Source organism: Mitsuokella jalaludinii (assembly GCF_928722185.1).
GTDB lineage: Bacteria > Bacillota > Negativicutes > Selenomonadales > Selenomonadaceae > Mitsuokella > Mitsuokella jalaludinii.
The window spans coordinates 632825-690495 of sequence record NZ_CAKMXA010000001.1 but is presented as its reverse complement, the minus strand read 5'-3'; the positions used below and the strand labels follow the sequence as shown (position 1 = coordinate 690495).

The 57671-nt window shown below is 55.6% G+C and carries 54 protein-coding genes, 3 rRNA genes and 2 pseudogenes (2 of these 59 running past the window's edge); 53 read left to right on the top strand and 6 right to left on the bottom strand.

The genetic code is table 11. The features are described from left to right. The 5 genes from QDI87_RS03160 to QDI87_RS03140 form a co-directional block, all read left to right on the top strand. A protein-coding gene (locus tag QDI87_RS03160; protein ID WP_255240409.1) for a DctP family TRAP transporter solute-binding subunit crosses the window boundary here: on the top strand, positions 1-389 show its final stretch. The gene continues 622 nt to the left of window position 1, outside the view; the window shows 389 of its 1011 coding nt (coding positions 623-1011); its start codon lies beyond the left edge, outside the window; the stop codon is at positions 387-389. Positions 390-438: 49 nt separating this feature from the next. Continuing rightward, the gene (locus QDI87_RS03155) at positions 439-984 is read left to right on the top strand and encodes a TRAP transporter small permease subunit (RefSeq protein ID WP_036376944.1); all 546 of its coding nucleotides are present in this window, start codon (positions 439-441) and stop codon (positions 982-984) included. Next, positions 985-2262: a TRAP transporter large permease gene (locus QDI87_RS03150; protein WP_036376942.1), complete on the top strand. Its 1278-nt coding sequence runs from the start codon at positions 985-987 to the stop codon at positions 2260-2262. A gap of 154 nt (positions 2263-2416) precedes the next feature. Beyond that, positions 2417-2974 carry a flavin reductase family protein gene (locus QDI87_RS03145; RefSeq protein WP_036376940.1) on the top strand — a complete coding sequence of 186 codons (558 nt, stop codon included), beginning with the start codon at positions 2417-2419 and terminating at the stop codon, positions 2972-2974. A gap of 4 nt (positions 2975-2978) precedes the next feature. Next, positions 2979-3551, top strand: coding sequence for a GNAT family N-acetyltransferase (locus tag QDI87_RS03140; RefSeq protein WP_036376938.1), 573 nt, complete (start codon positions 2979-2981; stop codon positions 3549-3551). An 89-nt stretch (positions 3552-3640) separates the two neighbouring features. On the opposite strand, the gene QDI87_RS03135 is transcribed toward QDI87_RS03140, so the two are convergent. Continuing rightward, positions 3641-5050, bottom strand: a complete 1410-nt coding sequence (locus tag QDI87_RS03135; RefSeq protein ID WP_036376936.1) for a DASS family sodium-coupled anion symporter — start codon at positions 5048-5050, stop codon at positions 3641-3643. A gap of 214 nt (positions 5051-5264) precedes the next feature. Here QDI87_RS03135 and QDI87_RS03130 point away from each other — a divergent pair, with 214 nt between their 5' ends. Then, positions 5265-6065: a basic amino acid ABC transporter substrate-binding protein gene (locus tag QDI87_RS03130; RefSeq protein WP_036376934.1), complete on the top strand. Its 801-nt coding sequence runs from the start codon at positions 5265-5267 to the stop codon at positions 6063-6065. A gap of 40 nt (positions 6066-6105) precedes the next feature. Further along, a complete protein-coding gene (mmuM, locus tag QDI87_RS03125; RefSeq protein WP_036376932.1) occupies positions 6106-7044 on the top strand; it encodes a homocysteine S-methyltransferase in 939 nt (312 codons plus the stop codon). A gap of 46 nt (positions 7045-7090) precedes the next feature. Here mmuM and QDI87_RS03120 read toward each other — a convergent pair whose 3' ends face one another. From QDI87_RS03120 to QDI87_RS03110, 3 genes are all read right to left on the bottom strand, one after another. Next, positions 7091-8179, bottom strand: a complete 1089-nt coding sequence (locus QDI87_RS03120) for a HAMP domain-containing sensor histidine kinase (RefSeq protein ID WP_036376930.1) — start codon at positions 8177-8179, stop codon at positions 7091-7093. Continuing rightward, on the bottom strand, positions 8172-8873 hold the full coding sequence (locus tag QDI87_RS03115) for a response regulator transcription factor (RefSeq protein ID WP_278742198.1): 702 nt from the start codon (positions 8871-8873) through the stop codon (positions 8172-8174). The genes QDI87_RS03120 and QDI87_RS03115 overlap by 8 nt, the downstream gene beginning before the upstream one ends. A 102-nt stretch (positions 8874-8975) precedes the next feature. After that, complete coding sequence (locus tag QDI87_RS03110) at positions 8976-9536, bottom strand: DUF6803 family protein (RefSeq protein ID WP_036376925.1); 561 nt, start codon at positions 9534-9536, stop codon at positions 8976-8978. Positions 9537-9737: 201 nt separating this feature from the next. Here QDI87_RS03110 and QDI87_RS03105 point away from each other — a divergent pair, with 201 nt between their 5' ends. Beyond that, the gene (locus QDI87_RS03105; RefSeq protein ID WP_051652219.1) at positions 9738-10415 is read left to right on the top strand and encodes a CpXC domain-containing protein; all 678 of its coding nucleotides are present in this window, start codon (positions 9738-9740) and stop codon (positions 10413-10415) included. Positions 10416-10436: 21 nt separating this feature from the next. Here the strand turns inward: QDI87_RS03105 and QDI87_RS03100 are convergent, their stop codons facing one another. Continuing rightward, entirely contained in the window at positions 10437-11603 is a 1167-nt protein-coding gene (locus tag QDI87_RS03100) for a cation diffusion facilitator family transporter (protein WP_255240398.1), read from the bottom strand. Positions 11604-11806: 203 nt separating this feature from the next. Here QDI87_RS03100 and QDI87_RS03095 point away from each other — a divergent pair, with 203 nt between their 5' ends. From QDI87_RS03095 to QDI87_RS02920, 36 genes are all read left to right on the top strand, one after another. Next, positions 11807-12025, top strand: a complete 219-nt coding sequence (locus QDI87_RS03095) for a hypothetical protein (RefSeq protein WP_036376922.1) — start codon at positions 11807-11809, stop codon at positions 12023-12025. Further along, positions 12003-12707 carry a transporter substrate-binding domain-containing protein gene (locus QDI87_RS03090; protein ID WP_081828445.1) on the top strand — a complete coding sequence of 235 codons (705 nt, stop codon included), beginning with the start codon at positions 12003-12005 and terminating at the stop codon, positions 12705-12707. The genes QDI87_RS03095 and QDI87_RS03090 overlap by 23 nt, the downstream gene beginning before the upstream one ends. Positions 12708-12737: 30 nt before the next feature. Next, entirely contained in the window at positions 12738-13388 is a 651-nt protein-coding gene (locus QDI87_RS03085; protein WP_255240397.1) for an NAD(P)H-binding protein, read from the top strand. A 338-nt stretch (positions 13389-13726) separates the two neighbouring features. After that, positions 13727-14122 (top strand): D-ribose pyranase, encoded by a 396-nt coding sequence (rbsD, locus tag QDI87_RS03080; RefSeq protein ID WP_036376917.1) that lies wholly within the window; start codon positions 13727-13729, stop codon positions 14120-14122. 76 nt (positions 14123-14198) lie between these two features. Continuing rightward, positions 14199-15206, top strand: coding sequence for a LacI family DNA-binding transcriptional regulator (locus QDI87_RS03075; RefSeq protein WP_036376914.1), 1008 nt, complete (start codon positions 14199-14201; stop codon positions 15204-15206). Between the two features lie 29 nt (positions 15207-15235). Next, positions 15236-16150, top strand: a complete 915-nt coding sequence (rbsK, locus tag QDI87_RS03070; RefSeq protein ID WP_036376911.1) for a ribokinase — start codon at positions 15236-15238, stop codon at positions 16148-16150. A 36-nt stretch (positions 16151-16186) separates the two neighbouring features. Next, positions 16187-17518 carry an L-fucose:H+ symporter permease gene (gene fucP / locus QDI87_RS03065; RefSeq protein WP_036376908.1) on the top strand — a complete coding sequence of 444 codons (1332 nt, stop codon included), beginning with the start codon at positions 16187-16189 and terminating at the stop codon, positions 17516-17518. A gap of 239 nt (positions 17519-17757) precedes the next feature. Continuing rightward, on the top strand, positions 17758-18972 hold the full coding sequence (locus tag QDI87_RS03060; protein ID WP_255240396.1) for an L-lactate MFS transporter: 1215 nt from the start codon (positions 17758-17760) through the stop codon (positions 18970-18972). 99 nt (positions 18973-19071) lie between these two features. Next, complete coding sequence (gene cooS / locus QDI87_RS03055) at positions 19072-21156, top strand: anaerobic carbon-monoxide dehydrogenase catalytic subunit (RefSeq protein ID WP_278742196.1); 2085 nt, start codon at positions 19072-19074, stop codon at positions 21154-21156. A 114-nt stretch (positions 21157-21270) separates the two neighbouring features. Continuing rightward, complete coding sequence (locus QDI87_RS03050) at positions 21271-22266, top strand: hypothetical protein (RefSeq protein WP_278742195.1); 996 nt, start codon at positions 21271-21273, stop codon at positions 22264-22266. A 23-nt stretch (positions 22267-22289) separates the two neighbouring features. Continuing rightward, positions 22290-23225, top strand: coding sequence for a polysaccharide deacetylase family protein (locus QDI87_RS03045; RefSeq protein ID WP_278742194.1), 936 nt, complete (start codon positions 22290-22292; stop codon positions 23223-23225). A 266-nt stretch (positions 23226-23491) separates the two neighbouring features. Further along, a complete protein-coding gene (locus QDI87_RS03040; protein ID WP_278742193.1) occupies positions 23492-25303 on the top strand; it encodes a sensor domain-containing diguanylate cyclase in 1812 nt (603 codons plus the stop codon). A 179-nt stretch (positions 25304-25482) separates the two neighbouring features. After that, entirely contained in the window at positions 25483-25872 is a 390-nt protein-coding gene (locus tag QDI87_RS03035) for a hypothetical protein (RefSeq protein ID WP_036376896.1), read from the top strand. A 136-nt stretch (positions 25873-26008) separates the two neighbouring features. Continuing rightward, complete coding sequence (locus QDI87_RS03030) at positions 26009-26593, top strand: hypothetical protein (protein WP_278742192.1); 585 nt, start codon at positions 26009-26011, stop codon at positions 26591-26593. Between the two features lie 631 nt (positions 26594-27224). Further along, positions 27225-28785: ribosomal RNA gene (locus QDI87_RS03025) — 16S ribosomal RNA — on the top strand. A 225-nt stretch (positions 28786-29010) separates the two neighbouring features. Then, positions 29011-31931: ribosomal RNA gene (locus QDI87_RS03020) — 23S ribosomal RNA — on the top strand. Between the two features lie 68 nt (positions 31932-31999). After that, positions 32000-32116, top strand: a 5S ribosomal RNA gene (gene rrf / locus QDI87_RS03015). The 16S, 23S and 5S rRNA genes sit together here, the layout of an rRNA operon. A 109-nt stretch (positions 32117-32225) precedes the next feature. Beyond that, positions 32226-33767 (top strand): hypothetical protein, encoded by a 1542-nt coding sequence (locus QDI87_RS03010; protein ID WP_036378701.1) that lies wholly within the window; start codon positions 32226-32228, stop codon positions 33765-33767. A 149-nt stretch (positions 33768-33916) separates the two neighbouring features. Then, on the top strand, positions 33917-34276 hold the full coding sequence (locus QDI87_RS03005; protein WP_051652306.1) for a hypothetical protein: 360 nt from the start codon (positions 33917-33919) through the stop codon (positions 34274-34276). A 216-nt stretch (positions 34277-34492) separates the two neighbouring features. Next, the gene (gene ttdA, locus QDI87_RS03000; RefSeq protein WP_036378702.1) at positions 34493-35392 is read left to right on the top strand and encodes a L(+)-tartrate dehydratase subunit alpha; all 900 of its coding nucleotides are present in this window, start codon (positions 34493-34495) and stop codon (positions 35390-35392) included. After that, the gene (ttdB, locus tag QDI87_RS02995) at positions 35392-36003 is read left to right on the top strand and encodes a L(+)-tartrate dehydratase subunit beta (protein ID WP_036378700.1); all 612 of its coding nucleotides are present in this window, start codon (positions 35392-35394) and stop codon (positions 36001-36003) included. Before ttdA ends, ttdB begins: the two co-directional genes overlap by 1 nt. Before the next feature lie 149 nt (positions 36004-36152). Continuing rightward, complete coding sequence (locus tag QDI87_RS02990) at positions 36153-37427, top strand: M18 family aminopeptidase (RefSeq protein ID WP_244881946.1); 1275 nt, start codon at positions 36153-36155, stop codon at positions 37425-37427. 151 nt (positions 37428-37578) lie between these two features. After that, positions 37579-38328 carry an esterase family protein gene (locus QDI87_RS02985; protein ID WP_036378698.1) on the top strand — a complete coding sequence of 250 codons (750 nt, stop codon included), beginning with the start codon at positions 37579-37581 and terminating at the stop codon, positions 38326-38328. A 61-nt stretch (positions 38329-38389) separates the two neighbouring features. Further along, positions 38390-39583 (top strand): ATP-grasp domain-containing protein, encoded by a 1194-nt coding sequence (locus QDI87_RS02980; protein ID WP_278742190.1) that lies wholly within the window; start codon positions 38390-38392, stop codon positions 39581-39583. A 132-nt stretch (positions 39584-39715) separates the two neighbouring features. Further along, positions 39716-40465 (top strand): phosphate ABC transporter ATP-binding protein PstB, encoded by a 750-nt coding sequence (pstB, locus tag QDI87_RS02975; RefSeq protein ID WP_036378693.1) that lies wholly within the window; start codon positions 39716-39718, stop codon positions 40463-40465. Between the two features lies 1 nt (position 40466). Then, a complete protein-coding gene (gene phoU, locus QDI87_RS02970) occupies positions 40467-41144 on the top strand; it encodes a phosphate signaling complex protein PhoU (protein ID WP_278742189.1) in 678 nt (225 codons plus the stop codon). Positions 41145-41335: 191 nt separating this feature from the next. Next, positions 41336-41929, top strand: coding sequence for a nitroreductase (locus QDI87_RS02965; protein ID WP_278742188.1), 594 nt, complete (start codon positions 41336-41338; stop codon positions 41927-41929). A gap of 12 nt (positions 41930-41941) precedes the next feature. After that, positions 41942-42541, top strand: coding sequence for a histidine phosphatase family protein (locus QDI87_RS02960; RefSeq protein ID WP_278742186.1), 600 nt, complete (start codon positions 41942-41944; stop codon positions 42539-42541). A gap of 257 nt (positions 42542-42798) precedes the next feature. Further along, positions 42799-43050 carry a DUF1653 domain-containing protein gene (locus tag QDI87_RS02955; protein WP_036378684.1) on the top strand — a complete coding sequence of 84 codons (252 nt, stop codon included), beginning with the start codon at positions 42799-42801 and terminating at the stop codon, positions 43048-43050. A 62-nt stretch (positions 43051-43112) separates the two neighbouring features. Next, positions 43113-43484 carry a PAS domain-containing protein gene (locus QDI87_RS02950; RefSeq protein WP_278742185.1) on the top strand — a complete coding sequence of 124 codons (372 nt, stop codon included), beginning with the start codon at positions 43113-43115 and terminating at the stop codon, positions 43482-43484. Continuing rightward, positions 43472-43639 carry a hypothetical protein gene (locus tag QDI87_RS02945; protein ID WP_278742183.1) on the top strand — a complete coding sequence of 56 codons (168 nt, stop codon included), beginning with the start codon at positions 43472-43474 and terminating at the stop codon, positions 43637-43639. The genes QDI87_RS02950 and QDI87_RS02945 overlap by 13 nt, the downstream gene beginning before the upstream one ends. Continuing rightward, the gene (locus QDI87_RS02940; RefSeq protein WP_341460094.1) at positions 43615-44127 is read left to right on the top strand and encodes an RNA-guided endonuclease TnpB family protein; all 513 of its coding nucleotides are present in this window, start codon (positions 43615-43617) and stop codon (positions 44125-44127) included. The genes QDI87_RS02945 and QDI87_RS02940 overlap by 25 nt, the downstream gene beginning before the upstream one ends. A 166-nt stretch (positions 44128-44293) precedes the next feature. Beyond that, positions 44294-44677 carry a GGDEF domain-containing protein gene (locus QDI87_RS02935; RefSeq protein ID WP_036378965.1) on the top strand — a complete coding sequence of 128 codons (384 nt, stop codon included), beginning with the start codon at positions 44294-44296 and terminating at the stop codon, positions 44675-44677. Positions 44678-44703: 26 nt separating this feature from the next. Further along, positions 44704-45423: a DUF554 domain-containing protein gene (locus QDI87_RS02930; RefSeq protein WP_036378963.1), complete on the top strand. Its 720-nt coding sequence runs from the start codon at positions 44704-44706 to the stop codon at positions 45421-45423. 165 nt (positions 45424-45588) lie between these two features. Next, on the top strand, positions 45589-46002 hold the full coding sequence (locus tag QDI87_RS02925; protein ID WP_051652330.1) for a gamma-glutamyl-gamma-aminobutyrate hydrolase family protein: 414 nt from the start codon (positions 45589-45591) through the stop codon (positions 46000-46002). Next, positions 45963-46697 (top strand): amino acid permease, encoded by a 735-nt coding sequence (locus tag QDI87_RS02920; protein ID WP_081828499.1) that lies wholly within the window; start codon positions 45963-45965, stop codon positions 46695-46697. Before QDI87_RS02925 ends, QDI87_RS02920 begins: the two co-directional genes overlap by 40 nt. Before the next feature lie 209 nt (positions 46698-46906). Here QDI87_RS02920 and QDI87_RS11750 read toward each other — a convergent pair. Further along, positions 46907-47504, bottom strand: a pseudogene (locus QDI87_RS11750) (transposase); the annotation flags it as partial. A gap of 141 nt (positions 47505-47645) precedes the next feature. Between QDI87_RS11750 and QDI87_RS02910 the strand changes: the two are divergent. From QDI87_RS02910 to QDI87_RS02870, 9 genes and pseudogenes are all read left to right on the top strand, one after another. Continuing rightward, complete coding sequence (locus QDI87_RS02910; RefSeq protein ID WP_081828495.1) at positions 47646-50207, top strand: DNA methyltransferase; 2562 nt, start codon at positions 47646-47648, stop codon at positions 50205-50207. After that, positions 50200-52923, top strand: a complete 2724-nt coding sequence (locus tag QDI87_RS02905) for a DEAD/DEAH box helicase (RefSeq protein WP_036378888.1) — start codon at positions 50200-50202, stop codon at positions 52921-52923. The genes QDI87_RS02910 and QDI87_RS02905 overlap by 8 nt, the downstream gene beginning before the upstream one ends. A gap of 13 nt (positions 52924-52936) precedes the next feature. Continuing rightward, a complete protein-coding gene (locus QDI87_RS02900; protein WP_055162981.1) occupies positions 52937-53152 on the top strand; it encodes a YdbC family protein in 216 nt (71 codons plus the stop codon). 173 nt (positions 53153-53325) lie between these two features. Further along, positions 53326-53629 (top strand): annotated as a pseudogene (locus QDI87_RS02895) (transposase); the annotation flags it as partial. Between the two features lie 271 nt (positions 53630-53900). Next, complete coding sequence (locus tag QDI87_RS02890; protein WP_036375039.1) at positions 53901-54110, top strand: hypothetical protein; 210 nt, start codon at positions 53901-53903, stop codon at positions 54108-54110. 80 nt (positions 54111-54190) lie between these two features. Next, on the top strand, positions 54191-54838 hold the full coding sequence (locus QDI87_RS02885; RefSeq protein ID WP_148485463.1) for an IS607 family transposase: 648 nt from the start codon (positions 54191-54193) through the stop codon (positions 54836-54838). Then, positions 54777-55985 carry an RNA-guided endonuclease InsQ/TnpB family protein gene (locus QDI87_RS02880; RefSeq protein WP_081828399.1) on the top strand — a complete coding sequence of 403 codons (1209 nt, stop codon included), beginning with the start codon at positions 54777-54779 and terminating at the stop codon, positions 55983-55985. The genes QDI87_RS02885 and QDI87_RS02880 overlap by 62 nt, the downstream gene beginning before the upstream one ends. 216 nt (positions 55986-56201) lie before the next feature. Beyond that, the gene (gene cas6 / locus QDI87_RS02875) at positions 56202-56642 is read left to right on the top strand and encodes a CRISPR system precrRNA processing endoribonuclease RAMP protein Cas6 (protein ID WP_051652172.1); all 441 of its coding nucleotides are present in this window, start codon (positions 56202-56204) and stop codon (positions 56640-56642) included. Between the two features lie 190 nt (positions 56643-56832). Then, a protein-coding gene (locus tag QDI87_RS02870; protein ID WP_036375033.1) for a phosphate ABC transporter substrate-binding protein crosses the window boundary here: on the top strand, positions 56833-57671 show its 5' portion. 34 nt of this gene lie beyond the right edge of the window; the window shows 839 of its 873 coding nt (coding positions 1-839); its start codon is at positions 56833-56835; its stop codon lies off the right edge, out of view.

The window sequence follows — 57671 nt, the reverse complement described above, 5'->3', positions numbered from 1 at the left end:
CGATCGATGGCCAGACTTCCGGAACGACGGCCATGTACCAGAGAAAGATTTACGAGGTTGCTAAGTACCTGACGATGACGAACCACGCGTACTGCGAGTTCGTGCTGGCCGTCAACGGCAGTTCCTGGGATCGCCTGACGGACGATCAGAAGCAGCTCGTCGAGCAGTGCGCCAAGGAGACGCGCGATGAACTGCGTGAGCAGACGCGCCAGGAAGACCGCGCTTGCATGGAGAAACTCCGCGATGCCGGCATGGAAGTCTACGAGATCCCGCCGGAGGATATCCCGAAGTGGCAGGAAGCGACAATGCCGGTCCGCGAGAACTTCATCCGCAAGATGGGCGATCTCGGCCGCCAGCTCGTCGACCAGTGCCTCGCAGCCAACCAGTGACCGTGAATTGAGAGATTGAGAAATTGAGAAAGAAAGGAAGCGGACTTTCATGACATTCAAAGATATCGTACTGCTCTATGACCGCATACTCGGCAAGGTCACGCGCGCTGCCGCTGTCCTGGCCGGCTGCCTGCTGCTCATTACGGCCTTGATTATCTGTTACGAGATCGTTGTGCGCGATTTCTTCCATTCGCCGACAGAGTGGGTGCTTGAGGTTTCGACGTATGCCATCCTCATCGCGGGCTTCCTCGGGCTGGCCGTCGCCTTCCGCGACAACGCCCATGTGCGCGTCGACATCTTCGCGGGACGCCTTGCCCCTGAGACAAAGCGCAAGCTCGACATGGTCATCAATGTGATCTCGTTCCTGCTCTTCCTGATCTTCATGACGGAGAGCATGGACCTCGTGACCTCGTCGTATGTCTACCATAAATTATCGCCGTCCATCCTGCGCTTCCCACTTTTTATCCCGCAGTTCGCGCTCGTCTTTGGCTCTCTTTTGCTGCTCGGCGAGATTGCCCGCCGTTTCCTCTTCGAGCTGCTGCGCTTGCCGCTGGATCAGGATCGCAATGAACATCCGGAAGGGAAGGTGCGTTGAATGCCTGCTGTCTATACCATCATCATCTTAGCTTTGTTCGCTCTCGGCATGCCTGTGGCGTTTGTTCTACTGCTCGGCGGCGTGCTCGGCATGCTCTTCTTCCTCGGCGGCCCTGCGGCGTTCACGCAGATCCCGGTCATTGCCTATAAGACACTCGACGATTTCGTGCTCGTTGCCGTGCCGCTCTACATCCTGATGAGCGAGATCCTGCTCAAGGGCAGGGTCGGCAACGGCCTCTTCGAGCTCGGCAGCAAGTGGCTCGGCCATCTGCCAGGCGGCATCGGCGTTGCGACAATCTTCGCCTGTGCGATCTTTGCCGCGATATCGGGGTCGAGTGTGGCGACAGCTGTGACGATCGGCGCCATGGCCATCCCGGAGATGCTCAAGCGCGGCTATGAGCGCACGACAGTCCTCGGTGCTGTTGCCGCGGGCGGCACACTCGGCATCCTGATCCCGCCGAGCATCCCGATGATCCTCTACGGCTCCATCACGGGCGAGTCGGTCGGCAAACTCTTCCTCTCCGGCATCGTGCCGGGTGTCCTCATGACAGCCTTCTTCATCTGCTATCTCGTCTTCCGCTGCCGCCATATGGAGCGCCAGGCTCCTGCAAGCTGGCAGGAGCGCTGGAGCATCCTCAAAGAAAACATCTGGGGCCTCTTCTTGCCGATCCTCGTCGTCGGCGGCATCTACACAGGCCTTTTCACGCCGACTGAGGCCGCAGCCGTCGGCACGTTCTACAGCATTATCATCGCATTCTTCGTCTACCGCACGGTGACGCTGCGCGATATGAGCGGCATCTTAGAGGATACGGTCAAGACGACTGCGATGATTTTCGCCATCATGATCGGCGCGATGCTCTTTGGCTTTATCCTGACGGCGCTGCAGGCACCGCAGGCCCTCATGTCGCTCGTGACGAATGCTCAGGTCAGCCGCTGGCTCATCTTCATCGGCATCAACATCGTCCTCCTGGCACTTGGCTGTGTGCTCGAGACGGTCTCCATCATCCTCATCACGCTGCCGATGCTCTATCCGATCGTCAAGTCGCTCGGCTTCGATCTCATCTGGTTCAATGTCGTCATGCTCATCAACATGGAGCTGGCCCTCATCACGCCGCCAGTCGGCATGAACCTCTTCGTCATCAAGGGCATCAGCCCCGACAGCACGATCGGCCAGATCATCCAGGGCTCCGTGCCGTTCGCCATCATCATGGCACTCGAGATTGTCCTCTTGTGCCTCGCACCAGATCTCGCCACCTGGCTGCCAGCCGTCCTGCAGTGAATGAGATTGCCTTTAGCAATAGAGCCTGTCGCTTTTTGCGGCAGGTTTTTTGTTTGCGCGCATGCGACGATATCGTGTGACGAAGCAGGATTTTGCTCAATGAAAGCGAAATATACATCAGTAAAGCATCATGAAATGAAAGGAAGTCATGAATATGAGCAAGGAATTTTCGGGGCAGAAGGCATGCATTGCGCCGGAGGGCGTCTTCATCATCGGCACGTACGACGAGAACGGTGTGCCGAATGCGATGAATGCAGCCTGGGGCGCGCAGTCGGACTACGGCGAGATCACGCTCTTCCTCGCACCGCATAAGACAACGGACAATGTCAAGAAGACGAAGGCATTCACCGTGGCGTTTGCGACGAAGGACACCGTCGAGATTGCCGACTACTTCGGTGTCGAGACAGGCCGTAAGGTCAACAAGATCGAGAAGGCTGGCTGCCACACGCACAAGAGCGCGCACGTCAATGCACCAATCATCGAAGAATTCCCCGTGACGCTCGAGTGCGAGATGAAGAGCTACGACGATGAGACGGGCATCCTCATCGGCAAGATCGTCGCCGAGCAGGCCGATGAAGCCGTTCTGACGGATGGCAAAGTCGACTACGACAAACTCCAGCCCATCATCTTTGACATCGCGACCATGACGTACCGCGTCATCGGTCCCGTCGTCGGCAAGGCATTCCACGATGGCCTGAAGCTCAAGGGCTGATCCAGTGGAGAAAAACATCAAGATCCGCGTGGCGCGGGCTCAGGATGCGGAGGCTCTGGCACGCATCTACGCTTATTATGTAGAGAAGACAGCTATCACTTTTGAGTACGAGGTGCCGGATGCGGCGGAGATGGAGACGAGGCGCAAAAAGATATTCGAGCATTACCCGTATCTCGTCGCAGAGCAGGAAGGCCGTGTGCTCGGCTACGTCTATGCGCATGAGTTTTACGGGCGGGCGGCCTACGCTTGGTCGGTCGAAGCGAGCATCTACGTCGCGAGTGACGCTAGGGGACAGGGGCTTGGCCGCAAGCTTTATGCAGCTTTGGAGGACGCGCTGCGCGGGATGGGGGTGCTCAATATCAATGCCTGCATTGCCGTGCCGCGCGCAGCCGATGACCCGTACCTGACCGTCGGTAGCCTCGCTTTTCACAAACGCCTCGGCTACCAGATGGCCGGCATCTTCCATCAGAGTGGCTACAAGTTCGGACGCTGGTACGACGTCGCCTGGATGGAGAAGATGCTCGGCAAGCATGAGGAGCCCCCGGCAGCCGTGCGGGATTTCCATGGTATAGATTAATGAATGAAAAAAGCGCTGTCTCGCATATCGTTTGCGAGACAGCGCTTTTTTGTAATTCGTTTTTATAATACCTGCATGAAGTTTCAGGATTACCAGAGTCCGATGACTTTCCACCAGGCGGCACCGATGGTCAGGTAGATGACGGTGGTGATGGTCGTCATGACAAAGCCGTTCTTCCACCATTCGCTCTGTGAGACGTAGCCTGCGCCGTAGTAGATCGGGGCGCAGCCATTGCCGTAATGCGTCAGGGAAATCGGCACGTCGGCGAAGATGCCGAAGATGATGGCCGTCATGAGCGGCGGCGCGCCGACGGCGACGCTGACGGCGATGAAGGCCGCGTAAAGAGCACTGATGCGCGCCGTAACGCTGGCGAAGCAGTAGTGGATGTAGGTGTAGAAGAGCAGCAGGATGAGCGCTGAAGCGACCCAGCCGAGTCCGAGCGAGGAGATGGCGGCACCGGCGGAGTTCGCCATCCATTTGATGATGCCGGACTTTGCGAGAGCCGAGGCGAGCGTCATCAGGGAGCCCATCCAGAACATGGCATCCCAGGCGCCCTTCTCGCTGAGGACATCTTTCCAGTTGATGACGTCGACGATGATCATGACGCAGACGGCTGCCATGGCGACTGGCGTCGCGCCGATATGCGTGAGGCCGGATGTTGCCCAGAAGAAGAGCGAGCCGAGAAAGACGACCGTCAGGTATTTCTCACTGCGCGACATCGGTCCCATGGCGTCGAGCTCTTTCTGTGCGAGGTGCTTGGCATCTGGGATGCTGACGAGCTCCGGTTTCGTCAATTTGAGCATGACGAGCGGCACGAGCAATAGACTCAAGAGGCCCGGCACGATGGCCGCGCTGGCCCAGCCCATCCAAGTGATCTCGACGCCGAGCGTCTTGGCCGCGAGTGCTACGCAGAGCGGGTTGCCTGCCATGGATGTCACGAACATCGTGCAGGTGACGGCGTCGCAGTGATAGCCGACCTGCATGAGATACGTGCCAATCTTCTTAGCCGTTTCGTTCGGTTCAGATCCGAGTGCACCGGCGAGAGAGCGGACAATCGGGTACATGATGCCGCCGCCGCGAGCTGTTGCCGATGGCGTGGCGGGGGAGATGATGAGTTCACTGAAGGCAATTGCGTAGCCGAGGGACAGGGCGCTCTTGCCGATAGCCTTGATGATGCCAAAGGCGATGCGCTTGCCGAGGCCGCTCTTGATGAAGCCGCGCGAGTAGAGGAAGGCGCAGACAATCAGCCAAATGGTGGAATTGCCGTAGCCGCTCAATGCATCGCTGACCTTGAGCAGGCCGCTGAGGGTCGAGAAGGTGATGGCGATGAAGGCGACGGCGCCAATGGGCAGCGGCTGCAGGATAAATCCGACGACCGTGGCGATGAAGACCGCCGCCAGGTGCCAGGCCACGACCGTGACGCCTGCTGGTACTGGTGCAAACCAGATCGCAGCACCAATCGCGATGGTGATCAAGGCATTGCGTTGCTTTTTGTTCATGATGAACCACTCCTTTCCCTGCCAGTGTAAAACAAAACGGTGAGAAAAGTCAATCAATTTATGGGAAATAGCTAGCCATATCTTCATAGAAAAATCAGATTGTCGTCATAGTGTGAGATGATCAAAAAAACATATTGACATGCTATGTATACTAATGTATGATTATAACAACGTTACAATATAATTCTGTATAGTTCTGTGGGGTGTTCATGATATGAAGAAAGTGTTCTCATTGCTATTGGCTGTTTGCCTGCTCGGAGCGGCAACTCTTATGGCTGGCTGCGGCCAGACTGGCTCTTCGGATACGAAGAGTTCCGGGCAGCGTGTGCTGCGCGTCGGCATGGATGCGAGCTATCCGCCGTTCGGCTCACAGAATCAGGAGACGAAGGACTATGAGGGCTTCGATGTCGATATCATCCGAGCCATCGGTGAGGCAGAAGGCTTTGACGTAGAGATCAGCAACCGCTCCTTTGACGGCCTGATCCCGGCTTTGCAGGCTAAGGAAATTGATGTCGCGATCAACGACATCACAATCACGGATGACCGCAAGCAGTCGGTGGATTTCTCGAAGCCGTACTACATCGCAGGCCTCGGTGTCGTCACGCGGGCGGACAATGACACGATTCACACAGCAGAGGATCTGCAGGGCAAGACGCTCGGCGTCTCGATCGGCTCGACAGGCGAGGAGGCCGCGCGCAAGATCCCCGGCGCCAATGTGCGCGTATTCAATGCCATCAATGAGGCGTTTCTCGAGGTACAGAACGGCGGCGTCGATGCTGTTGTCAACGACATCCCGACGAATGAGTACTATGTGAGCCATGCAGGCAATAAGAAAGTCCGCTCGGCAGAGGTGGCCTTGACGAAGGAAGACCTCGGCATCGCCGTGCTCAAGGGGAATACCGAGCTCCTGACGAAGATCGATGACGGTCTCGCGAAGATCAAGGCGAACGGCAAGTTCGCGGAGATCTACGAGAAGTGGTTCGGCAAGCAGCCGCCGCAGGAATTGCTGCAGTAATGGAAAAGACAATGGAAAAGACAGAAGGGGACGGAGATTTATGGATACGGTTGCACGCAATCTAGAGAGATACCCGCTGCTCGTGCTCGACGGTGCCTTTGGCACGGAGCTCGCGCGGCGCGGTTTTGACACGAATGATGAACTCTGGTCGGCCAAGGCACTCTTCGAGAAGCCGGAGCTCGTCGAGGCTGTTCACCGTGACTACTACGAGGCCGGTGCAGATGTCTCGACGAGTGCGAGCTATCAGGCGACGGTTGAGGGCTTCGAGAAGAAGGGCTTCACGCGCGAGCAGGCAAAAGAGCTCATCGTGCGCTCAGTCCGCCTCGTGCAGCAGGCGCGCGATGCGTTCTGGCAGCAAAAGGCGAAGCGTGCAGGCCGCCCGCAGCCGCTAGCAGCCGCCTCGGTCGGCCCGTATGGCGCCTATCTCGCTGACGGCTCGGAGTACCGCGGCGACTACAGGGCGAGCCGCGCAGAGCTTGCAGATTTCCATGCGGAGCGCCTCGACATCCTCGTCGCGGCTGAGCCGGACATCCTGGCCTGCGAGACGATGCCTCTGCTCGATGAAGCGCTGGCCATCCTCGCGGACTTGCACCACTACCCAGACATGGGGGCCTGGATCTCGTTCTCGTGCAAGGATGAGGCGCACACCTGCGGTGGCGATGCCATCGCAGACTGCGCGCGGCTGCTCGACAAGGAGCGCCAGGTCACAGCCATCGGCGTCAACTGCACGGCACCGCAGTACGTGGCCGACCTCATCCGCAATATCCGCGTGCACACCACGAAGCCCGTCGTCGTCTACCCGAATACAGGCGAGACGTATGATGCGGTGACAAAGACGTGGCACGGCAGCCCTACGCCGTATCGCGACTTTGTGCGTCAGTGGTACGAAGCGGGCGCACGCCTCATTGGCGGCTGCTGCCGCACGACGCCGGACGATATCCGCGGCATTGCCGCCTTCCGCGCCAGCCTGCAGAAGTGAACAGAATGAAGCAAGAGAAAAGCGGCACCGCATGGGTGCCGCTTTTTTATGATTTGGGCAGGCGAACCGTGAAGGCTGTGCCATCTTCTGGTGTAGATGTGGCAGAGATCGTGCCGTGGTGGATCGCTACATACTGCTGGGCGAGTGCAAGGCCGAGGCCGGAGCCGCGCTGGGAATCGGCTGCACCTTGGGCAGATTGGCTTTGGTAGAACTTCTCGAAGATGTGTGGCAGCTCTTCGGCGGGAATGCACGGGCCGTCATTGGCGACGCAGAGCTCGATGCAGTCGGGCTGCTCGTTGACCGTCAGGCAGATGTGACTGCCGTCACCTGAGTGGCGGCTGGCGTTGACGAGCAGATTGCCGATGACCTGCCGCATGCGGTCCGCATCGAGTGGCAGCATGGTCAGATGTGCAGGAATCTGGCATTGGAGCTGCTGTGCTCTCTCGTCTAAGAGCGGCTGGATGAGCATGGCGCTCTGGCGCGCGAGTTGGCCGAGGTCGGTCAATCGCAGGTGCAGGCGGAGTTCATGGACAGCGGCTAGCGAGAGGTCGCGCAGGTCGGTCACGAGGCGGTTGAGCCGCATGACTTCTTCCTGCATGGCAAAGAGGCGTTCTGGCGTCGGCTCGGTGACACCGGTCGTCATGTTCTCGAGGGTGCCCTGCAGGACGGCGAGCGGCGTGCGCAGTTCGTGCGTGATGCTCGCGAAGAAGTCGCGCTGTGCCTGTTCGTTCTGCGAGAGCTTCGCGGCCATTCGGTTAAAGACGGTGGCCAATTGGCCAACCTCATCGCGCGAGCCGACAGGGACGCGCTGGTTGAAGTGGCCGCGCTCCACAGCCGCAGCGGCTTTCGTGAGGCGGCGCAGCGGCCTCGTGATGCCTGCGGCAAGGACAGAGGTGATGATGAGCCCCATCAGGATGAAGAAGAGGCCAACCCACCAGAGCGACTGGTGGACGGAGTGGATGAACATCGTCTCGGCCGGCCCGTGGTCCATGACGGCGAGATGCAGGGCGATGTAATCGCCGAAGGCCGTCTCCATCTGCGCGTTTGTCAGGACAATCAGGCTGCAGACGGTGAAGGCCAGGAGCAGAAAAGTGCTGCCGGCGAGCTTGAGCTGGATGCTGTGGCGGTCAAACATCGATGTTTCCTCCCAGTTTGTAGCCGATGCCGTACACCGTCTGGATGTACTTTGTCCCGGGAGCTGCAGATTCCATCTTGCGGCGCAGGTTGCGGATGTGAGCATCGACGGTCCGCTCGTAGCCCTCGAAGGCAAAGCCGTGCGTGGCCTCGAGCAGCTGCAGGCGGTTGAAGACCTGCTCGGGATGGCGCAGGAAGAGCTCGAGCATTGAGAACTCGATCGGTGTCAGGGAAAGCTTGCTTCCGCCGATGGATGCCGTATGGCGGCGGATATCGAGAACGAGGTTCTGGCAGTGGAGCAGAGAATCTTCCTGCGTGCTGCCAGGATCTTGCTGGGTGCGCCTCAAGATGGCCTTCATGCGGGCGGCGAGCTCGCGCATGCTGAAGGGTTTGACGAGGTAATCGTCAGCGCCGAGCTCGAGCCCGAGAAGTTTATCGACTTCGTCGTCACGGGCCGTCAGCATGAGGATCGGGATCTGCGAGGTCTGGCGCACGCGGCGGCAGACCTCCATGCCGTCGAGGTGCGGCATCGTGAGGTCGAGGATGATGATGGAGGGGTGGCATCTCGTGACGGCCTTCAGTGCCTCGATGCCGTCTGCTGCTTCATGCGTCTGCCAGTTCTCCTTCTGGAGGAAGTCGACGAGCACGCGCCTAAGCTGTGCGTCATCATCGACAATCAAGACACTTCGTTGCATGTGTTCCATCCTTTCTGCAATAGGGTATCTGGAAGCGGTTTGAAACTCCGTCTGTTCCTGCCTTTGCGTGACGATAGGGAGAGCAAAGCTCTCCCTTGGCAATCAATTGTGGTCCATATGCATGGAATCGTGGTGCATGCTGCTGCCCATGCCTGTCTGGTCCATGTGATGCATGTGTCCCATGTGCTGCATCTCCGTCTGCGGCATTGGCGGCTGCCAGCCCGAGAGTGTCGGGTCGACCATGCCGAAGATCATCGCAATGTGGCTGACGACGAGGAAGCTGATGAGCAGCAGGATGTGGTGCCACTGGCGCTTGGCCGACGGTCCACCGAAGAGGCCGAGCTCCTGCAGGGCAATCGCGCCGAGCGGCAGAACACCGGCGAGATACGCGGCAATGGCGAGCTCGTCAATCCAGCCGCGCAGCGAGATGCCCGGGAGGATGTGCAGGACGAAGTAGAGGAACACGCCGAGAAAGTAGAGCCCGAGGGCGATGCCGAGGCCGTGACTGAGCCGTTTCCAGCCCGCGCTCTGCTCCGGCCTTGCGAGAATGAAGAGCTCTGCCGCTGTCAGGAGCTCCGCCATTGCGACGGGCAGCACCATGAAGGCGATGAGGTTCCAGGGCTGGTTGCTCATGAGCACTTCCATGTAATTCGTCATCATCATAGAGAAAACCTTCCTTTCGTTTCTAGCACGATTGTTCATAACCATCTGATGCAACCAGTATATGCAAAGACTGTGCAGAAGATATGGCGAGATTGTGAAGAAAATGTGAAGATTTTGCAGGAGAGGAGGCGGCAGAGCGGCGGAAAGTGTGTTATCATAGGCAATAGTTGGCTATAAGCAATGCAGAAAGGATTGTATACGATGACCAGTACGAGACATGTCCGTGTTACCTGCCCCAGCTGCCATGCACAGGGTGATTTTACGGTCTACAAGAGCATCAACACGAAGGAGAGCCCGGCGCTCAAGGCGAAGGTGCGCGATGGTTCGCTCTTCCAGTTCGTCTGCCCGCAGTGCGGGATGAAGACGACGGTTGACTATCCCTTCCTCTACCATCAGCCGGAGGATCACTACATGATCAACTACGGCAAGCTTGAGGATGGTGCCAAGGCGCTCGAGATGCTGCGCGGCAAGGGCGTCGCGCTCAAGGACTGGGCGACGGAGATGGAAAAGACGACGCGCCCCTACGTGCTGCGCGCCGTTGACGACCGCCTGGCCTTCCGCGAGAAGCTCTTCATCTTTGATGCAGGACTCGACGACCGTCTCGTCGAGATCTACAAGTTCATGGTCTGCTACCAGTACGCGGCGGCTGGCAAGGCGCAGGGCGGGGAGCACGCCTACTTCTACACAGACTCGAAAGGCCATCACCGCATCCAGCTCGTGCGCGGCAAAGAGACGCTCGGGCTCGCGGATTTCCCGCGCAAGATCTACAACCAGATCCACGCGGAGTACGCAAAGAAGCTCGGCGATATCCGGAAGGCGGAGCCTGTGGTGGATGAGGCGTGGGCGAGGAAGTTCCTGACGGAGCAGGGGCAGCTTTGATCCTGTGGCGTACGCGTCGCATCATGCATGTCGGCCTTGGCCGATGGCGGAGATATCCATGTCGGGGTCGATGAGGATGTGGTAGTCGGGGTAGGCGGCCTGGACTTCTTCGTGCAGTTCTTTGAGGATGGTCTGCAGGTCGTTGCCGAAGCGCACGACGACGTCGAAGCGCATCTCTTTCTTGGCCCGGTCGACGTAGAAGCCGTGGACCTGCAGGGCGTAGGGATGTGCCATGACGATCTTGTAGATGGCCTTGCGGATGGGGGTGGCGCCCTGGTCTTTTGCGTTGTAGGAGTAGACGCTGACGCCCATGAGGCGCACGCCGGTGGCCTCGAAAATCTTGTCGTGGATGCGACGGGTCAGGCGGTCGGCTTCTTCAACGCTCATGGTGTCGGGCAGCTCGATGTGAACGGAGGCGTAGTTGCGTCCGGGGCCGTAGTTGTTCATCATGAGGTCGTAAGCACCGCGGATTTCAGGCTCGCTGGCGAGCAGCCCCTTGATTTTGCGCACAAGGGCGGGGTCCGGCCGCTCGCCCAGGATGTCGTTGAGCGTCTCGCGCATCATGTCGATGCCGGACTTGATGATGAAAGCCGCGATGACGACGCCGACGTATGCCTCGAGTGAGATGCCCGTGCCGAGATAGATGAGTGCCGAGATGAGGACCGAGAAGGACAGGATGGCGTCAAACAGGGCATCGGCCCCGGAGGCCTCGAGTGCGCCTGATTCAGCGGCCTGGCCCTGGCGTTTGAAATAGCGGCCGAGCACGATCTTGACGATGACGGCCACGGCGATGATCACGAGCGACAGGGCACTGTAGTCGGCCGCTTCTGGCTCGATGATCTTCTTGCCCGATTCCCAGAGCGAGGTCAGGCCCGCGTAGAAGACGATGGCCGCGATGATCATGGCGCTCAGGTACTCGATGCGGCCATGGCCGAATGGATGCTCCTTGTCTGGTTTGCGCCCCGCGAGCTTGGCACCGACGACCGTGATGACGGACGACAGGGCATCTGACAGATTGTTGACCGCGTCGAGCAGCACAGCAATGGAATTCGCCGTGATGCCGACGGCCGCCTTGAAGGCCGCGAGCAGGATGTTGACGATGATGCCGATAACACTCGTGCGCACGATGATGCGTCCGCGCATCGCCATCTCTTCTTTGATTGGTATAGTTGCATGATTCTCTGTCATGTTGTCGCTCCTTTCTTGGCACGTCATGCGCGCCAAAGTGAATCACAAGAGATACTTTCTTGATGATAGCACAGATGAGATAAAAGAAAAAGGGAAGGTTCTTGCAGCAGTAATTTGCCTGTGGCAAATCAGGAACAATAGTCTTATAATAGAGGAAACGCTATATTACGATGAGACTGGACAGATAGGGGAAATGATGTGTCATGAAAGGATACAAGAGTGTACTCATAAAGGATACGACGCGAGAGGAGCGCGAGGAGATCGTGCGGCGGTCGCTCTCCTGTGAATCGGGTTGCGAGAACTGCTCCGGCTGTGCCCTGGGGGTCGGAGACCCGTTCAAGATGTATCAGCCGTATATCGAAGGAAAGGAAGAAATCCGCGATATCAATCGCCGGTTCAATGCAAGCTATGGAATCCACTGAGAAAAGTCTGCTGTTAGGCACGCCAGGCGATTACCGGCCGATGGCCTATCATGAGCCGTTCACGGACTCGTACCGCGGGTTTGATATCGAACTAGCCTGGCGCATCGCTGCGGAGCTCGGCTACGAGGTGGTGTTCAAGGAGATTTCCTGGGATATGCTAGCCCACGAGGCCAAGACGGATGCTTTTGACATGGCAATCGGCGGCATATCCCGCACGCCGCAGCGCAAAGAAGAGCTGATCCTGTCAGACAGCTACCTTGAGACGGGCAAGACAATCCTCTGCCGCGAGGCCGACGCGGCGCGCTTCGGCAGTCTGGCCGATGTTGATCGCCCGGGGGTCCGCGTTTTGTATAATCCTGGCGGCACGAATGAGGATTTCGTCAAAACGCATCTTCATCATGCCGACTGCCGTGTCTTTGCCAGGAATGCCGCTATCCCGGACTGCATCGCAGCGGGCAAGGCGGATGTCATGATCACGGAGACGGTGGAGGCAGCCTTCTACACGCGGCAGGTGCCAGCTCTGGCCGCACCGCTCCTGGCGCATCCCTTCACGCGTGAGGCATTCTGCATCGTGATGAGCCGGAAGCGTGCCGATATGGTCAGGGTGGTCAATCTCGTCCTAGCCGATTTCCGTGCGAGGGGCATCTTGCAGGGGATGGCAAAGCGTTATTTTGATTATTGACTGTTGGTATGGTAGAGGAAGGATGACGATATGAGAGCGATTGTTGTCGGTGCGACAGGTGCCGTCGGGCGCGACCTCGTGGAGGCGCTCTGCGCCGACCCGCGCTATACAGAGGTGCGCACCTTCACGCGCCGCGAACTCGGTGTCGATGACCCGAAGCTGCGGCCGTACGTCGTTGATTTTGAGCGCACGGAAGGCTGGCATGATCTCGTGCAGGGGGATGTCATCTTCTCGGCGCTCGGCACCTCGAAGAAGCAGGCGGGCTCGAAGGAGGCGCAGTATCACATCGACCACGACTACCAGCTGATGTTCGCGACCTTCGCGAAGCAGAACGGCGTCCGTCACATGGTGCTCGTCTCGTCAGCTGGTGCCGATACAGGCTCTTCGTTCTTCTACATGAAGCTCAAGGGCGTCATCGAGAGGGACGTGGAGGCGCTCGGCTTTGCGGGCCTGACCATCGTGCAGCCTCCCTCTCTCATCCGCAAGCACGCGAAGCGGCCGCTCGAGACGATTTCTGTCAAGGCCCTCCAGGCGCTCAATGCCATCGGCCTCTTCAAGAGCATGGCTCCCATCTCGACGGAGATCGTCGCGCAGTGCATGGCCGAAGTGGGGGGCGAGCCCTTCGAGGGTGTGCGGCGCATCAGCAAGCAGGCCATCCGCCGCTTCGCCCAGTCGAAATAAAATGAAATAAATCAAGAAGGTTTTCTTCGTCGAGATTGAGCGGCCAGATGCTGGCCGCTTTTTTCTAGGCTGTTTATGTAAAATTTCATATAAATATTTACATAAAACTATAGCCAAATATGCTGTAAGCTGCAATAAGGCGAGAAAATAATGGCAATATCACGCTGTAAAAAGGCTATAATCCGCGAAAAGTCTCGATTTCACAACGAAATAAGATAGTTTTCTCTAAAATCATGTAAAATAATATCTAAATTTTTATTGATTTATTTTATTCCATGGTGTATAATGACCTTGTCAACGAAAAGAAACGCAAACGATAGAGAAAAGGAGAGATTGTGATGAAGAAACGCGGTGTGCTTCATGCAGAGCTTTCGCGCTGCATTGCGGCGCTGGGTCACAAAGATCTGTTCATGATCGGTGACGCAGGCATGCCGATTCCTCCAGGTGTCGAAATCATTGACCTGGCTGTGACGGCTGGTGTGCCGACATTCCGTCAGGTACTCGATGCGGTGCTCACGGAGGCCGAGGTCGAGGGCTATTACCTGGCTGACGAAATCCGGACCAATAATGAAGAGCTTCATGCCTATCTGCAGCAGAAGCTAAAAGATGTGCCGGCCGAGTACATGCCGCATGACGAACTCAAGGCATTGTCGGCCAAGGCCAAATTCGCGATACGGACCGGGGAGTTCTCGCCGTATCCCAATGTGATCCTGCGGGCCGGTGTCGTCTTCTGAGCAAAGCTACCCGCTGTCGTTGCGCGTTCCGCCTGCTTCGTTTAGAATGAATAGGAGAAAGAAGGAGGCTGGAACCGTGAAAATCAATATCAAGAAACTGAGTGAGCTGTCGGGGTTCTCGGCAGCGACCGTATCGAATGCCCTGAATGGCAAGCGCGGCGTCAATCATGAGACGGCACAGCAGATCCTGGCGTTGGCCAGAGAGTACGGCTATGTGCCCGCGAGCCGCATCCAGAGCATCCGACTCGTGACGTACCGCGACAGTGGCGAGGTCTTTTCGGACGCGCCGTTCTTCTCGGATCTCATCGAGAGTATCGAGAACGAGAGCCGCCGCAACGGCTATGAGACAAAGCTCGTGAACCTTTACCGCCGCGAGGCGGATTACGAGCAGCAGGTCGAGGACCTGTTGGGGGATACATCCTCGGCCATCCTGCTGGTCGGTACGGAGCTCAGTGAGAAGGACGCCAAGGTGTTCCTGACGGCACAGGTGCCGCTTGTGCTGCTCGACTGTGCCTTCGAGAACCTGCCGTTCCAGTGCGTGCTCATGGAGAACGAGAACGCCGTGGCAGAAGCGGTGCGCTACCTCATCGCGCAGGGCCACACGAAGATCGGCTACCTCTACGGCAGTGTCCGCACGCGAAATTTCACCTGCCGTGCCAACGGTTACCGCCGGGCGCTGCTTGAGCAGGATCTGCCGATTGCCGATTCGTTCCAGTTCGAGATGCCGGTCTCGATCACGGGCGCCTACGAGGCGTTTGGCCATCTTCTCGACGAGGGGCGGGAGATGCCGACGGCTCTGTTTGCCGACAACGACATGATCGCGCTCGGCGCCATGCAGGCCCTGCAGAACCACAAGTACCGCGTGCCGGAGGATATCTCCATCATCGGGTTTGATGACATCGCGTTCAGTGAGGTCTGCGCGCCGGGGCTCACGACCATTCATGTCTACAAGAAAGAGCTCGGACAGGCGGCTGTGCGCCGCCTGCTCGAACTCATCCGCGAACCGGGACAGGCGAAGATGCGCATCCAGGTTTACAACAAGCTGATCGAAAGAGGGAGTGTCGCCCGGCCGCGCGCCGAGTGATGCGATATAGAGTATAGGAGGATTTTTCCATGAAGATTGCAGTGATTGGGTCGACGATGATGGACATCGTCTCGTACACAGATGAGATGCCGCAGGCCGGCGAGACGCGCCGCGTCAGCGGCTTCCACATTGCCAGCGGCGGCAAGGGGGCCAACCAGGCCATCGCCGCGGCCAAGCTCGGCGCAGATGTCGTGATGATGACCGCGGTCGGCGATGACATGTTCGGCGAGCAGTCACGCAGGAATTTCCAGGATCATCATATCGACATGAGCCTCGTCAAGACGGCAGAGGGAACGTCGAACGGTATCGCGACGATTGTCGTCGATGCCACGGGCCAGAATCGCATCCTCATCAATCCGGGAGCCAACGAGAAACTCAGTCCCGCAGACATCGAGGCGGCTGGCGATGAACTCTCGACGTGCGGCCTCTTCGTCCTGCAGCTCGAGGTCCCGCTCGAGACGGTCTATGCGGCCATCCGCTTTGCCAAGGCACACGGCATCAAGGTCCTGCTGAATCCGGCACCGGCCAGCCGCGATCTCTCGCTCGACATGGCCTGCCAGTGCGATTTCTTCGTGCCGAATGAGACGGAGCTCTCCATCCTCGTCGACAAGCCGGTCGATACGGTTGAGCAGGTCCGCGAGGCGGCAGAGAGCCTCGTCGAGCGCGGCCTGACGAATGTCATCGTCACGATGGGCAGCCGCGGCTCGCTGCTCGTCACGTCAGAGGAAACGCAGCTCGTGCCGTCGCTCAAGGTCGATGCGGTCGACAGTACGGGCGCGGGCGATGCCTTCATCGGCTGCTTCGTCGATACGTATGCGCGGACCGAGGATGTGCTCGGCTCGATGCAGCGCGCTTCCCGCTACGCGGCGCTCAGCGTCACGCGCAAGGGCACGCAGGATTCGTACGCCGATGCCAAAGAGTTTGCCGCATTCCTTGACGCTTGACGTCTGCATCCCAATCGGTTCAGGAGGAAATTTTTCATGGAAAAACAAGAAATCATCCAGTATGACAACGGTTATATCAGCAAGACACCGATTTTCCAGTTTATCCTGCTCTCGTGTCTCTTCCCGCTTTGGGCGGCGGCCGCGAGCCTCAACGATGTCCTGATCACGCAGTTCAAGAGCGTCTTCGCGCTCAGCGACTTCGCGAGTGCCCTTGTGCAGAGCGCCTTCTACAGCGGGTACTTCCTGATCTCCATCCCGGCTTCCATCGTCATCCGCAAGACGACCTATAAGACGGCCATCCTCACGGGCCTCGGCTTCTATATCGCCGGCTGCTGCCTGTTCTTCCCGGCTTCGCACATGGCGACGTACACGATGTTCCTCGTTGCGATCTTCGCCATCGCCATCGGCCTCGGCTTCCTCGAGACGTCGGCCAACACCTACAGCACGATGCTCGGACCGGAGAAGAACGCGACGCTGCGCCTCAACATCAGCCAGACGTTCCAGCCAATCGGCGCGGTCAGCGGCATTCTGCTCGGCAAGTACCTGATCTTCCAGGAAGGTGAGAGCATGCATTCGCAGCTCGCCTCGATGGATGCCGTCCAGGCCGCTGCCTTCAAGATGGAGATGCTGCAGCACACGCTGGAGCCGTACCACGTCATGATTTACATCCTGCTCGCCGTCTTCGCGCTGTTCGCCATCACGAAATTCCCGAAATGCAAGGTCAAGTCGGCTGCCGAGAAGGTGCCGGGCATGGGCGAGACGCTCTCGTACCTCGCGAAGAATAGCCGCTTCAAGAAGGGCATCGTCGCACAGTTCCTCTACGTCGGCATGCAGGTTGCCGTCTGGTCCTTCACGATTCGCCTTGCACTCCATCTCAATCCGAGCTTCAATGAGCGCATGGCCGCTGACTTCATGGTCTACAGCTTCATCTGCTTCTTTGTCGGCAAGTTCATCGCGAACTTCCTCATGACGCGCTTCTCGGCCAACAAGGTCCTCGTGGTCTACTCCATCATCGGCTGCCTCGTCCTGCTCTACACCTCGTTTGTACCGGATATGACAGCGCTCTGGGCTGCTGTCTCGGTCAGCCTGCTCTTCGGACCGTGCTGGGCGACGATCTATGCCAAGACGCTCGAAGCCGTCGAGAAGAAGTATACGGAGACAGCTGGTGCCATCGTTGTCATGTCAATCGTCGGCGGCGCCTTCGTGCCGGCCATCCAGGGTTTTGTCTCGGATGTCACGGGCTCGATGCAGTTCTCCTTCATTGTCAACCTCTTCTGCTTCCTCGCCATCGGCCTCTACTTCCGCGGTGAAGCCAAGATTGAGGCGGCAGAGGAGAAAGAATCGGCTGCCGCTGAGTCGCAGGCCTGATTGCACCATATCTCGCTCCATTGACAATCAAGTGTATTCATGGGCCATCCATATGGAATGGACATTCATACTGCTCCGATGAGGAGCGGTATTTTTTTACCTGTAAACCTATTGACATGATATGTTTACATTTGCTATGATAGAAGCGTGAGTTAAAACATATATAATTAATATGTTTTACAACTAAACAGAGAATGAAGTGTGCAGAAAAGCAAAGAGAAGGAACAGGAGGAGTTTTTATGCGAAATCGCTGGCTCATCGCGTTGGCGGCTATCGGCATCCACATCTCAATCGGCAGCGTCTATGCCTGGAGCGTCTTGACGCGTCCCATCATGGCGGAGATGGGCATCACGCTCTCGGAGACGACGGGCGTCTTCTCGACGGCCATCCTCTTCCTCGGCATCACGACGTGCTTCCTCGGCAATTTTGTCGAGAAGATCGGGCCGAAGAAGAGCGGCCTTCTTTCAACGGCGTTCTTCGCTCTGGCGATGTTCGGCACGTATCTGGCGATTTCCTGGCACACCCTGCCGCTCGTCTATCTCTTCTACGGCGTGCTCGGCGGCGTGGGCATCGGCATCGGCTATATGGCGCCTGTGTCGACGCTCATCTGCTACTTCCCACACAATCGCGGCCTGGCGACGGGACTGGCCATCATGGGCTTTGGCTTTGCGACACTGTTCGCCGGGCCGACGATGCAGCAGGTCACGGCGACCTTCGGCATCGCTGAGAACTTCCTGATCATGGGTGCGCTCTACGTGGCCATCATGCTGGCGGCCTCGCTTTACCTCAAGCCGCCTGCGGACAGCATGGCCTGCACGCACGCGAAGACACTGGTCGAGACGGGGCCGACGGCTGCTGATGCGCTCAAGACATGGCAGTTTGCCTCGCTCTGGTGGGTCTTCTTCGTCAACATCGCCTGCGGCATCGCGCTCTTTGCCCTTGCGGCACCGATGGCGCAGGATGTCATCGGTATGGAGCCGGGCACTGCGGCGGCGATGGTCGGACTCATCGGTCTCTTCAATGGGGGCGGCCGCTTCATCTGGTCGACGGTCTCGGATTACATCGGCCGCGGCCGCATGTACGCGCTGTTCTTCCTCATGGAGATCATCGCCTTCTGGCAGCTCGGCAACACGCGTGACGCCTTCCTGTTCCAGGCGATGATCTTCCTGATTACGAGCTGCTCGGGCGGCGGTTTCTCCGTCATGCCGGCCTACCTGACGGACCTTTTCGGCACGCGCCTCCTGGGCGCTGTGCACGGCCGCATGCTGACGGCCTGGGCAGCAGCGGGCATCGTCGGCCCGATGCTCGTCTCGTGGCTGCGCGTCCAGACGGGCGGCTACACCGTCCCGCTGCTCTTCTTTGCAGGCTGTTTCGTGCTGAACTTCATCATCGCGCTCGTATTGCAGCGCTTCGGCATCACCAGTGCGGCCGCGCGTTTCCATGCCACAGCTTGACAAAAGCGCGAGGAGCCAGTATGATAGGAAATAAGAAAATATACCATTTATATATGTTTTACTGATATTAATCTGGAGAGCAGGATACAGGAGGGTATTATGGCGGAAGAGAAACACACGCATCATCACGAGCATGATCATGACCATGAGCACGGTCATCACCATCACCACGAGGAAAGCCCGCTGAAACCGGGTGAGCATCCGGACTGGCGCACGCACGTCCATGCGCCGGGCGAGCATCACGAGATCGGCGTCAACGACTACATGACGGCTGTCGCCGCCTATCGCAAGACGTTTGCCTCGAAAGAGGATGTCCTCGAGCAGACACCGGACCCGGCTGTGCGCGAGATGATCAAGTACCTCGGGCAGCTCGGCCACGAGACAATCTTCGATCGCTTCGACCAGCAGAAGCCGCAGTGTACGTTCGGCCTTGCCGGCGTCTGCTGCAAGAACTGCAACATGGGGCCTTGCAAAATCACGAAGAAGAGTCCGCGCGGCGTCTGCGGTGCGGATGCCGATGTCATCGTGGCCCGCAACCTGCTGCGCAGTGCGGCCGCAGGCGTCGCCCAGCACGGCGCACATGCCCGCGAGCTCCTGCTCTCGATGAAGTTCGTCGCAGAGGGGCGCCTCAAGCTGCCAATCCTCGGCGAGAAGAAGCTCCGCACGGTATCGAAGGCATTCGGCCTCGAGACGGAAGGGAAGTCGGCCCGCGAGCTCACGGGCGAGCTCGCCGACATCCTGCTCGAGGACCTGAGCCGCGCTGTTCCTGATGACTACAAGACCATCCGCGCGATGGCGCCGAAAGAGCGCCAGGATGTCTGGGACAAGCTCGACATCATCCCCATCAGCGCCTACAACGAGGTCTTTGACGCCTATCACCGCACGGCTGTCGGCACGGACGGTGACTGGGAGAGTCTCATGCAGGAATTCCTGCGTTGCGGCCTTGCATTCTGCTTCACGGGTGTCGTCGCGGCGAACATCGGCACGGATGTGCTCTTCGGCAATGGCCACCGCGCGACCTCGAAGGTCAACATCGGCGCGCTCAAGGAGGGCTGGGTCAACATCGCCGTGCACGGCCATCTGCCTACACTCGTCAGCGAGATTGTCCGCGTCGGCCGCACGCCGGAGATGATCGAGCTTGCCAAGGCGCATGGCGCAGAGGGCATCCAGTTCTACGGCGTCTGCTGCTCCTGCCTTGCGGCCATGTACCGCTACGAGGGCGTCATCCCACTCTCGAATGCTGTCGGCGCTGAGCTCGTGCTCGGCACGGGTGCACTTGACCTCTGGTGCGCCGACGTCCAGGATGTCTACCCGGCCATCATGGATGTGGCCCGCTGCTTCAAGACGACTGTCGTCACGACGTCGGAGAATGCCCGCCTGCCGGGCGCGGAGCACTATGCCTACGACCATCATCATTCGAACGTCGAGGATACCGAGAAGATTGCGCGCAAGATTGTCACACGCGCCATCGAGAGCTTCGCGGAGCGCCGCGACATCCCCGTGCACATCCCGAAGTACGAGGTCACGGCTGAGGTTGGCTTCACGGCGGAGAACGTCGCCGAGCAGTTCGATGGCTTCAAGGGCCTCTACGAAGCGCTCAAGGACGGCCGCATCCGCGGCATCTGCAACATCGTCGGCTGCTCGAATCCGCGCGTCGTCTACGAGCGCGCTACGCTCGATGTCGCGCGCACGCTGATCCAGAACAATATCCTGATCCTGACGAATGGCTGCGCCTCGTTCCCGCTGCTCAAGATGGGACTCTGCAGCAAGGACGGGGCAGAGGAGGCCGGCGCCTCGCTGAAGGCCTTCCTCAAGGAATACGATCTGCCTCCTGTCTGGCATGTTGGCGAATGCGTCGACAACACGCGTTCGTCTGCCATCTTCGGCGGTATTGCAGCCGTTGCGGGCAAGGCAATCAAGGATATGCCATACGCCTTCTCGAGCCCGGAGTGGTCGAATGAAAAGGGACTGGATGCTTCGCTGGCGTTCCGCCTGTTCGGCGTCGACTCCTACCACTGTGTCGAGCCGCCTGTCCAGGGCTCGACGAATGTGGAGAATTTCCTCAAGCGTGATACGAGAGAGCTGCTCGGCTCTGTCATGCACGTCAATGTCGACCCGATCGCTCTCGGCAAGGAGATCGTCGCAGACATCGAGGCACAGCGCCAGAAGCTCGGCTGGGACTGAGCCCTGCTTTTATATCGAGACGGAAGAGACCTGCTGCACTGCGGCAGGTCTCTTTGCAGATTCTGCGCGAAAGCGATATACTAGAGGGGCAGATAAATCTTGCGGGGTGATTGTATGGCAAATGTCAAGACATATAAGATGGAGCCGGAGACGAGCGAGAAGCTCCAGAAAATCTGTGAGGAGCTCAACCTGACCTGGGATGGGACCTTCCAGACGCTCGCCAATCTCTACATGCAGCAGAAAGCCATCGGAGCGCTGCCGGAGCGCGGCATGGAAGTCAAGGAGTTCCAGAGCCTGCTCAACCGCGTCTCAGAGGCGTTCACATATGCGCTGACGGTCAATGCGGATGCGGAAGAGCGCATCCGCCAGGAATTCACCAAGAAATTCGCGGCGCAGCAGCAGGACCTCGCGGCCGAGAAGACGCGTGCCGAGATGGCCGCCAAGAGGGCAAAAGAGGCAGAGTTGCGCGCCCAGGAGCAACAGGGACAGGCAAAGACGCTGCGCGAAGAGCTGGAGAAGCTCACGCGGGAACTTGGCCATGTCAAGGAGGAGGCGCGTCTCGCGGCCAAGGCGCAGGCAGACTCACTGGCCGATAAGGAGCGGCTCAATGCCTTGCAGGCCCAGCAGCTCGCGGCCCTGAAACAGGAAGTTGAGGCCTGCCGCGATGCGGCAGCGGCTGCAAAGGAAATCCAGGAAAAGGCGGATGGACTGCAGCGCAGCCTCATGGCAGCAGAGCATGCGAAGGAGCAGGCCGAGAAGCAGGTGGCAGAGCTCCGCGCAGCTCTCGATGACAGAGAGCAGCAGATGAAGGCGCGCACCGACGCGCTTGAAGCACAGTACACACAGGAGAAGCACATGCTGCTCCTCAAGGCAGAGAATGAGCGCCAGTCGGCCGTGCTCGCGGTCAAGGCCGAATATGCCGCGCGCATCGAGTCCCTGCAGGAGAAGTACATGGCCAAGTATATGGCCAAGATGGAGGCTTCTTATGGCGTATCTGGAGCAGGCAGTGGAAACGTTCAGCCTGTGCAAAGGGAAAAGGAAGAAGCGGAAGATGCAGCCGTGAAAGAGGCATCCGGAAATCCAGCAGGAAAGGAGGGTGAAAGAGCATGAGGATCATGGAGAGCAGAGCGCAGATGAGAAAGGAAAAAACCATGGACAGGATTGGCGGGGCAACCGGTCTTGTCAGGCGGCTGATGCTGGGGAGCATCGTCTTGCTGGCGAGCATATCGCTGCTCGCGGGCTGCGGCCGGCAGCAGGCGGAGAGCCCGGAATCATCTTCTTCTGCAGATGTTGCTGAGTCATCATCCCGTGCAGGATCCTCCTGCGTCATTGTTGACGATGCTTTCTCGAACCTGCAGCTGACGGACCCGACGATACCTGTCTACGACAAGTACACGCTCTCGGAGCGCCGTGCGAAAGGCTTGACGACGACCATGCCAGATCTCACGCCGTATAAAGAGGGCAAGGTCGTCTACCTGACGTTTGACGACGGCCCCGACGAGAAGAACACGCCTGCCATCCTCGACATCCTCAAGGAGAACGGCGTCCAGGCGACCTTCTATGTGACGGGCCAGCATGCAGAGCTCCATCCCGATGTCCTGCAGCGCATCTATGCAGAGCACCATGCCATCGGCAATCACAGCTACGATCACGATTACAAGAAACTCTACGTCTCGCCGGAGACATTCCTCTCTGAGATGGAACGCACCGACGAGATCATCCACGGCATCCTCGGTGTTCGCCCTCTGATCCTGCGTGCGCCGGGCGGCGTTATTGGTCACTTCACGAAGGCATACGATCCGGCGCTCAAGGCGAGCGGTTACGTCGAGCATGACTGGAACGTCAGCTCGGCCGATGCAGCGCCGAACCATCCGGTCGCGCAGGACTTCATCGACAACATCGACAGTCAGACCGACAAGCCGGTGGCAGCGCATGCGGCCATCATCCTCATGCACTGCTCCGAGGGCCATGAGGAGACCGTCAAGGCACTGCCAGAGATCATCCGCATCCTCAAGGCGAAGGGTTATACCTTCGGCGTCATCACACCGATGACACCGCAGCCCTGGTGATGTACGCAGCATGGGAGAGCATTGAGCCGGATTTGCGAAAAAGAGCGGGCCTCTAGAAGGATAGAGCCCCGCTCTTGTCGTATATATACACTTATAATGAATGCAAGAACAAATCGTGTTATCTGGCTGGTCCGACAGTGCAAATGACGTCAAAGAGGCTGGATAGGGATTTGCGCTGGAGACGCGGATCGTTTCTGTGCAGGAGGACGGGCAGCGCTAGATGCCAGCAGAAGAATCATCATCCGGGACAAAGGGAGGAACGATGCATGAAGCTAAGTGAGAGCAGGCAGCAGTCCAAGAACATCATCATCACGGCCTGCGTATTCCTGATTGGACTCCTGTGCTGGGGGGTCATGCTGCAGGATCTCTACACAAAGCGCATCTTGTCCCTGCGCGAGCATTGCCGCCTCGACGCTGTCGTTTTTGCCGATGAACTCCAGCAGGACTTCTCGGAGGGAGAGTCTATCGTCAAGGCGCTGGCACTGACCATCGGCAACAGCCAGAATCAATCGGCAGAGGGCCTCGGACATGTGATGGAGATTGTCGCTAGCCGTACAGATATCCCCCTTGACAGTATCCTGCTCGCGCCGAATGGCGTGGTTGCGGCTGTTTATCCTGATTCGCGGAGCAGTGCACTTGGGTACGATATCTTTGCTGAACCCAAGCGCAAGCTAGCAATGCAGTACAGCCTGCAGGCGCATGCTTTTGCCGTGATAGGGCCGATAGAGACGACAGGCGGCGGGATGGTCATGGCTATCGTAAATCCAGTATTCCTGCATACGGCGGGTGACAAGGAATCATTGTGGGGATTTGCAAATGTCCTCGTCAAGGTGCCGGACATCTTCGCCAAGACAGTTGCCAATCTGGATCAATCTGGCTTGGCCTATCGACTCGAGAAGACGGGGGTCAGCCATGATGGTTATGTGACCATATTGGAGTCTGATGTACCGCCGACTGACCCCGTCAGCTACACCTTTTCTTACGGCGGCTGCCAGTGGCACATGCAGGTCGCCCCGAAAGACGGCTGGCAGGTCATGGGCCCCCTGAGCACGGCTGTCACTCTCGGCTTCCTGACCTTGATCATGCTGACGGTGCTGACATACGTTCTGCTCTACATGCGCGATAGGGAGAAACGTCTGCGCCGTCTGGCCATGACAGATCAGCTCACGGGGCTGCTCAACCGCCACGGCCTCGAGTCTGTGATCCAGGAGAGACTCAATCAGGATAAGATGGATCAGGCAATCTTTGTGCAGCTTGACATCGATGACTTCAAGCTCATCAACGATATCTTCGGCCACAGGATCGGCGATAAAGCGCTGCGTCACCTCGCTGTTATCATGCGCGTATTCTTTCCGCGCGAAGCCGTCTTAGCCCGCAACGGTGGTGATGAATTCATCATCGTGCTGCCGACGCGCACCATACCAGCGGCTGAGCGCATGGTGCGCGACTTTGTCAGCCTCAAGAAGGAGTTCAACTACAAGCAGATGGTCTATCAGTACACCATCTCGATGGGATATGCTGTCTATGCCGCCAATCAGGCAGATGGTAAGTCCCCGCTCGACGTGCTGCGCGATGCCGATACGGCCCTCTATATGGTCAAGCTGCGCGGCAAGAACGGCTGCTGCCGTTATGCACAGGGCATGGCGGCGACGCGCCGCGTGCAGATGGGCTTCTCGCTGCGCGATGTCGTCTTCAATCTGCCAGCTTCCATCCTGATCTACGATGCAGAGAGCGAGGAAATCCTCTTTGCCAATCAGGAACTCATCTCCCTGTTCGAGTGTGACGATCTCGATGACCTCCTCGCTTACACGAAGCGCAGATTCCGCGGCATCGTCCATCCTGATGACTATGAGCAGGTGGACACGAGCATCTGGCAGCAGGTCTACGCCTGCAACCTGAACAAGCGGGAGAAGGCCAACGATGCCGTAAACTACCGCATCGTCACGAAGCATGGCAGAGTGCGCTGGGTCATCGATCGCGGCCGCCTCGTCCAGAGCGATTTCTACGGGCGCATCTTCTATGTGATCCTCGTTCCCGATGAACGGATGGATGCCGCATCCGATAAAGCGGACCAATGACGAAGGATCCAGGCAATATGCTGTATACTGTCTTGATGATATCGCTCGCCTGTGATATAATGCAAAATATAAAGACACGCAACGAAGCGGCTATGCTCCCTGCGTGTCTTTTTCATTATCTCCACATGATGCAGTAGCTCAATCCAGTTCACGCCGTGTATATGCGAGGAGGATGCTTTATGATCAGTTTTCCATTATTCACCGAGCTTGAAGCCAAACGTGATGCCGTCAATGCAAAGTTCCACCGCGAGACGGAGCCGCAGCTCATCGAGCGCTTCCAGCAGTTCGGTTTTGTGCCGCGCGATGGAGAGGACGCGCACTACATGTCCTTGAAGGAGAAGAGCACGGGCAACCTCTACCTTTTGACCTGCAGTGCCTATGAGATCACCATCATGTTCGAGCACGTCCGGACGGGCGAGGCCATCAAGATCTGCGAGATCAGCAACTTCGCCCTGAGTGCCCATACCATCATGAACATCGTCATCGCCTCGATCGACAGTTGGCTCCAATACGGTGTCGTCTACGATTATCGCAAGGCACAGAACTTCGAGGACTACCTGATGAGGTAACGCGCATTTAGCACTTTTTAGCACTCGGCAGCACTTTTGTCGGTGGGGCTGTCTCGGACTGCCGTAATCATGCTATAATATCCTTGGCATCAAAAGCATCAATCTGTATCAGTCGATTGAAGAAAAGAGGAATAGCATGAAGAAAATCATTGCCGTGAGCCTGTTAGTCGTTGCCATGACTGCACTGCTGCTCGGCTGCGGTCAGGCAAAGCTGACATCGCAGGAAGTCAAGGGCGGCGTGACGAGCTTGCAGATGGACCTGCCGTTCACGCTCGAGCAGCAGCCGAAGGAAGAGACAGCGAAGTCGAACGACTATGTCAAGTCCATCACAGACAGCCGCATCACGCAGGCCAAGGGCATGGACTTTCACCTGATGCAGTTCACGACGTACGTCATGAACGCCGATAAGCTGAAGAGCGATGCGGCAAGCAAGGCTCAGTTCGAGCAGAAGGCGCTTAATGGCTATCTGACAGCCTTTGAGCAGAATGCCAAAGCGAGCGAGAACTCGCGCGATACCCGAAACATCACGATCTCGGGAAAAGATGCGAGTGTCACGACGATCCAGTGCAAGATGCGCGGTGAGGATGAAGTGATCAAGGTCGTCTTCCTTCCTCTGCCTGAGGAATACTGGTTCATCGCCTTCGCCTATCCGAAAGAGCATGAGAGCGATCAGGGAAAGCTCGCCGATAAGATCATCGAGAGCATCCAGGTCAAGGAATGACTGGCAAAAAAGTTGAGAGAATCAGGTATTTTTCAGATAAGTTGAGGTGTTTTTCAGATTGCCCTGTTACAATGCAATTGTCGATAGGGAAAGCCGATATCCCCAAGGGCTTCTCTACAAGACGTGAAGTGAATCCCACTTCCTCCATTTCTCTCTAAGATAAATGATTCTTTCCCAAAGAAGACGAGCAGCTGTTCATCCCACAGCTGCTCGTCTTCTTTTATCATTTTTCAAAAAAGGTGTTGACAAGCAGGGGCGAAGCGTGTAATATAATACAAGTCGCTGCGAGAGACACGGGAGCGGACAGATGAGAAGCCTTGAATGGCAAGCATCTGAAAGTGAAGAGTTTCGAGTTCAGACAAAAAAGAAATTTTAAAAATCTCTTGACAAACTGAACGGGCTGCGATAAAATAATAGATGTCGTAAGGAACGAAAAACAAACGATTCTGAAAAGACAAAGTTGTTCTTTGAAAACTAAACAATGCAACATGAATCATTTGTGATTCAAGCCAGATGTTTTTAAAAACATCGATTGATTATGAACATAAGCAATCGGCAATTTCTTTACTAAGCTTCATTTTTTGAAGGTTAGACCAAAAGATAATTAGAGCCAATCAAGGTTCTTCATAATTTTATGGAGAGTTTGATCCTGGCTCAGGACGAACGCTGGCGGCGTGCTTAACACATGCAAGTCGAACGAGACGATTGAAAGCTTGCTTTTGAGAGTCGAGTGGCAAACGGGTGAGTAACGCGTAGACAACCTGCCGTAAAGATGGGGACAACAGTTCGAAAGGACTGCTAATACCGAATGTTGTAGAGTTTCCGCATGGGGATCCTACTAAAGGTGGCCTCTACTTGTAAGCTATCGCTTTACGATGGGTCTGCGTCTGATTAGCTAGTTGGTGGGGTAACGGCCTACCAAGGCGACGATCAGTAGCCGGTCTGAGAGGATGAACGGCCACATTGGAACTGAGACACGGTCCAGACTCCTACGGGAGGCAGCAGTGGGGAATCTTCCGCAATGGGCGCAAGCCTGACGGAGCAACGCCGCGTGAGTGAAGAAGGGTTTCGACTCGTAAAGCTCTGTTGTCGGGGACGAATGTGGAGATGGTGAATAACCATTTCCAATGACGGTACCTGACGAGGAAGCCACGGCTAACTACGTGCCAGCAGCCGCGGTAATACGTAGGTGGCGAGCGTTGTCCGGAATTATTGGGCGTAAAGGGAGCGCAGGCGGGAAGGTAAGTCTATCTTAAAAGTGCGGGGCTCAACCCCGTGAGGGGATGGAAACTATCTTTCTTGAGTGCAGGAGAGGAAAGCGGAATTCCTAGTGTAGCGGTGAAATGCGTAGATATTAGGAGGAACACCAGTGGCGAAGGCGGCTTTCTGGACTGTAACTGACGCTGAGGCTCGAAAGCGTGGGGAGCGAACAGGATTAGATACCCTGGTAGTCCACGCCGTAAACGATGAATGCTAGGTGTAGGAGGTATCGACCCCTCCTGTGCCGGAGTTAACGCAATAAGCATTCCGCCTGGGGAGTACGGCCGCAAGGCTGAAACTCAAAGGAATTGACGGGGGCCCGCACAAGCGGTGGAGTATGTGGTTTAATTCGACGCAACGCGAAGAACCTTACCAGGGCTTGACATTGAGTGAAAGGGCTAGAGATAGTCCCCTCTCTTCGGAGACACGAAAACAGGTGGTGCATGGCTGTCGTCAGCTCGTGTCGTGAGATGTTGGGTTAAGTCCCGCAACGAGCGCAACCCCTATCCTTTGTTGCCAGCACGTAATGGTGGGAACTCAAAGGAGACTGCCGCGGACAACGCGGAGGAAGGCGGGGATGACGTCAAGTCATCATGCCCCTTATGTCCTGGGCTACACACGTACTACAATGGGATGGACAGAGAGCAGCGAAGCCGTGAGGCCAAGCGAACCCCATAAACCATCTCCCAGTTCGGATTGCAGGCTGCAACCCGCCTGCATGAAGTTGGAATCGCTAGTAATCGCAGGTCAGCATACTGCGGTGAATACGTTCCCGGGCCTTGTACACACCGCCCGTCACACCACGGAAGTCATTCACACCCGAAGCCGGCAGGCTAACCGCAAGGAGGCAGCCGTCTAAGGTGGGGGCGATGACTGGGGTGAAGTCGTAACAAGGTAGCCGTATCGGAAGGTGCGGCTGGATCACCTCCTTTCTAAGGAGTAAATGGACGCGAGTCCATGACTCTGGTCGGTCATCCGGCTGTTGCATTGTCTAGTTTTGAGGGAATAACCCTCATTGCACACTGAAAACTACACAGAAGAAATGAAATGTATCGAAATCATCGAGTCGCACGACAGTGTGAACAGAATGGTTAGAACGAACATTTTAGGATTCAAGCATAGACATCATATTTATATGAACCTATGGCATAACAAATAGTTAAGCTACAAAGGGCATATGGTGGATGCCTAGGCGTTCCGAGCCGATGAAGGACGCGATAAGCTGCGAAAAGTCATGGGGAGCCGCAAGTAGGCTTCGATCCATGGATTTCCGAATGGGGCAACCCGATACGAGTCATGTCGTATCATCCATGTGTGACATGGACGGCACACCCGGTGAACTGAAACATCTAAGTAGCCGGAGGAAGAGTAATCAAACGAGATTCCCTCAGTAGCGGCGAGCGAACAGGGAAGAGCCCAAACCGGACGTCTTCGGACGACCGGGGTTGAGGACCAGCATCAAGTCAGTCAGGGATAGTCGAACAATCTGGGAAGGTTGAGCACAGACGGTGAAACTCCGGTAGACGAAATCCAGAGCTGATGGGCTGGTATCCAGAGTACCACGAGACACGTGAAACCTTGTGGGAAGCAGGGTGGACCACCATCCAAGGCGAAATACTACGGAACGACCGATAGCGCATAGTACCGTGAGGGAAAGGTGAAAAGAACCGCGGGAGCGGAGTGAAATAGAACCTGAAACCGTATGTCTACAAGCAGTCGAAGCACTTTATATGTGCGACGGCGTGCCTATTGAAGAATGAACCGGCGAGTTAATTTCAGAGGCGAGGTTAAGCGGGAGACGCGGAGCCGAAGCGAGAGCGAGTCTGAATAGGGCGGAAGTCTCTGGGATTAGACCCGAAACCACAGTGATCTATGCATGGCCAGGTTGAAGCTCAGGTAAAAATGAGTGGAGGACCGAACCCGTGAGTGTTGAAAAACTTTGGGATGAGCTGTGCATAGGGGTGAAATGCCAATCGAACGTGGAGATAGCTGGTTCTCCCCGAAATAGCTTTAGGGCTAGCCTCAGGTAACACATGGAGACGGTAGAGCACTGATCGGGTAAGGGAGCGTAAAGCTTACCGAGCCTAGTCAAACTGCGAATGGCTTCATGAGAAGAGCCTGGGAGTCAGAATGCGAGTGATAAGACCCGTATTCAAAAGGGAAACAGCCCAGACCGCCGACTAAGGTCCCGAATGCTGTACTAAGTGGAAAAGGATGTAGGACTTCCAAAACAACCAGGATGTTGGCTCAGAAGCAGCCACCATTCAAAGAGTGCGTAATAGCTCACTGGTCGAGAGGCCCTGCGCCGAAAATATCCGGGGCTCAAGTACAGAACCGAAGTCGCGGCATGCGCAAGCATGGGTAGGGGAGCGTTCCAAGTTGGTTGAAGGCAGACCGGAAGGACGGCTGGACGACTTGGAAGTGAGAATGCTGGTATGAGTAGCGAAACGATCCGTGAGAATCGGATCCACCGAAAGCCTAAGGGATCCTGAGCAACGCTCGTCGACTCAGGGTAAGTCGGGACCTAAGCCGAGGCATAAAGCATAGGCGATGGACAACAGGCGAAAATTCCTGTACTGCATGATGTTGTTTGAGGATGGAGTGACACAGCAAGGAGCTTGAGCGCGCGATTGGAAATGCGCGTCGAAGGCGGTAGGCTGATGTAGAGGTAAATCCCTGCATCAAGGCCGAGAACTGATAGATAGGAGCGTACTTCGGTACAATCCAAATTCAAGCGTACTACACTGTCGAGAAAAGCTTCTAACGAGACATCATGTACCCGTACCAAAACCGACACAGGTAGGCGGGGAGAGAATCCTAAGGTGCGCGGGAAAACCCTCGTTAAGGAACTCGGCAAAATGCATCCGTAACTTCGGGAGAAGGATGGCCGGAGCTGGTGAAGACCTTCGCGGTTGGAGCTGGAGTCGGCGGCAGAAGAGAAGCCCAAGCGACTGTTTACCACAAACACAGGTGCCTGCTAAAGAGAAATCTGACGTATAGGTGCTGACACCTGCCCGGTGCTGGAAGGTTAAGAGGAGAGGTTATTCGCAAGAAGAAGCTTTGAATTGAAGCCCCAGTAAACGGCGGCCGTAACTATAACGGTCCTAAGGTAGCGAAATTCCTTGTCGGGTAAGTTCCGACCCGCACGAAAGGTGTAACGACTTGGGCACTGTCTCAACGAGGGACCCGGTGAAATTGAAATACCTGTGAAGATGCAGGTTACCCGCGACTGGACAGAAAGACCCCATGGAGCTTTACTGCAGCCTGACATTGATTTTTGGCATGTAACGTACAGGATAGTTGGGAGACGGAGAAGATAGGCCCCCAGGCTTATCAGAGTCGCTGTTGGGATACCAACCTTTATGTGCTAGGGATCTAACTCGAGAAGTAACGAAGCTGAGGACAGTATCAGGTGGGCAGTTTGACTGGGGCGGTCGCCTCCGAAAGAGTAACGGAGGCGTCCAAAGGTTCCCTCAGCGCGGACAGAAATCGCGCGAAGAGTATAAAGGCAGAAGGGAGCTTGACTGCGAGACATACAGGTCGAGCAGGTACGAAAGTAGGGCTTAGTGATCCGGTGGAATGAGAGTGGAATTGCCATCGCTCAACGGATAAAAGCTACCCTGGGGATAACAGGCTAATCTCTCCCAAGAGTCCATATCGACGGGGAGGTTTGGCACCTCGATGTCGGCTCATCACATCCTGGGGCTGAAGCAGGTCCCAAGGGTTGGGCTGTTCGCCCATTAAAGTGGTACGTGAGCTGGGTTCAGAACGTCGTGAGACAGTTCGGTCCATATCCATCGCGGGCGCAAGATACATGAGGGAGACTGCTCCTAGTACGAGAGGACCGGAGTGGACGGACCGCCGGTGTACCAGTTGTTTCGCCAGAAGCACAGCTGGGTAGCTGCGTCCGGAAGGGATAAACGCTGAAAGCATCTAAGCGTGAAGCCCGTCCCGAGATGAAGTATCTCATAGCACAAGCTAGTAAGACACCTTGAAGAAGACAAGGTTGATAGGGTAGATGTGGAAGTGCTGCAAGGCATGAAGCTGACTACTACTAATATGTCGAGGGCTTAACTAGAGAACTGAAATGTTCGCAGAGTAATTTCTTCTGTATAGTTTTGAATGTGCAAGCATTCAAATAGAATATCCGGTGATGATGCCTGAATGGTTCCACCTGTTCCCATACCGAACACAGTAGTTAAGCATTCAGAGGCCGAAAGTACTTGTCTGGAGACGGACTGGGAGGATAGGAAGTTGCCGGTTAAGCAAGGGCTCCGCTGAGGCGGAGCTTTTTTTGTGCTCTGAAAATGAATGTGGTATAATGAATGCGTTATTATATTGAAAGCTGATTGGAAGATTGAGGGACGACAGCATGAACAATGTCTATGCACTCGTAGAGCACTTTTATGAAAACAACATCGATGCGGAACCGATACTCGCACAGGACTTCCTGGAGAAGTATCTGCGCAAGCACGCTTGGCATGGTGCAGACGATCGGGCTCTCCAGAGAATCTGGGCCGTTGTCCGTATGCTCATCACCTATATCGAGCAGATGCATCTCTATTCCTTCGCATCGCTGACAGTCTACGATTATCAGGAGATTCTCTATCGACTGGCACAGTCTGAGACCAATTTTGACCTGACGGAGGCAGATGTCAAGGAGTGCTTTGACATCATGGAAGATTTCTATGCCTGCTATCACAAGGAATATGAAGATGGAGATGAACTCGTCTACCTGCAGGATGCACGCGCGTCTGTCTACGAAGATGGGAAGTTCCTCATGCCGCCGCGCCGCTCGCAGGATGAGTTCTACAGCTCGCTCAACCATCAGGAGAACGTCACAGAGGAAGATGTCGATAAGCTCAATGCGTTGCTCGACGATCTGCTGCACCGCGTCGGCGTGTATTTCCATGGGAAGCAGTTCCTGCGCGATATGAACCGCGCCCTGCTGCTCTATTCTGGACCCGACTATGCGTCCATTCCCGCCGAGGATAATCTGACGCCTGAACAGGAGATGTACTGGCTGAGCTTCTGGGATTACTTCCTGTTCGACTACCACATGATTGAATCAGATGAAGTGCCGCTGCGCTACTATTTCCAGCATGAGAAGGCGAGATTGACTATCTCAGAGCAGGATATCATCCGCGATCTCCTGGGCGCGAAGTTCACGGTCTTTTATGTCGAGAGCATCCGCGAAGACTTCGTGACCTGCCGCAATCTCTTCACGGATGAGTGCATCGATCTGCCAGACCCCGACTGGATTTATCCCGATGCCGAGCACATGATCTTCTTCGGCCATTTGCATGCGCGCGGGGTCATGATGCTCAACTACGTGACTTCGCTGCCCGCGAGCGACAAGCTGCGCCGCCGCATGAAGGATATCATCCTGCGCCAGCTTGAGTTCTTCCGCTGCCAGAAGCCCGGCGCGACACTCGACGACTTCTTCCAGCGCGATGCCGTGGCCGTTCGCCATACGCTCAACATCATGGCGAACTTCGCGCAGCTCAATGTCGTGCCGCTGCGCAAGGCACCGAAGCCCCTGCCAGTCAATCTCGATATCCGCCGGAGCTTCCAGGATGAAGAGCGCGTCCTGCGCGAAGTCTCGCTCAGGATTGGGTTCAGTGCCTTCTCGGTACAGTTGATCTGCAAGCTCTTTGAGGATTACATGTCCGTAGCGGACCCCGCTCCTTACCCGGAAGAGATGCCTGCCATCATCACGGCTTGCCTGCTTTGCTACGGCACGATCAACGGCCTCGATTTCGAGGATATCCCCGAACTGTACGATCTCTTCGGTGCCGACCACGATGCCATCCAGCACCACATCGAGACACTGCGCCAGCGCCTCGGGTGCACCCGCTTCGATCCGCGCTACCTCACCGAGGAGGGCACCGTCTCATCGCTGTACCTGAGCTGAGGAGAATGGCAAGTGCAAGGTGCTCGACTCGAAGATGGTGCAGTATCCATCAGGGGGCGTTGCTCGATGCGGTGCAGGGCGAACTCAAGCTGACAACGGTTGCGATTTCAGTAAGATAATAGATTCAGTAGTAAAGAAAGAGGTGTATCATGCAGGAGCGTGAGAATCAGACGGGAAGCTCGGCGGAGGAACCGCGCGTACGAGTGATGTCGGAGGACGAAGCGCGGGATTATCAGGGTGTGACGATCGAAGAACACAAGGATGGCAGCGGGCAGCGCGTCGAAGACGCACAGGACCGCTATGGGAGCGCCGATGGTCTGCATGGTAGCGGCATCCGCATCCACACGTTCGGCACGGCGAACTCGATGAATTGGCTGACGAAGGCGGCACTCGTCGTCGGCGGGGCGGCTGTCGTCGCCTTCCTCGTCTTCGTGGCCCTGCCGGTACTTCTCGCAGCCGCAGGCATCGGCGTGGCATCCTGGCTTTTGCTGCGCTTCTTCAGGGGCTGACCGTTCGCTCTTCAGAAGACCTCATCCAGCAGATGGGATGGGGTCTTTTTTTGTACCGTATATAATAAAATATCTATGTAGTTTATAGATATAATGGTATTAGACTTATGATATAGGGATGGCTATAATAAGAATCAAGAAAGACAAAGACAAGCTCCACTGAGGTGAAGCGGGAATCAAACACGAGAGCATACTGGAAAGATAGGAGCGATGACGATGGAGAGAGAAGAAGCCGTCAAGCACATGACGGATGTCATGGCAAAATTTGTAGCCTTCACAGGAAAGCGCCTGCCGGATGATGTGCGCGCAAAGATCGAGGAGCTGGCTCAGCAGGAGGAGGAACCTCTGGCCAAGGCAATCTACAAGACTATGGAGCGCAACCAGGAGCTCGCAGTGAAACTCAATCGCCCGAGCTGCCAGGATACGGGCGCATTGCAGTTCTTCATCAAGTGCGGTACGGAATTCCCGTATATGGCAGAGCTGCCGGAGCTCCTGCGCCAGGCCGTCGTGCAGGCGACGAAGGATGCGCCGTTGCGCCACAATGCTGTCGAGACCTTTGATGAGTACAATACGGGCAAGAACGTGGCCAAGAACATCCCGTCTCTTTTCTGGGACATTGCACCGGGCCGCGATGACTGTGAGATCTACACCTACATGGCGGGCGGCGGCTGTTCACTGCCGGGCCACGCCAAGGTCCTGATGCCGGGCGAGGGCTATGAAGGCGTGACGAAGTTCGTGCTCGATGTCATGACGAGCTACGGTCTCAATGCCTGCCCGCCATTGCTCGTCGGTGTCGGCATCGGCACTTCGGTCGAGGTCGCGGCACTGCAGTCGAAGAAGGCGCTGATGCGCCGCATCGGCTCGCACAACCCCAATCCAAAAGCAGCGAAGATGGAGCGGCTCTTAGAAGACGGCATCAATGCGATCGGCCTCGGCCCACAGGGCTTGCGCGGCAAGAACTCGGTTCTCGGGGTCAACATCGAGAACAGCGCGCGCCATCCGTCTGTCATCGGCGTGGCCGTCAATGTCGGCTGCTGGTCACACCGCCGCGGCCACATCGTCTTTAACAAAGAACTCAACTACACGATCGATTCGCATTCGGAGGTGGATTTCTGATGGCTAAGAAAGTACTCACGACGCCAATCAGCGCAGAAGATCTCGAGGACATCCATGTTGGCGATGTCATTTACCTGACGGGCAAGCTCACGACGTGCCGCGATGTCGCGCATCGCCGTGTCATCGAAGAGGGGCGCAAGCTGCCGGTCGATATCCGCGACGGCGCCATCCTGCACGCAGGCCCAATCATCCGTCAACGCGGCGAGGGCGACTATGAGATGGTCACCGTCGGACCGACGACCTCGATGCGCATGGAGAAATTCGAGGAGGCATTCATCAAGGAGACCGGTGTCCGCCTGATCATCGGCAAGGGCGGCATGGGTGAGGGGACGATGCGCGGCCGCCGCGACAACAAGGCCCTGCACTGCGTCTTTCCTGCGGGCTGTGCCGTCGTCGCGGCGACCTGTGTCGAGAAGATCCTCTCGGCCAACTGGAAAGATCTCGGCATGCCGGAGACGCTCTGGACCTGCCAGGTCAAAGAATTCGGCCCGCTCATTGTCTCCATCGACACGCACGGGCGCAACCTCTTTGAAGAGAATAAGGTCATCTTCAACGAGCGCAAGGAAAAAGTCTTCCAGGAGATCGCCAGCCAGGTCGGCTTCATCAAGTGAGTGTTATCTTTGCATATATCAGACGAGCATTGCCCTGCGGGCGGATGCTCGTCTTTTGTCTTTGTCCGGCGTGCGGCTGGCTGCATGGTACAGGTGTGCGATTGTGCTATAATGAGAGGAGCAGAAGCAAATGAGAAGGAGTGATTATCTTGGATTTTCTTTCGTTTTTACAGCGGGCCGTCACGCCGTTCCACGCGGTGCAGGCCGGAGAAGAGATGCTGCATGAGGCGGGCTTTACAGAACTTGACCTGCGAGCTCCCTGGCGCCTGCAGCCGGGCCGGTCGTACATGACGCGCGTCTTTGACTCGACACTCGTGGCGTTTCGGATCGGAGAAAAGCCGCGCGCACACCTGCACGTCGCGACGGCGCATACGGATTTCCCCTGCCTGCGCGTCAAGCCGTCGGCGCTTGTCTCCACGAAGGGATACGGCACGCTCAATGTCGAGGTCTACGGCGGCATGATACGGAGTTCCTGGCTCGACCGGCCGCTGTCGCTCGCGGGCAAGGTCGTGCTCGCGGGCGAGGATCCGTACGAGCCGGAGGTACGCCTCATCGACATCGGCAGGCCGCTACTGACGATTCCGCATCTCGCCATCCACATGAACCGCAAGGTCAACGAGGGCGAGACGCTCAATCCGCAGAAGGACCTGCTGCCGCTCTTTGCGATGCTCGGCGACGGCGCGCGCAAGGATGCGGGCGATGCCTTCCTCGACTTCCTGGCAAAGGAATGCCAGCTTGACCGCGAGCGCATCCTCTCGTATGAGCTCACAGTCTATCCGACCGATGCACCGTGCCTGCTAGGCGCGAAACAGGAGTTCTTATCGGCTTCGCGTCTCGACAATATGACATCCGTCTACGCCTGCCTGGAAGGAATCCTGCACGGCAAGAGCGCGGACGGCATCCAGTGCATCGCGCTCTTTGACAATGAAGAAGTCGGCAGCTGCACGAAGCAGGGCGCGGACTCCATGGCGCTGCCGAACATCCTCATGCGGCTCTACAGCTTACTCGGCTACGGACAGGATGCCTATTTTGCCGACCTCGCGCGCGGGTTCCTGCTCTCGCTCGACGTCGCCCATGCGCTGCACCCCAATGCACCCGAGAAAGCTGATTTGACGAATATACCGTGCCTTGGCGGCGGCGTGACGATCAAGGCGGCCTGCAGCCAGGCATATGCGGGCGATGCAGAGGCCATTGCGGTGACGAAGGCGCTCTGCCAGGCACACGCCATCCCGTATCAGATGTTCCTCAACCGCTCGGACATGCGCGGCGGCTCGACGCTCGGCTCGATGCTCTCGGCCAACATGCCGATGCGCGCGATGGATGTCGGTGCAGCCATCCTCGCGATGCATTCGGCCCGCGAGACGATGGCCCGTGCGGACCAGGGGGCGCTTGAGCGTCTCGTCACCGTCTTCTTTAGCCGTTGATTCCGCACATCTCATTCGTGCAATTGAGAAGGAAGGCCGTCCACTGCGGACGTCTTTTCCTGGCAGTTGACTTTTACCTGTAATGTTGTTAGACTAAGAAACTATAAACCGATTGTAATCCAATCGTGAATGCAAATAGGACGTGATAGTTATGAAGCGAGAATACAGATCCTGGTACAGTGACCGCCTGCAGCGCGAGATGAACATCCGCGTCTATGGCCATACGGGTACGCCGCTGCTCATCCTGCCGACGCAGGATTCGATGTGCGACAACTTTGAGAACTTCGGCATGATCGATACGGTTGCACCGGAGATCGAAGCGGGCAAGATCCAGCTCTTTGCCGTCGATACGGTGGACCGCGAGACGTGGTCGAATGTCTGGGGCGATAAGGGCTGGCGCGCTGCGCGTCAGGAGGATTACTACAACTACCTCATCGAGGAAGTCCTGCCGTTCATCCGCACGGAGAACGGCACGGGCCGCCTGCCGATTGCCGTCGGCTGCAGCCTCGGCGGGCTGCATGCGGCCATCGTCTTCCTGCGCCGCCCGGATCTCTTCGGCGGCATGATGGCGCTTTCGGGCGTCTACGACGCAAAGTTCTTCTTTGATGGCTGGGAAGACGGGACGCTCTACCAGAATTCGCCGGTTGACTTCCTCGCGAACATGCCCGCAGATCATCCCTACATCTCCCTCTACAATCAGCGCCGGATCGTCTTTTGCGTCGGGCAGGGTCGCTGGGAAGACGAAGGGCGGCGCACGACGGCTATCATGCGCGACATCTTTGCCGCCAAGGGCATCCACGCCTGGGTGGACTTCTGGGGCTATGATGTCGATCACGACTGGTGCTGGTGGAAGAAACAGCTGCGCTACTTCCTGCCGTACGTTCTCGGCGAGCAGGGCTGAAGATGCGCTCCCTGATGGCGCGATTGAATGGAATGTGAATTGAGAAAGGAATCTTGTACGAATGAATTTCATCTTTATCTCCCCGCAGTTCCCGAAACACTACTGGAATTTCTGCGACCGCCTCAAGAAGAACGGCGTCAATGTGCTCGGCATCGGTGACAGCCCGTACGATGCGCTCTCCGATGAGCTCAAGAATGCCCTGACGGAGTACTACTACCTGCCGCATCTCGATGACTACGGTGAGATGGTCAAGGCTGTCGGCTTCTTCACCTTCAAGTACGGCAAGATCGACTGGATTGAGTCGAATAATGAATTCTGGCTCGAGCAGGATGCGCGCCTGCGCACGGACTTCCATGTGACGACGGGCGAGCAGTACGACCACATTGACCGCATCAAGAACAAGTCGGCCATGAAGGCGTACTATGCCAAGGCGGGCGTGCCGACGGCGCGCCTGCACAAGGTCACCTCGTTTGAAGCAGGGCGCGACTTTGCGCACATGGTCGGCTATCCGGTCATCGTCAAACCGGACAATGGTGTCGGCGCCTGCGATACCTACAAGCTCCGCAGCGATGATGAGCTCGCGTACTTCTACGCGACGAAACCGCAGGATGTGCCCTATGTCATGGAGGAGTTCATCAATGGACAGATCTTCTCCTACGATGCGATCCTTGACTCCCACTCGGAGCCGCTCTTCGAGTCGACGACGGCCTGGCCGCCGTCCATCATGGACATCGTCCTCAAGCAGCTCGACCTCGCGTACTACACGGCAGCCACGGTGCCTGAGGCACTGCGCCGCGCGGGCCGCGCGACGGTCAAGGCATTTGGCGTGCGCAGCCGCTTCGTCCACCTCGAATTCTTCTGTCTCGCCGAGGACAAGGAAGGTCTCGGCAAGAAGGGGGACTTCGTCGGCCTCGAGGTCAACATGCGCCCTGCGGGCGGCTACACGCCGGACATGATGAACTACGCGCACTCGACGGATGTCTACCAGATCTGGGCCGACATGGTCACGACGGACCGCCGCATCCTGCCGGATTCCGGCCAGCACTGCTACTGCGTCTACGCAGGCCGCCGCGACTGCTACCACTACGTGCACAGCCACGAGGAAGTCATGCAGCGCTACGGCAAGAACATGGTCATGTGCGAGCGCATGCCGGAGATGATGGTCCCGCAGATGGGCAACCAGATGTACACGGTCAAGCTGCCGGATCAGCAGGCGACGGAGGAGTTCATCCACTTCGTCCAGCAGCAGTGCTGAGCACGACACATCTTTACAAAATCTTAACATCCACACAACAAAGCATCCCTGCAGAACGGGTACAATGATATTGTTCAGAAATGAAATATCAGGCACCCCGCAGGGATGCTTTTGTTTGGGAGGAACTCGCACATGAAAATGCAGGCAAAGAACCTCAATCTCTATTACGGGACACATCAGGCCCTGTTTGATGTCTCACTTGAGGTGCCGGAAAACAAGGTTGTCGCGCTCATCGGGCCGTCGGGCTGCGGCAAGTCGACGTTCTTGCGCACGCTCAACCGCATGAATGACCTCATCGACGGCGTGCAGATTGACGGCAAGATTACGCTTGACGATCGGGATATCTACGACAAGGATGTCGACCTCGTCAACCTGCGCAAGCGCGTGGGCATGGTCTTCCAACGTCCGAATCCATTTCCGATGTCCATCTACGACAACGTCGCCTACGGCTGCCGCGTGCACGGCCTGACGGACAAGAAGCGCCTCGACGAGATCGTCGAGAAGAGCCTGCGCGGTGCGGCGCTCTGGGATGAGGTCAAGGACCGGCTCGATGCCTCGGCCATGGGCATGTCGGGCGGCCAGCAGCAGCGCCTCTGCATCGCACGCGTCATGGCCGTCGAGCCGGAAGTCGTCCTGATGGATGAGCCGTGCTCGGCACTCGACCCGATCTCGACGATGAAGATCGAGGAACTCGTGCAGGAGATCAAGAAGGAGTACACGATTGTCATGGTCACCCACAATATGCAGCAGGCGGCTCGTGTCTCCGATTACACGGCATTCTTCCTCAACGGCAAGCTCATCGAACACGACACGACGGACGTCATCTTCACGAAGCCGCACGACAAGAAGACGGAAGACTACATCACAGGGAGGTTCGGCTGATATGGAACGCCAGACAAGACAGGAATACATCCACGACCTCGAAGTCGTGCAGGATCTCGTCGCCACTATGGGCGACAAGGCGCTCGACAATGTCGAGAAATCGATGAAGGCTCTCCTGGAAGGAGATACGGCCCTCGCGAAGAGCGTCATGAAGGCAGACGACGTAATCGATGACATGATTGTCGACGTCGAGGACAAGTGCATCCTCTTGATTGCCAAACAGCAGCCAATCGCGCATGACCTGCGCGTCATCGCGACGGGCTTCAAGATCTCGACGGATATCGAGCGCATCGGCGATCATGCCTTTGACATTGCCAAGACGGCAGTCTCCGTCAATGAACCGCTGAATCCGGACTGCAAGCACTGGATCGAGGAGCTCGGCAACAGTGCTGCGGCGATGCTGCGCCGCGCCGTCAAGGCGTATCGCGACAAGAGCGTCCAGGAGGCCGACGAGGTCCGCAAGCTGGACAAGCAGATGGATGAAGTCTTCGAGTACACGTTCTACGCACTCTCGGATTTCGTCACGAAGGAGGGGGCGCGTCAGAAGGGGGCGACACAGCTGCTCTTCATCGCGCGCTTCCTCGAGCGCATCGGCGACCATGCCGTCAACATCGCAGAGTGGGTCATCTATCTCGAGACGGCCGAGCGCATCCACCAGAAGAAGAACCGCCTGATCTGAGCCGTTCATACACCTATACATACATCCTCATGAGAAAAGACCGTCTGATCGCCTCCGCGCTCTGCGCTGGCTGGTGATCGGGCGTCTTTTTGTGCGGGCGATGGGCAGGGATTTGCGCATCTGTTGTCGAAAATGAATCATGATATAAGCCAGTGACTTGATATTCATCGATAGAAAAGGAGTGCTGAACCATGGATGTCTTTTCCTGCATTGCCACGCGCCACAGCACGCGCAAATTCAAAGAGGAACCTGTGCCGCAGGAGGTACTCGACAAGGTCATCGAGGCGGGCCGCCAGGCACCGAGCGGCAAGCACAAGAATCAGAGCCGCTTTATCGTGATCCGCAAGAAGGAAGTCCTGCAGGAGCTCATCACGCTCGTGCAGCAGGAGTTCGCGAAGATGGAGGTCACGCCGGAAAACGATGACAACTTCGGCGGGGCTATCCGCGCAGCGAAGAAGGGCGGCTATGTGTTCATGTACAACGCCCCCGTCCTCATCGTCGTAGCCAACAAGAGGGATTACGGCAATAAATATGCCGATGTCTCGTGTGCCATGCAGAACATGATGCTCGCGGCCAATGCGCTGGACCTCGGCTCGTGCTGGATCAACCAGCTGCGCTGGCTGCAGGACAATCCCGTCCTCCGGGCGTACCTGCAGAAACTCGGCATGGCAGAAGACGAGGAAGTCTGCGCTTCTCTGAGCATCGGCTATCCCAATACGCCGGACGGTCTTCCCGGCCGCCGCGTCATGCCGGTCACGGGCAATCCCGTCGTCTACATCGATTGAGCGAGGCTTATCATGCATACGAAGTTCAAGATCCTGATGCTCGTGCGCCACGGGCAGAGCACAGGCAATGTCGATCAGCCGACGCATGATCATGCGAGCATCCCGTTGACGGCGCTCGGGGAGGAGCAGGCGAAGAAGCTCAGCGCGCGCATCGATGTACGCCCTGACCTCATCGTCGCGTCATCGTTCCGCCGGGCTCAGCAGACAGCCGAGCCGCTGCGCGAGAAATTCCCGGATGTGCCTGTCGAAATCTGGCCGGATACGGCGGAGTTCACCTACCTCTCACCGGCACGCTGCCGGGGCACGCGGCGCACGGAGCGGCTGCCCTGGGTCAAGGCGTATTGGCAGAAGCAGGACCCGCGTTACTGCGACGGCGCAGGGGCGGAGACCTTCCACGATCTCGTCACACGCGCAAGGCTCGTCCTGCAGCGCGTCGAGGAGCGGCCGGAGGAGCGGGTCATGCTCTTTTCGCACGGCCAGTTCATCAGCTGTCTCTTGGACGTCGCGCGTCATCCCTATGCCACGGACGGCGAGCGCATGGCCATTTTCCGCAGCTTGCCCGAACTCGAGAACACGGGGCTCGTCTATCTGCTCCTGCCGCAGCACGAGTGATCGACATCGAAGGCGGAGGGGGACAAACTATCGTCTCATGCGAGAGGACATGGATGAAGATGGAGCGGATTTCCATTGCAAAATGTGTTCTCCTTCGCTATAATACTATTATATATAATGAAGAACATATAAGAGGCAGTAGATTCCTGCTTTGCAAGCCATGCAACATGATGGGAGCAAGAAAGCCGGGCCTTAGGGCTCGGCTTTTTGCTGTCATGAAGCTGGGAAGAAGACTGTTTTGATTGTGAGGGGATATCATGACAAGAGAACTTCCGAAACACGGAGAAATCTGGCGGCACTTCAAGAACCGCCTCTATGAGATCATCGAGTGCCCGGTCATCCACACTGAGACGAATGAGCGCATGGTCTGTTACCGTGCACTCTACGGCGATTACATGGTCTATGTGCGTCCGCTCCTGATGTTCATGAGTGAGGTCGATCGCGAGAAGTACCCTGATGCAGCGCAGACGTATCGCTTCGAGAGGGCTGTCCCGGCGGATGACTGCTGATAAGCGCATCGATTGCGGAAGACTCGATTGCGAGAAAAGAGACGGATGATGGGGGAGTATATATGATGAGAGAGCATTCCTGCTATGAAAATATGCCCAGCGCGTTTTGCCTGATGCGGGCAGATGGCTCCGAGCGCATCGTGCGATGTAACGAGATGATGCTCTCTCTGTTTCAGTGCAGCACCGAAAAAGCCTTCCTGGAATTGACGGGCGGCTGCCTGCGCGGCATGGTGATCGCCGAGGATTATCGGCAGATCTCGGCACAGCTCGGTGTCTGGCAGCGGGAAAAAGCGCCGATGCACATTATCTGGACTTTGAACTGTGCACATCGGCTGCTCACGTCCGGCGCGTCGACATGTACCTGCGCCGCATCGAGCAGGACGGTGAAGCGTTCTGGTCCATCTGCCTCATGGATGCCAATATGCGCACGCTGATGCATGTCCCCGGTGCCATGGACGGACTGCTGCCGCGCGGGACCTTTTATCAGGAGGCCCTGCGCCAGGCCATGAAAGACCGCGATATGCATGTCTTCGGCAGCCATATTACCGCAGGCAGAAACGACGGCTGGCCAACGCACAGCGCAAGCTGAGCCGTCGGATTGTCCGTGCCAAGAAAGAGCATCGCCCGCTCCGTGAGGCAAAGAACGTCGAGAAACAGCGCTTGCTCGTCGCCAGGCTCACGGCACAAGTCATGCAGCGCCGCAGAGATTTCCTGCACCGCACTTCCACGACACTGATCAAGAACCACGATCTGGTCGCAGCAGAAGAACTGCGGAGCCGGAACTTGCTGAAGAACCATGCCCTGGCTATGAGCATCCAAGACAATGGCTGGCGGATGTTCCTTAGTATGCTGAATTATAAGGCAGCACTGTACGGCAAGAACTTTGTCACCGTCGACCCGCGGAATACGACGCAAACCTGCCATGCTTGTGGCCATATCATGAGCGGCAAAGAGAAACTGACGCTCAAGGACCGCGAGTGGATCTGCCCGAAATGTGGGATACACCACATTCGCGACGTGAATGCGGCCAAGAACATCCTAGCGCGAGCCAAAGCAAAGCTCGTATCCATGCATTGATGCAAACCTATCTTGTCCGTTTGGCAACTTGCGGACGTGAATGGCTTTGGTAATTACCGGACCTCTGCTGTATCTCGCAAGACTGCGAATGCAGTAAGCCTGGCCTATCTAAGCAAATTGAGGTATCGAAAGATTCCCTCAAGCTCGCGACTTCAGTCGCGGGTAGTTGACCAATCTGCCCAAGGGCATCTCGTGCGCCTTCGTCTTCGGCGATGTCAACGGCCTCAAGCGCATGAACGATGTGCATGGCCACGAGGCGGGCGATGTGCTCATCAAGACCGTGGCCCGCATCATGCAGAGGGCACAGCAGGGCGCGGGTGAGGGCCATGTCTTCCGCATGGGCGGCGACGAATTCCTCATGATCGTCGAGCATGCCGACGGGCAAAAAACGGCGGCCATCATCCAGTCGCTGCGCGATGCGTTTCGCGCGAACAACGTCAGCGTCGCGCTCGGCCACCTCACGTGCATGACGCCCATCTCGGATATCGATGCCATCATCACCAAGGTCGACCGGGAGATGTACAAGGACAAGGGGCGGCAGAAGCGATGAGTGGTCATTGAGAAAGGTGTGATGTTTTGTTTCCAGGAATCGGTATTTTAGCAAATGTCGCGGGCATTGTCGCAGGAGGGATGCTGGGACTCGGCTGCGGGCGCTTGATCTCTGAGCGCTTCCAGAAGACGCTCATGATGGCTTGCGCCGTTGCCGTCATCTTCCTCGGCCTGACGGGCGCGGTCAAGGAGATGCTCGCGCTTGATGGCGGCGGCCTTGCGCTTGTCGGCACGAACTGCATGCTCGCGAGCCTCATCGGCGGCGCCCTCATCGGCGAAGCCATCAACATCGAGGACCGCATGGAGAAGTTTGGCATCTGGCTGCGCCGGAAGACGGGCAGCAGCGGCGACACGCGCTTCGTCGACGGCTTCGTCACCGCCTCATTGACCGTCTGCATCGGCGCGATGGCCGTCATCGGCTCCATCAACGACCGCCTGCTCGGCGATCCGTCCGTGCTCTTCGCCAAGACGGTCCTCGATGCCGTCATCGTCATGATCATGACGGCGACGCTCGGCAAGGGCTGTATCTTCTCGGCCCTGTCCGTCGGCATCTTTCAGGGTGCCATCTTCCTGGCCGCAGGCTTCCTCGAGCCCATCATGACGCCCGCCGCCCTCAAGAGCCTCAGTGCCGTCGGCGACATCCTGATCTTCTGCGTCGGCACGAACCTCTTCGGCCTGCCGCACGTGCGCGTCGCCAACTTCCTTCCCGCACTCGTCATCGCCGTCATCTGGGTGCTTGCCGGATGATGGCTGCCTGTATGAGCCGCCCTTTTGGGGCGGCTCTTTGCGTTCATCAAATTCTTTCTTGACAGAACGATGTAAAGTTGTTACACTGTCAATCATGAATGACAATACCTATTATATAAATATGTAAACAATGCATGTTGCGTGATGGGGAGGAAGAGGGGCGTTATGCGTACGGAGTGCAAAGATACGAGAGCGAGTCATCGCAAGAAACGGATCGGCATCGGGGGCAACCTGATGTTCATGGAGGGCGGGATATTCCCGGGATACGGGAAGTCATACGTCAACGACGACTATGTGCAGGCTGTCGCCTCGGCGGGCGGCGTGCCGATGATCCTGCCTGTGACGGATGAGGAAGATATCGTCGAGGCGCAGATCGAGGCCGTTGACGGCCTGGTCATCTCAGGTGGCTGGGACGTCGACCCGCTGCTCTGGGGTGAGGAACCGCACGAGAAGCTCGGCAGCACGCTGCCCGTGCGCGACACATTTGACCGGCTGCTCATCGCAGCGGCCAGGCGGCGCGGCCTGCCCATCCTCGGTATCTGCCGCGGGCTCTCTCGTTCGGCGCGGCCGCGCTCCTGATCTTCTACGCCTTCACGGGCTTCGAGGCCATCGCCGAGGCCGCGGAGGATATGGATGACCCGAGGCGCAACATCCCGCGCGCCATCGTCGTCGTCATGCTGCTCGTCTCTGCCTTCTACTTCCTCATCATGACCGTGTCCATCGGCGTGCTCGGCCCGGACCTCGCCGAGACGAAGACGCCGATCGCGACGGCAGCTGCCGTCTTCCTCGGCACGGGCGGCGGCCTGCTCGTCACCGCCGGTACGCTCGTCTCCATCGGCGGCATCAACCTGGCCTCGTCCTTCCTGACGCCGCGCGTCATCGTCGCCATCGCCGACGACCACATGCTGCCGCCAATCTTCTCGCGCTACAACCGCTTCCACACGCCGTACGTGGCCATCCTCTTCGCGACCCTCGTCGGCATCCTCATCGCCCTGTCGGGCAGCTTCACGACCTTGGCCGCCATCAGCGTCGTCTCGCGCTTCGCCCAGTACGTGCCGACCTGCCTGGCCATCCTCGTCCTGCGCAGGCGCGACCCGGAGCACCCGAGCACCCTGCCCGTGCCGTTTGGTCCCGTCATACCCGTCATCGCCGTCCTCGTCAGCCTCTGGCTCCTCGTCCAGGCCGACCTCCACAAGATCCTCTTCGGCCTCGGCGGCCTCTTGATCGCCGTGCCGTTCTACTTTCTCATGCGCAAGCAGTACCTGCAGCGCTGAGAAAAATCCGCCTGACCGTCATCCCCGATGATGACCGTCAGGCGGATTTTTGTTGCAGGAGATTGACGGGGATGGCAGGCAGGAGTTTTGCCAATCCCGTCGAATCTACTTTAGTAAACAACAATCCGAGCCTCATTTCGCCCTAATTTGTACCGCAAAAGCCGCTGCAATCGGCGAGAATAAGGAATCCAGGTAATAGGAGGCGAATTCCGTTGAATGTAATCCTCTGGCGTATCCGTGATGTCCTTGCCTTTCGGGAAGAACTCCCGTAAAAGGCCATTGGTGTTTTGTTCGCTGCACTGGCAGGACGCTCTTCGATGGGGTGCGATATGACGAACTTGCCACGACGTTCTTCGCTGCCTTTCTTGTGACGCCGTTTCCCGTGATGCCGTAGTTTCCGAAGTACGAACTTCGCTGAAGCTCCTGACGGGGTCAGCAGTCCTGCGTGGATAGCGCGGTAGATCGTCGGAACGCTGACGAGACGGCAGCCATGCTCCAACTGGATCCGTCCGACAATCTCCTCTGGCGACCAGTGGTACTCCAAGATGCAGGGGAGTGCAGAGTTGCATGCTCAAGGCGCTTATGCGGATGACAGGCTTCCCTGCGTTGCTTGTAGAGTGCTTGTGCAGTCAATGGGCAATATGGCATGGGCTGGTCAACAGGAGCCGCATTGCGGCGAAGCTCACGCGAGATGGTCGACTTGCTGCGCTTCAGCAGACGGGCAATCTCCGTGATGGATGTGCCCTCAGCAAGAAAAAAGAGTATCTTTTCTTGCTCAAATGGTGTAAGATGTGTGTAGTGGCACATAGGCTCTCCTTTTGTTATAGGTAGTTCTCTTCAAACACCATTATAGCAAAGAAGTCTATGTGTCATTTTAATTTGGTTGTCTAGGAACTGTTGCACTTAGATTGTAAATCCATCGGATTAGACTTTACGGAGGAAGATATTATGCCACGTAAGAAAAAGAAAATGCTGACGGAAAAAGAAATAGCAAAGATGCGCACGGTCGATGCTTATGAGCATAGCGGCCATAAGAGGGCGAATAATCCAAAGGCAGGGTATGCCCGTTATGACCGGGTGAAGGAAGAAACGACTAAGTATGCCTATGACCCGCATATCGATCCGACGTTACAGTGGGCAGGTAAGCAGGAAGGCACCAGCTTTGAAGTGCCAACCAGTTCTATCCATATTCATGAGTCCATTAAGCCGCATAAGATATTGCGCAAAGTAATGAAGGCTACTTCTGGCGATTATCAAGCAAATCAGATATCGCTGTTCCCGAATCTGACGCCGTTGGATACTATGCGGGCACGCCAGCAGGATTTACAGTTCTATAAGCATGGTGTGGACTGGACGAACCGTCTGATTGCCGGCGATAGTCTGGTGATTATGAATTCGCTTTTACAGAAGGAAGGTATGGCCGGTAAAGTCCAGATGGTCTACTTCGATCCACCTTATGGGATAAAGTATGGCTCTAATTTTCAGCCGTTTGTTAACCAAAGAGATGTCAAGGATGGTAAGGATACTGACCTTTCCCAGGAGCCTGAGATGATTACAGCGTTCCGAGATACCTGGGAGTTGGGGATTCATTCATATTTAAGCTATTTACGGGATCGTCTGCTCTTGGCTAGGGAACTTTTAGCAGATAATGGCAGCGTGTTTATACAAATAAGTGATGCAAATGTCCATCATATTAGGGAAGTTTGCGATGAGATTTTTGGGCCAGAAAATGAATGTGCTACTATTGTTTGGAAAAAAGGTACACCAAATGCAAAAATAATAAGAAATTCATTTAACTATTTATTATGGTACTGTAAAGATATAAATAAAATTAATAAAAAGGTACACAAATTATATACGGAAAGAACAGGAATAGAAGGGTCAACAGAAGATCCTCGTAAGTTAGCGTTATGGGGAGAATTTAAGAACGGAGAAGTCAGACCATTAACTACTGATGAAAAAAGAAATATCATTGGGACAAGAGAAAAAGCGGATGTTTTTCGTGTAGATAAAGTAATAGAGAGAGGTGATGATGGAGATAAAAGATTTCCTTTTTCTATCGACGGTGAGGATTTTGTCCCAAAGCAAGGGTATGTATGGCGTGGAAATCTTGAGCAAATGACAAGGCTTAGAGATGAAAATAGATTGGTCAAAACCCCAAAAGGATATGGCTATAAATTTTATATCACAGATTATCCGGTCATAGAAATCACCAATTTATGGGAAGATACTGCAGGAAAAGTCAATAACATGATATATGTGGTCCAAACAAATGATAAAATAATTCAACGCTGCATGCTTATGTGTACGGATCCTGGCGATTTGGTTATGGATATAACTTGTGGCAGTGGAACAACAGCTTGTGTAGCTGAACAATGGGGACGCCGTTGGATTACTTGCGATACATCTCGTGTAGCTATAGATCTGGCAAAGCAACGGCTGATGACATCTACTTATGACTATTACAAGTTGGCCCAGCCTGAGCAAGGCGTGGATAGCGGCTTTGTCTACAAGACGGTGCCGCATATAACATTGAAATCTATTGCAAATGATGAGCCTCCTGCTACTGAAACGTTGTATGACCAACCGGAGATTGACAAAACTAAGGTACGGGTGACGGGGCCATTCACAGTGGAGTCTCTGCCAGCTATCACAGTCAAGCAAATAGATGGTGAGGCTTCGGATACTGTATCGGACATGACTGCCAAGCAGGATGAATACCGCGAGGAAATACTGGCCACTGGCGTTATCGGTAAAGCAGGCGAGAAATTGGAATTTACCAGAGTAGAGGCGGCGCCAGCAACCTTTGCTTATGTCCAAGCTGTAGGTGAGACTAAGGAGGATAATCCCCGTAAGGCTGCTATTCATTTTGGCAGTGAAACAAAGGTTCTGGATGCAGGCCGGGTAGAGGATATTTTTGATGAAGTTCAGTCTATGCGGCCAACTCCCCAGATTATCATTATTGCGGCATATCAGTTTGATCCAGAGGCTACCAAGCTTATAGAAGAAACGAAATGGCCGGATATGCAGATTTTTGCCGTGCAGATGAATACTGACCTGATGACGAGCGATTTAAAGAAGAAACGTTCCTCCAACCAGAGCTTCTTCTTCATTGGCCAGCCAGACGTTGAGCTTATCCATGATGGTCGTACAAAGGATGTCTATAAGGTCAGGGTAAATGGTTTTGATTATTATGATCCGAAAACTGGTAAAGTGAAGTCTGGTAGCGCAAATAATATTGCGATGTGGATGCTGGATGAAGATTATGATGGCAGTTGTATAGAACCAGAGCAGATATTCTTCCCGTTGGGAGGAAAGTCAGGCGGATGGCATAAACTGGCTAAAACACTTAAAGCAGAACTGGATCAGGAGGCAATAGAGCAATATGCAGGCAATGTATCATTGCCGTTTAAGATTAAGCCTGGCCAGAAAAAGGTCGCTGTAAAAATTATCGATGATCGTGGTATTGAGTCCATGAAAGTACTGAAGGTGGGTGAAGATAATGGCTGATGGAATCGACCACCTGATAATTAACTCTGCTTACGAGGAACCGAAGTATCATTGGCTGCATGATGATAACGGCCAAACCTTTCATAAAGAGCCCGGGCGCAGACAGGCGGGCTACTTTATCATGGGGCAAGGGAGTAACCAGTATAATGATGTTGGACAGTTCGTTCCTTTGCCACTGGTAAACCGTATCCGTCCCCGTGTTAAAGCATGGCGTGAACTGGGGTTCCCAGGAGTAACTGGCGTTACTCGTGATCTCCTGATGCACTGGGAAAATCAAGAAATGCGACGGTATCCGTTCTTCTTTTGTCAGTTGGATGCTATCGAAACCCTTATTTGGCTTACAGAGGCTCCGGCTAGTGATCGTGTAGGCTGTGATGTGCCGGGGGATGGTGGTGATTTCCGCCGTCTTTGTACAAAACTTTGTACCGGTGGCGGAAAAACGGCTGTCATGGCCATGCTTATTGCATGGCAGGTATGCAATAAGGCGGTATATCCTCAGGATAAACGTTTTACGAAGAATGTACTCATTGTGGCTCCCGGTCTTACCGTTAAAAGCCGTCTACAGGTGCTAGCTTTAGGGGAAGGCAATTATTATGATGTCTTTGCTGTAGTTCCTGATGGTTTGAAGGATAAATTGTATCAAGGCCATGTTAAGATCGTTAACTGGCAGTCTATGGCCTGGGAAACTGATGAGCAGCTGGCAAAGAAGAAGTCTGTTGATAAGCGCGGCGCCAAAAGCGATGAAGCCTATACGCGTGAAGTGCTGGGCGAAATGGCTAATGCCCGTAATTTGCTGGTCATTAACGATGAAGCCCATCATGCATGGCGAAAGAATCCGGAAAATAAGGGGAAAACAGACCTTAAAGGACAAGAGAAAAAGGATTTCAAGGAGAGTGAAGACGAAGCTACTGTTTGGGTGAGTGGTCTTGATCGTATTCATAAAACCAGGAATATCCTCTGCTGCTATGATTTCTCTGCTACTCCGTTTGCGCCGTCTGGTAAGAAAAATGGTGAAGAAGCACTATTTGAGTGGATTGTTAGCGATTTTGGCCTAAATGATGGTGTCGAAGCCGGCTTAGTTAAGACGCCGCGTATTGTGGTGCGTGATGATGCCAAAGTGGATGCTAAGACGATGAAGTCCAAGCTCTACCATATTTATGCGCAAGAGGAAGTCAAGGCCGATATCAATCAGGCTGTTGGCCCGGAAATTCCGCTGCCCAGCCTGCTTAATCAAGCATATTTACTTCTGGGGCGTGATTGGCAAAAAACATATAAATCTTGGCAGGAACAGCAATTCAATGTTCCACCCGTGATGATAACCGTAGCCAATCGAACGGAAACGGCAGCTCGTATTAAATATGCGTTTGACCATGATGATATCGATGTACCAGAGCTTTGTGAAGAAGAATATACTGTGCAGATTGATTCAAAGGTACTGAAGGCTGAAGGTAAGGCCGGCGACGAACTGCGCGAAATGGTTGATACAGTGGGCAAGATAGGCAAGCCTGGTGAGAAAATTCGTAATGTCATCTCGGTAGGTATGCTTTCTGAAGGCTGGGATGCTAATACTGTTACGCATATTATGGGCTTACGAGCTTTCTCAAGTCAGCTGTTGTGTGAACAGGTTATTGGCCGCGGCCTGCGACGCCGTTCTTACGATGTGGATGAAGAAACCGGTCTGTTTACACCAGAATACGTCAATATTTTCGGTATTCCGTTCACGTTCCTGCCTGCAGAAGATGGTACTGGAGCGGATAAGCCAACTAAACCGAAGACGATGATTTATGCTATGCCGGAACGAAATGAATATAGCATTGAATGGCCCAATATCCTGCGCTTTGACCGTGAATATAAGCCAATGTTATCATTGAATCCTGCTGATGTACCTGTATTGACATTGGATGCTAGTGATACACGTTTTAGCGCAGAGATGTCCCCTGTTCTCGATGGGTATGCGGATCTGCAGCAGGTTACAGATATCGACTTAGAGAAGATTGATCAGGAAGCACGTTTGCAGACTATCATATTTAAGGCTGCTGGCAAGGTCTACGATATGATGAAGGCCGGCTGGAAGGACGAGAACACTAAGCTGGCAATGTTGGGGCAAATCATCAAATTGGTCGAAGGTTTCTTAAAATCCGACCGTATTTGGATAGAGCCATCGCTGTTTTACACCGATGATTTACGGCGCCGAGTTATTTACAAGCTGAACATGACGAATATAGTTCAGCATCTTTGGCAGTATATCAGCATCGAACAGACTGACCGCATTGTGCCGGTTTATGCATCTAAGCGTATTCGTAGTACATCAGATATGCCTAACTGGTACACGGGAAAACCAACTTGGCCTACCAAAAAGTCACAAATCAGTCATGTGGTTCTTGATAGTGGTTGGGAGAATACGTCTTCATATGTTTTGGAGCACAATGATCATGTCTGTGCTTATGCTAAGAATGACCACTTAGGATTCAATATCATCTATACTCACGAAGGTGTTGTCCGTCAATACGTTCCCGATTTCCTTATCAAGCTCGATAACGGCAAAACACTGGTATTGGAAATCAAAGGACAGGATTCTGCCCAGAATCGGGCTAAGCGTCTGGCGCTAGCAAACTGGTGTAAGGCAGTCAATGACCTGGGCGAATATGGCGAGTGGTATTCTGATGTTGCCTTTGATACTGCTGAAATAGAAGGCATATTGCGGAAATATATTTGAAGGAGACAGACTGATGGCTGAAATCAAGTTTGAAATCACACAACATATCGGCGTTTTATCCGAAAGTGCCAAAGGCTGGCGTAAAGAGTTGAACCTGGTATCATGGAATGGCCGTGAGCCTAAATTCGATATCCGCGAATGGGCGCCAGAATATGCAAAGATGGGCAAGGGTATTACGCTATCCCAGGAAGAAATAAAAAATCTGCAGGCGCTTTTGGCGGATAAGTAAAATTTAAACAAACTGGTTAGTGAAAATAAACTAATCCCCATCCAATCTGGATGGGGATTAGTTGTTTAGTACTGCTAAATAGAGGGATTATCTCAGCAATCTTCGGTCGTATACGTGCTATATTCGATAAGGTAAAATATATTTCGCAAATTCAATTTCATAAAAAATAGACCATGTCTGGTAACATTATACAACTTAACGAGGATCTTATAAAGAATAATTTAAAGGATCTTGTACGCGACAGCGTAGAAGAAACACTGAATGCCCTGCTCGACCATGAGGCGGACGAGCTTGTCCGTGCTGGCAAGTATGAGCGGACGGGAGACCGTAAGGGCTACCGTTCCGGTCATTACGAGCGGAATTTCGGCACGACTTCCGGTGAAGTCAAGCTGCGCGTGCCCAAACTCAAGGGCATCCAGTTCGAGACGGCCATCATCGAACGCTACAAACGCCGTGAATGCTCGGTCGAGAATCGCGAGATACGCCGCCGTACAAGGGCCATTGGTGCATTTTCTGACGGCAACAGTGCGTTGATGCTCGTCTGTGCCAGACTTCGCCATGTTGCCGCCTCAGAATGGGGCTCGAAGCGCTATATGGACATGGAACATCTATTCAAGATGGAAATTGAGCAGCCAGCTGACGAGGAAAATCCATACATTTGATGCCGATATTTACTGGCGGATGAAATGAATTTGCGAAAGAATCTTGACACTACCAAGAATCTTGACACTACCCGGAACTTGCGGAAGTGCTTCATCAGCAGAATGTGCGTCCGTACAGCCAGAGCGTCTTCTTTGACCGCGCGAGAGGCCCTCTCTGGCGCATCGGCACGCTGGACGATGTGATGAAGAGCGCCCTGCTGTTTGGCATGGCGGAGGGCGGCGAGATGCTGCATCTACAGCAGAAGGGATACGAGATCCAGATGAAGGAAATCGACTGTGTGGAGGAGTTTTCTTAAGTTATTAATTATATAGACAAATGTGTATATTTGTGATACTCTATAAATAGAGGAGGGATGTGGCTATGCGCATACCCAATATCACGAATTACAAACCGAAAGAATTTGCCACATTATTGAATGTCACGGTCAAAACTCTTCAACGCTGGGATCGTGAGAAGATATTGGTTGCAAATAGGACGCCCACGAATCGAAGATATTATACCTACGACCAGTACTTGCAATTCAAGGGCATCGAGAAAGATACGGATTCGCGTAAGATTGTTCTATATGCCAGGGTATCGAGCCGGAAGCAGACAGATGATCTAGAGAACCAGGTGGATTTCCTCCAGCAATACGCGAATGCCAAAGGCTTGATTGTCGATACCATCGTCCGAGATTATGGCAGTGGTCTGAATTATAACCGTAAGAAATGGAATCAGCTCCTAGATGCTGTCATGGAAAATCAGGTCAGGATGATCCTCGTGTCACACCGCGATCGTTTTGTCCGATTCGGGTTCGATTGGTTTGAGCGGTTCTGCAAGAAATTCAACGTGGAGATCGTGGTCGTGAAGAACGAGAAGCTGTCTCCGCAGAAAGAGCTGATGCAGGATATCGTCAGTATACTTCATGTATTTTCTTGTCGGCTTTATGGGTTACGTAAGTACAAGAAGCAGATTGAAGGAGATGAGGAACTTGCTGAAGGCATTCAAGACAGAGCTCCGTCTCACCGAACGGCAGAAGGATAAAGTTCGCCGTTCTCTCGGCATCTGCCGCTTTCTCGCGAACCAGTACATCGCCCGCAACATCTGGCTGTACCGCTTGTATCAGCGCGGCGTCCTCGATGAGAAACAGCGCCGTTTTGTCACCGCCAATGACTTCGACAAGTACGTCAACCATATACTGAAGAAGAAATTTCCCTGGATCGACCAGTGCGGCTCCAAGGCGCGCAAGAAGGTCCTCGTCAATGCGGAGCAGGCGTTCCGGCGCTTCTTCAAAGGACAGGCGCATTTCCCACGCTTCAAGCGGAAGAACCAGCAGAATGTGAAGCTCTACTTCCCTAAGAACAACAAGGGGGACTGGACCATCTGGCGGCATAAGATTCAGATCCCGACTATCGGCAAGGTGCGCCTGAAAGAATTTGGCTACCTACCGCAGAGCGTGACCATCAAGAATGGGCATGTCTCCTATGAAGCGGGCCGCTACTACGTCTCGGTCACGGCCGAGATTGAGGAGACGAGCCGTTATAACAATGATTTAGAAGCATCGTACCGTCCGCAGTCGGATGGCATCGGTGTGGACCTCGGTGTCAAATCGCTTGCCATCGTCAGCGACGGCAGGATTTTTGAGAATATCAATACGTCTTCTCGGGCCAGACGGCTTGAGAAGCGGCTGAGAAGAGAGCAGAGGCGTCTCAGCCGCAAGTACGAGATGCGAAAAAAGAAAGGTGGTAGTACTGCTACTGCCTCTGCAAACATAGAGAAAAAGAGATTATCGGTACAGAGATTGCATCAGCGGCTGGCGAATCTCCGCCGCAATCACGAGAATCGGGTCATCCACGCACTGGTGGAGCAAAAACCACGCTTCATCACGGTGGAAGACCTCAACGTGACCGGCATGATGAAGAACCGCCATCTCTCGAAGGTCGTGGCGCAGCAGCGCTTTTATTCCCTCCGCGAGAAACTGCGGCGCAAGGCAGAGGTCATCGGGATTGAATTCCGCATCGCGGACCGATTCTACCCGAGTTCCAAGACCTGCCACGCATGCGGGCAGGTGCATAGCGGCCTGAAACTCAAAGACCGCGTCTACGTCTGCCCCTCATGCGGATACACGGAAGATCGCGATTTGAATGCAGCGCTGAATCTGCGCGATACGAAAAACTATCGCATCACCTGATTCACGTTTTCACGTTTGATAAATGTACCGATGGCTAGTCGGGAACAGGCCGTTGCCTTGCGAGGCAAGGAACACGGCCAACGCCTTTGGAGTGTACAAGAACTTGTGAGTAGTCTCAGGCTTGCCCTGGGCAAAAGCATACACGATGAATAAGGAATTTTTCTAAGACATGCACATTTTTGTCTATGTTTTTAGTAGCAGACTTCCTTTGAGGAATTGGCGGATACCGCCTTTACCGCAGAACAGGCTCCGCACGGCGCGGAACTGACATGTCTCACGCCGACGAGCTTCAAGCGGGATGGCCGGTACGCGATCTTTCCGGAATCGCGCCTCATCGTGCAGAGCCTCTTGCAGCGCTGGAATGCATTCTGTCCGGAGATCCCGCTGGAAGAAGAGGATCTGGCGTCGAAGCTGGCCGATCATGCGCCCATCGTGCGCTACGACCTGCACACGGCGTCTTTTTCCCTAGAGCGCCAGCGCATCACCGGCTTCCGGGGGCGCTTTGCCCTGCACTTCGGCGGGACTGACAGTATGAGGCGCATCCTGGCCTTGCTCGCGTCCTTTGCGCCATTTGCCGGCATCGGCATCAAGACAGCGCTCGGCATGGGAGCCGTGACTTCCGCATTGCAGTACAGGACATCTTCGATAGGAGAATGATGCTTGACGCGTCGATGACCAGCCGCCTTCGGGCGGCTTTTTTGTTGCGCAGATGGCATTGGGATTTAACAAAAGCGTAACATGAAGACAACAAAACCTCCCGTATTCTCTGCTACGATATAGGAGAACGATGAAGGGAGCCGAAGGGCTCCAGGGTTCCAATCAGCAAGTGATTTGGGGAGGAAATAATATGTTCAACAAGATGAAGAAACTTCTTTCCGTCGGTGCTGTTGTCGCGAGTGCGGCAGTGCTGCTGGCGGGCTGCGGCGGTGGCAGCCAGCAGGCTTCCAGCTCTTCTGGCAGCGCAGCACAGGAAATCTCCGGCAAGATCTCAGCGTCGGGCTCGACGGCACTCCTGCCGCTCTTGAAGCCGGCACAGGAAGCCTTCCAGGACAAGTACGATAAGGTGACGGTCAACATCGCAGGCGGCGGTTCGTTCACGGGTATGAACCAGGTCGCAGAGGGATCGGTCCAGATCGGCAACTCGGATGTCAACCTGCCGGATGAGTACAAGGACAAGGGCCTCGTCGACCACAAGGTCGTCGTTGAGCCGTTCGTCTTCATCGTCGACAAGAACAACAAGGTCGACAACATCACGAAGCAGCAGGTCATCGACATCCTGACGGGCAAGATCACGAACTGGAAGGAAGTCGGCGGCGATGACCAGCCGATCACGCTGATCCACCGTGCAAAGTCCTCGGGTTCCCGTGCGACGATCAGCGATGTCGTCCTCAAGGGCGCAGCCTTCACGGATAACGCAGTCATCCAGGATTCCAATGGTGCAGTTCGCGCCGCTATCGCCAGCACGCCGGGCTCCATCGGCTATGTCGATGCACCGTATGCCGATGATTCCGTCAAGATCCTGAAGTTCGATGGCGTTGAGTATTCTCCGGAGAACATCATCGCCGGCAAGTATCCGATCTATGGCTATGGCCACATGTACACGAAAGGTGAGCCGACTGGCGCGGTCAAGGCATTCATCGACTACATCCTCAGCGATGAGTTCCAGAACACGCAGGTCGAGAAGCT

Coding starts and splice junctions, on each gene's coding strand:
- QDI87_RS03155 (WP_036376944.1), top strand. CDS start 439: ATGACATTCAAAGATATCGTACTGCTCTATGACCGCATACTCGGCAAG.
- QDI87_RS02950 (WP_278742185.1), top strand. CDS start 43,113: ATGATGAGAGAGCATTCCTGCTATGAAAATATGCCCAGCGCGTTTTGC.
- QDI87_RS03095 (WP_036376922.1), top strand. CDS start 11,807: ATGAAAGGATACAAGAGTGTACTCATAAAGGATACGACGCGAGAGGAG.
- QDI87_RS02985 (WP_036378698.1), top strand. CDS start 37,579: ATGAAGCGAGAATACAGATCCTGGTACAGTGACCGCCTGCAGCGCGAG.
- QDI87_RS02955 (WP_036378684.1), top strand. CDS start 42,799: ATGACAAGAGAACTTCCGAAACACGGAGAAATCTGGCGGCACTTCAAG.
- QDI87_RS02925 (WP_051652330.1), top strand. CDS start 45,589: ATGCGTACGGAGTGCAAAGATACGAGAGCGAGTCATCGCAAGAAACGG.
- QDI87_RS02880 (WP_081828399.1), top strand. CDS start 54,777: ATGAGGAACTTGCTGAAGGCATTCAAGACAGAGCTCCGTCTCACCGAA.
- QDI87_RS03010 (WP_036378701.1), top strand. CDS start 32,226: ATGAACAATGTCTATGCACTCGTAGAGCACTTTTATGAAAACAACATC.
- QDI87_RS02960 (WP_278742186.1), top strand. CDS start 41,942: ATGCATACGAAGTTCAAGATCCTGATGCTCGTGCGCCACGGGCAGAGC.
- QDI87_RS03030 (WP_278742192.1), top strand. CDS start 26,009: ATGAAGAAAATCATTGCCGTGAGCCTGTTAGTCGTTGCCATGACTGCA.
- QDI87_RS03115 (WP_278742198.1), bottom strand. CDS start 8,873: ATGCAACGAAGTGTCTTGATTGTCGATGATGACGCACAGCTTAGGCGC.
- fucP (WP_036376908.1), top strand. CDS start 16,187: ATGGAAAAACAAGAAATCATCCAGTATGACAACGGTTATATCAGCAAG.
- QDI87_RS02905 (WP_036378888.1), top strand. CDS start 50,200: ATGGCTGATGGAATCGACCACCTGATAATTAACTCTGCTTACGAGGAA.
- QDI87_RS03090 (WP_081828445.1), top strand. CDS start 12,003: ATGCAAGCTATGGAATCCACTGAGAAAAGTCTGCTGTTAGGCACGCCA.
- QDI87_RS03120 (WP_036376930.1), bottom strand. CDS start 8,179: ATGTTTGACCGCCACAGCATCCAGCTCAAGCTCGCCGGCAGCACTTTT.
- QDI87_RS03045 (WP_278742194.1), top strand. CDS start 22,290: ATGAGAAAGGAAAAAACCATGGACAGGATTGGCGGGGCAACCGGTCTT.
- QDI87_RS03035 (WP_036376896.1), top strand. CDS start 25,483: ATGATCAGTTTTCCATTATTCACCGAGCTTGAAGCCAAACGTGATGCC.
- QDI87_RS03005 (WP_051652306.1), top strand. CDS start 33,917: ATGCAGGAGCGTGAGAATCAGACGGGAAGCTCGGCGGAGGAACCGCGC.
- pstB (WP_036378693.1), top strand. CDS start 39,716: ATGAAAATGCAGGCAAAGAACCTCAATCTCTATTACGGGACACATCAG.
- QDI87_RS03130 (WP_036376934.1), top strand. CDS start 5,265: ATGAAGAAAGTGTTCTCATTGCTATTGGCTGTTTGCCTGCTCGGAGCG.
- QDI87_RS03110 (WP_036376925.1), bottom strand. CDS start 9,536: ATGATGATGACGAATTACATGGAAGTGCTCATGAGCAACCAGCCCTGG.
- QDI87_RS03085 (WP_255240397.1), top strand. CDS start 12,738: ATGAGAGCGATTGTTGTCGGTGCGACAGGTGCCGTCGGGCGCGACCTC.
- QDI87_RS02980 (WP_278742190.1), top strand. CDS start 38,390: ATGAATTTCATCTTTATCTCCCCGCAGTTCCCGAAACACTACTGGAAT.
- QDI87_RS03040 (WP_278742193.1), top strand. CDS start 23,492: ATGAAGCTAAGTGAGAGCAGGCAGCAGTCCAAGAACATCATCATCACG.
- QDI87_RS03105 (WP_051652219.1), top strand. CDS start 9,738: ATGACCAGTACGAGACATGTCCGTGTTACCTGCCCCAGCTGCCATGCA.
- phoU (WP_278742189.1), top strand. CDS start 40,467: ATGGAACGCCAGACAAGACAGGAATACATCCACGACCTCGAAGTCGTG.
- mmuM (WP_036376932.1), top strand. CDS start 6,106: ATGGATACGGTTGCACGCAATCTAGAGAGATACCCGCTGCTCGTGCTC.
- ttdA (WP_036378702.1), top strand. CDS start 34,493: ATGGAGAGAGAAGAAGCCGTCAAGCACATGACGGATGTCATGGCAAAA.
- QDI87_RS03145 (WP_036376940.1), top strand. CDS start 2,417: ATGAGCAAGGAATTTTCGGGGCAGAAGGCATGCATTGCGCCGGAGGGC.
- rbsK (WP_036376911.1), top strand. CDS start 15,236: ATGAAGATTGCAGTGATTGGGTCGACGATGATGGACATCGTCTCGTAC.
- rbsD (WP_036376917.1), top strand. CDS start 13,727: ATGAAGAAACGCGGTGTGCTTCATGCAGAGCTTTCGCGCTGCATTGCG.
- QDI87_RS03100 (WP_255240398.1), bottom strand. CDS start 11,603: ATGACAGAGAATCATGCAACTATACCAATCAAAGAAGAGATGGCGATG.
- QDI87_RS02965 (WP_278742188.1), top strand. CDS start 41,336: ATGGATGTCTTTTCCTGCATTGCCACGCGCCACAGCACGCGCAAATTC.
- QDI87_RS02900 (WP_055162981.1), top strand. CDS start 52,937: ATGGCTGAAATCAAGTTTGAAATCACACAACATATCGGCGTTTTATCC.
- QDI87_RS03060 (WP_255240396.1), top strand. CDS start 17,758: ATGCGAAATCGCTGGCTCATCGCGTTGGCGGCTATCGGCATCCACATC.
- QDI87_RS02910 (WP_081828495.1), top strand. CDS start 47,646: ATGCCACGTAAGAAAAAGAAAATGCTGACGGAAAAAGAAATAGCAAAG.
- ttdB (WP_036378700.1), top strand. CDS start 35,392: ATGGCTAAGAAAGTACTCACGACGCCAATCAGCGCAGAAGATCTCGAG.
- QDI87_RS02945 (WP_278742183.1), top strand. CDS start 43,472: ATGCGCACGCTGATGCATGTCCCCGGTGCCATGGACGGACTGCTGCCG.
- QDI87_RS03050 (WP_278742195.1), top strand. CDS start 21,271: ATGGCAAATGTCAAGACATATAAGATGGAGCCGGAGACGAGCGAGAAG.
- cooS (WP_278742196.1), top strand. CDS start 19,072: ATGGCGGAAGAGAAACACACGCATCATCACGAGCATGATCATGACCAT.
- QDI87_RS03135 (WP_036376936.1), bottom strand. CDS start 5,050: ATGAACAAAAAGCAACGCAATGCCTTGATCACCATCGCGATTGGTGCT.
- QDI87_RS03150 (WP_036376942.1), top strand. CDS start 985: ATGCCTGCTGTCTATACCATCATCATCTTAGCTTTGTTCGCTCTCGGC.